Here is a 48506-nt window from a genome sequence, read left to right as displayed (position 1 = left end):
AGCGATCTCGCGGTTAAATCTTGCCACCTTCTCCGGTGTATCCTCAAGACCTCTGGATTTGGATTCATAGTGATAAAGCTCCGCATAAGGATTGTATACAACCAGATATCCGGCTTTTCCCAGACGGAGGCAGAAATCTATGTCATTAAAGGCAACCTGAAATTCCTCACTTAATCCGTGAACCTTATCAAAGGCCTCACGCTTCACCATCATGCAGGCTGCGGTTACCGCGCTGTAATCCTGGGCACAGATGATCCTGTGGCAGTATCCGGTAGCGTCTCTCTTCTGCTGCACAAAGCAGTGTCCCGCAATGCCGCCGAAGCCAACGACTACTCCTGCATGCTGCACGGTATCATCCTCATAATAGAGCCGCGCTCCTACAGCTCCCACATCCGGTCTCATACAGTATCCCAAAAGCTGCTCCAGACAGTCCGGGCTGATGATCTCCGTATCATTGTTGAGAAGAAGCAGATAGTCACCCTTAGCATGAGCAGCTCCGAAATTATTGATGGCAGAATAGTTGAAAATACCATCCCAGTACACCACATGGGCTTTCGGATTGGATGCTTCTAGCTCTTTATAGTAAGCAAAGGTCTCATCCTCCGTACTGTTGTTCTCCACGATCACATACTCATAATTGCGGTAAGTTGCCTTTTCTTCGATGGAATCAATACATCTCTTCAGATCATCGATGTGATCCTTGTTTGGGATGATGATGGAGATCAGCGGTTTTTCCTCCCAGAGGAATTTTGTACGGTAAAGTCCAAGATATTCACCTTTTTCGATTTCCACCGGAACTCCGAGCCTGTCATAATGAGCCTTGATGGCACGTGCTCCTGCATCAAAGGCATACATTTTGCTTTCCGGATTCTCTGCTGTGGAATCCTCATGGCATCTCCAGTGATAAAGGATCCTGGGGATATGATGGATCTGCTCTCTTCCCGCAGCTTCCACACAGCGGAACACAAAATCATAATCCTGTGCACCGTCAAATTCCTTTTTCAGCATTCCGATCTGATCCACGATCTCTTTTTTTACGACAAAAAGATGACAGATGTAGTTTACTGTACACAAAAGATCAATATTGAAGTCCGGTTTGAAATGCGGTTGAAAGAATTTGTGCCCGTCCATGGACATCTTATCTTCATCGGAATACAGAACCTTAAGCTCCGGATCCTCATTCAGCGCTTTCACACACCGGAACAGAGCGTCCGGCGTCAGCTCATCATCATGATCTGCAAATACGATATAATCTCCTGTTGCCGCTTTCATGGCCGCATTGGTATTCTCTGCGATCTGAAGTGCCTGGTCGTTGCGAATCACACGGATCCTGTCATCACTTTTTTCCAGCCTGTTCAGATAATCGGTAAGAGGAGAATCTGCTCCGCTTCCGTCGGAAAGACAGAGTTCCCAGTTCCCGTAGGTCTGGGCTTCTATGGAATCTACCAGCTGCTGGAGATATTTTTCCGGTGTTTTGTAAAGCGGGATCACAATACTGAATTTTGGATTCCTGGAAAATTTCGTTTTTCTTTCTTCTGCAAGCTCTGCCTTGTCCGGCAGATGCTTCACGATCCATTTGGAATAATCCACCGGACGGTTTTTACGGTCCAGCACCTTTCCAAATACCTTTCCGGTAAGGGCTGCTGCCCCGTGAAGCTTCATGTAACGGCTTCCCTTACGGAAATATACCGCAGCTTTCTCCGCAAGGCGCTTCTGTGGCTGCAGATGTACCAGACGAAGCGTCCGCACATTGCCTGCCTCAAATACAATGTAGAATTCCTTCACACTGTCATAATGGAATTCAAAGAAAAAACCGCTCTTCTCATCGATCTCTGTTTCCTGGTACTGATTCTGTACATCCACACGTTTCAGTCTGGTGATCTCGCAGGGGATTTCCTTCCGGCTGCGATCCTCCAGGCGTATGGTCAGGGGGCTGTTAAAGGCTGCCCAGCCACGGACACGGCAGATCTTTTCCCCGGCTTCCACCTCGATGCTCTCAATAAAGTACTGCGGTTTTCCCTGTTTCCTGTAAAGCTGTGCTGCAGGAACAGAAAACCACCGGATACGTTTTTCACCCTTTACCGCATAAACAACAAGCTTCTTTTTGCCCTCCAGATCCGGCAGGCAGATTTCCATCTGCACACGTTCTCCGTTTACCAGATCCAGATCCTTAAAGCGCTCCAGGGCGCTGACACGCTCCTGGGCACTGATGGCTGCCGGAAGCTTTTCCCCGTCAAGAACGGCTTCCGGCTTATGATCCTTCGGCCAGGTTCCCTGAAGGTGATACAGAGAACTGTCCTTCAGGTCAAACCTGTCCTTTTCTACTTCGTATAGCTCTCGCTGCATAACAATTCCTCCATTGCATCCTTTCCGGTATTTACTGTAAGGTAATGTTCCATAACCTTCTGATGTGCGGTCTCACCCATGGCTTTTCTGGCCTTCTCATCAGTAACCAGAGCTTCCAGGGCATTGACCCACTCTTCTTTTGTGGTGCACATCCAGCCATCTTTTCCGTTTTCGACCACGTATTCCATCTCACAGTTACGGCTCATGACACTCGGAACCTTTACAAGGGCAGCCTCTGTCCACTTATTCTCGGATTTGCACCAGTGGAACAGGCTGTTCTCTAGCGGCATCAGATTGATATCAAGTCCTGCGATCACGGCAGGCAGCTGTCTCCAGTCCATAAACGGAAGCTTCTCGATGCGGTTCTGCACCGGCTCCATTCCGGATTCATCCAGCACACCCACCAACTTCAGGTAAACCTCCGGGTGGCGCTCCATCACCTCCAGAAGTGCTGCCTCCACCTGGGCAAAATCCTGATCATGGGTTTTGGAACCACTTAAATATCCGATATAGATCCGGTCTTTAGCCTTGTCTGTCTGCTCCACAGCCTCGTGAGACAGGATCTCCATCTCCATACTCATACAGTTGCGGTTGATCACCACCGGTTTTTCCGGAAATTCTTCCCGGATCTCTCCTGCCAGTGTCTCCGTAGATGTAAAATATCCGTCGCAGAATCCCATACATCCGCGGATACGGTCTGTAGTTGTGCGGAAGTCACTGTACTCGCTTCCCTTCAGGAAATGCAGCCCGGAAATTTTTTCGTAATTAAATACTAGGTCATCCACATCATAGTAAACAGGGATTCCGGCTGCTTTCGCCCGGTTGGCAAGCAGTTCTGCTTCCATCAGCTTGCTGCAGCGGTACATCACGATCGCTGTATATTCCTCGATCTTTTCCTGCTCTGCCTGATCTATCTGGATAAACTTCGATGCATAGCCTTTAAGGATCAGCTGCTCCCGGAAATGCTCCACACGATATCTGGAGGCAAAGGAAATCTCCTCTCCTACAAAAAGAAGCCTGCGTTTTTCCACAGGGAGCTCACTTTCGCCGAGAGTTTTCCACAGAGAAATCATCTCTTCCACAATATTCTCCGGCTTCTCATCTTTCAGAACAAGGCCCTTGGCATAGCGTTTCACACGTTCTACAGGTGCACCTACCGGAAGTACCGCTACCGGAAATCCCATGGAAATGATCTCCGAGGTTGTGTAGGAGAATGTCTCCGGCCATACGGACGGGATCAGGAACATATCAATATCCTGCTCCAGGGTAAGTCTTGGGATCTCCTCTCTTGTATATCTTCCTGTCTGGGAAAATACCGGACTTTCGATCTCTTCGTCGGAAGTACCGATCAGTCTCAGACGGATATTCAGTTCATTCTCTTCGATATATCCTGCAAGCGCCTTCACAACCTCCAGGCCTTTTTTGTAGCAGAGTACGCCGATAAGACCAATGTTAAAGGTCTCTGTGGTTTTTTTATTTTTTTTCACTGCCGGAAGGTAATGGGGTGCATGCGGGATCACATGGAGATTGTATACATCCGGATAAGCACGCTTGAACAGCCTTGCCGTATCATCGGAAAATGCACGGATCTCATCACAGTTTGACAGAAATTCCCGGAATTTTGTACGCCAGAGCGTTCCGGTTCCGTATTCTGTGCAGGCATTGCTGCGGTTATCCGGAATACATTTATCGCAGACCTCACAGGATGGAACACCACAGTATTTTCCTTCTGCATCGATCAGATTCACTGCCGGGCAAAGGGCAAAGAAATCATGAAGAAGCATAAGGAGCTTCGCCCCCTGCTCTCTCTTAAGACGCAGGATACGTTCCAGGGTTCCGTAAAGATTCTGATAGGTCACAAGCTCGTTGATCCAGATCTCATCCACACGCATCAGCTCACCAAGGGCAGTTTCCAGATCATTTGCAAAAAATTCCATCTCATACTGCTTATACTGATACGTAAAGTAAAAACGATTGCTTACGATATTATAGCGGATGGTCACAAAACGGTATCCCTCCCGCAGAGCCAGACGTCTTTTCTCCACAAGATAAGCCGTTGCACCGCCGCCAAGATCATGGTCAAAGGCCACAATGGTAGGCACATCCAGCTTCCTGTTGAGAAGCTTCATTTCCACGTAGAGTCTTACCGGACGAAGCGGGTCTCTTCTGCAGTAATCCGCAGTATCCTTGTTGTAATCCGGATGCTTGCGGAGCAGCGCCTCACTGTGCTCTTTCAGAAGTCTCTGCTTTTCCTCAGACGGGAAGCTTCCACCATGCTTGTGATATACAAACAGGTTATCCACATGCACGTTCTCATAGCCTGCAGCTATGGCACGCTGGCACCAGTCATTCTCCTCACCGTAGCCTTTTCCGAAATTCTCCTCATCCAGAAGGCCAACCTCCTGGATTGCTTTCAGGTTCATACCCATGCAGAAGCCCACACCGGTAGGCATAGCCGGATACTGCGGACGGATCATGCGGAATTCATCATCGATCTCCCACAGCGGCATTCCCTCAAACAGTTTGTTATCCCGGCAGAAATCCGGGAAGCTGCAGATGGTTCCGCAGGTGGTAAACGGTGTAGTGGTTGCAACATTTTCCTTTGCAAAGATCGGAAGCATCAGGCGCTCCAGCCACTCTTCCGGAACCTCCACATCTGTATTTACAAGAGCCACATGATTTTCCGCCATCTTTAATCCACGGTTTACAGACGGAAGAAAGCCCATATTGGTCTCATTATTAAGAAGTACCACATTGTCATGCTCTGCGGCATATTTTTCCAGATAGTTTCCTACCTCAGGATCCGGGCTCTTATCATTTACGAGGATCAGACGATATGGAACCTTTGTCTTTTCAATTCCGGAAAACAGGGCATCAAAATACTCCAGTCCGTTGTAAACCGGCACGATCACATCCACCTTCTGCTGATAGACTGCCTGTGGATATGCCTTTCTCGTGCTGCGTACATGACGCTGTTTGAAATGGCGAAGATTTCCGATACTCTTCGGATCTTCGATCGCGTATACCAGAAGCTCTTTCTGATCCCTGGTTCCCGGGATCTTTCCGATAAGGAATCTTCCGGTATCCGCTGCGGTTCCGTATTCCAGGAAAACAGAAGTCTCTGCCGGCGCAAGAACCGTTGCCAGGAAAGAAAACCCGGCACTTTCCGCATCCGGATTTCCAATGGCATTAGCCACATCCGTACGGTAGATCGTAGTACAGGAAGCCTCCTGAAGCTTCTGTGTTCCCTGATAAAATGCGATCCTTGGCTGTCCCATAGACGCAAACGTCGGATCAAAGGCCCAGCCAATGGCATTTAAGGTGCCATTCTCATAATGGAAGAAATCAACACTGCCCATACAGGTAGGAGTTGTCTCCACTCCCATCACTGCTGCCGGCTCTGTATGATAGCGAAGAACCTTTTTGACCAGTCTCTTTACCTGCGCTTTTTTGCCTGGATGACGAAGGGCCTCTTCCTGCGCACGTGCTGCTTCCTCTGCAGCTTGCTTTGCGGCACGTTCAGCCTCTTTTCTGATACGCTCCTGTTCTCTTCGTACTTCCCGCTCTTTTTCAAAGGCCAGAAGCTTTTCCACATCCGGAAGCTCAAGGCAGTCAAGTTTTCCCTCTATTACGATCCTGTCCACATTTTCCGGGTGCGTAACATCGATAAGATAAAAGCCATCGGTGGTAAAAAACGCAGTGGTACTGTTATCCACCTTCATATGGACACCCTGAGGCACAAGCTCCGCACTGCATCCGCAATCCAGACGCTCTATCCTCACTTTCAGGAAATGACCGTTTGCAGGATTCCAGCGGAGATTTCGTATTCCTTTGATACCGGAAAGCGCAAACTCTACCCGGAAACGGTTTCCGGAAAGTTTTCCCTCTGCATAAAGTGTATGCTCTTCACAGAATCCCTCACCAAGATCATAGTACAGCTTGCTGTGCATCTGGTGCTTTTCTCTTTCTCTGTTCACCAGCTCTGTTACGGAAACCGGCACTTTTTTCTGTTCAAACGGGATCAGGGAACCGCAGCCCACATACTCATAGACGAAATGCATGGTCCAATCCATAAATATCTCATAGTCTGTATAGCTGATGTCAAACTCCGCCATCATCTCATCCTCATGACATAACCGCGGCAGCTCAGAAACATGTGTATACAGTTCATGGATCAGGCGCCACATGATAAAATTCACAGGCACAGGGAAATCAAACATCCACTCATAATCTATGATCTGATTTTCCTTTTCTCCCATAAAGATGTTGCTGCAGATCAGGTCCACATTGGCCGGGCAGACACATTCGTAATCCTCTCTTCCCGGATGATCACCAAATACCTCGCGGAACTCTCCGGTCCTGTAATCCACAACCTGACGAGCCCCGAAAAATTCCTGATAGAATTTTTTAAGAAGGGCCTTGATCTCTTCAAGATCTTCTTTCTGGGCAAGCTCTGCGATTTCCTGGTGAAGAGTTTTTCCAGTAAGGAGCGGATAAGAGATCTTTCCGTTTTCTGCCCTGCAGGGAAGATTCTTGTATTTATCGGATCCAGTACTCTCTGTTCCGGTTTTTTCCAGTTTTTCCACAAATTCCTCAGCCTGGGGCACCATAGCCTCTTTTTCCGCACGGACCTCTCCGTTCTCCCGGACGATCCTGGTCAGAAGACGGAACTTTTCTTTTCGCTCCTGGTTCAGCTTCACATAAAGGATTTCCTCCGGGTCCCGGTTTTCGGTACGTCCTGCCTCCACAAGAAAAGAATTCACAAAGCTGTCCAGGATCTTCTCTTTTTCGAAGGCCTTTACGCCTTCACTTTCTGCAAAAAGATCTGCTGTCTTATCTGTGTATACAGGATAGCTTCTTCCGTAGGAATTGGTATAAAGGCTCTCATCTGTAAAAATCTCTGTCGGAAATTTATAATCCGGATACGGGTAGTAAAAGCGCAGAAAAGGAAAGCCGCTGTTTTCCAGCAGCTCTCCCAGTTCATTCTTGGAAAAGGTGCGCACAGACTGATTTCCCGGATATCCATTGATCCCGAAAAAATGAAGATCTGTGTGATCCTCCGGTGCTCCGGCAAAGTACTTCAATCCCAGTCTGTTCTCAATGGCGATCAGAAGTCTTCCCTCCGGCTTCAGATAAGCGCCCATACGCTGAAGAAATGTCTCGTAAGGAGTTTTTCCCTCGGTAAAGCTCATGGCATACTCCAGCACACCGTTTACTACCACATAGTCGAATTTTTCCGGAAAAGTCATGTCATTCAGGTTTCCAACCATGATCGTCAGATTTTCCTTATCCCTGTTTCTCGCATAATTGATATCTGCCCGACGTTTGGAAAGCTCCACGGAAGTCACATGACCGGCCTTGCGGCAAAGCATTCCGGTAATGGCTCCGCATCCGGCTCCGATCTCCAGAACGGAATCCGCCTTTTTCAGAGGATACCAGCTTAAGATATTCTCCCGCAGCCCTGAAAAATGGTAGACCATTGGAAAACTCACCTCTTCCTCCGGCAAGTCTTCAAAAGATTTGCCTTCCTGTGCCATTTTCAGAAGTGTTTCCTCGATATCCCCATCGGAATAATGATCCTTCGCCGTATAATAATCTAAATTCAACTCCGCCATAGTCGTTCCTCCACTTATTTCACAGATACTTTGGAAAACAGATCAAAATATCCCACTGCTTTCTTATCTGTGATCACGGTCAGGTTACACACATCGTAAAGACGATGAAATACGGTAAAATCGCCGTCTTTATATCCGGTGCAGCCCAGACACAGCATATATTCCCCTGCCTCCAGAGGCATCACCTGTTTGAAGGTGATCTCACGGACATCGCCTGCCTTCTGCGGTTTCAGAGGCGTATGTTCATACATGGTATTGGTTCCTGTGATCTCGGTGCCTTTCAGATCTTTCAGGGTAAATGCAAAGATCGGATCGCTGACATCTGCCTGGAACTTCACTTTCATCTGAACGGAAAATTCCTTGCCTTTTTCGATCACATTGGTGATCATACCTGTATCATCCCGGATGGCAAAATCCACGATCTCGCCAAGCTTACTGCCGTATTCCAGGACCTTGGGATTCAGGTTCAGGCTGTCCTTCATAGCTTTACCGCTTCCGGTATGTGCTTTCAGTGAAACGTCTGCTCCGGCTGCCTGGTTCTCCGTCGCCTGTCCCTCTTCTGCATCATCTGTGTTTTCTTCCAGATCTGCATCGTCATACTGATTGACCAGCACACGACGGTAAAGATTGACCATCTCCTTGGCACCACCCTCTGCAAGCTTCTCACCTTTGTTTAGAAGCACAACACGGTCACAGTATTTTCCGATGCTGCTCAGGTCATGGCTTACAAACAGAATGGTCTTTCCCATTTCCTTGAACTCTTCGAATTTCCGGTAACATTTTGCCTGGAAAAATACATCTCCTACGGAAAGAGCCTCATCAACGATCAGGATCTCCGGATCGATATTGATAGCTACCGCAAAAGCCAGACGCACGAACATACCACTGGAGTATGTTTTTACCGGCTGATAGATAAAATCACCGATATCTGCAAAATCCAGAATAGACTGCAGCTTGGCATCGATCTCTTCCCTGGAAAAACCGATCATGCTTCCGTTGAGATATACATTTTCAAGTCCGGAATATTCTCCGTTAAATCCGGCTCCCAGCTCCAGAAGCGCTGAGATCCTTCCGTTTACGGCTATTTCCCCGGCCGTGGGCGAAAGTACGCCGGTGATGATCTTCAGGATCGTGGATTTACCGGAACCATTTGTTCCGATAATTCCCACTGTTTCTCCCTTATGCACCTGAAAGGATACATGGTTGAGCGCATAATGCTCTTTATATTTCTTTTTTCTAGATAATCCCAGGGACTCCTTAAGACGATCCATAGGATTATCGTAAAGCTTGTACATCTTACTGACATCATTTACTGAAATCGCAATATCTTCTGCCATTTTCAACCTCACTTTTGTGTAAATCGTTCACTCTCACAATCTGCCGCCGTTCTGCTTTTTATCCTTACAGAGCAAATCCCCCATGGGAACTGTCCGGTTCGGATCAGGCGGATATCCGCCATCCGCATTCAATTAAAGTACATCTGCAAAATGCGGCTTCAGACGTTTGAATATCACAGATCCCAGTCCGAAAAGCAGGATCGTAACTACCCAGAAATAGATCGTCCATGAAACATGGTTCCAGATCCCGATATGACCAAGCATGGAATCACGGTAGCCCGTAACTACATAGTACATCGGATTCAGCTTAAACAGCTTGATCAGCCATGGATGTGAAGAAAGCATATTGATATCCCACATGATCGGTGTAAGCCATACACCCACCTGAAGAAAAATACTGATGATTTGGGTCAGATCACGGAAAAAAATGACGATCGCACTTGTAGCATACACAAGTCCCAGTACAAAAAGGAAGGTGCAGACAGAGTAATAAATGATCTGCAGTGTATAAAGGCTTGGTGTATATCCGTAGCATGCACATAAGATCAGTGCAAAGGCCACAAAGAAAACATGCACGAAAAGTGCGGAGATGATCTTTACGATGGGAAGGATGCTGATCTTGAATACAACCTTCTTCACAAGATAATTGTATTCGATCAGGGCATTGGTTCCACCGTTTAATGCATCCTGGAAGAAAAACCACGGCACGATACCGGATACCAGATAGAGTACAAAAGGGTAATCCGATACCGTTCCGGCCTTCAGTCCTACGGAAAATACAAACCAGTAGACCAGGATCGTTACGATAGGCTGGATAAATGCCCAGACAATACCAAGATAGGATCCTGCATATTTTGTTTTGAAATCATTTTTTGCAAGGCTTAAAACCAGCTTTCGATTCTGGTACAGCTCCGCCGGCAAAGCTAATATTTTCTTCATTCTGCAATTCCTTATCGATTCTTATATTCCTCGAAGCTTCCCCACTTCTGGTCCTTGTCGGAGAAAATAAGCTCCATGCCTTCCGGGATCGGCCACTCAACGTTAATGTCCTTGTCATTCCAGATCAGTCCGCCCTCATCGTTTGGATGATAGAAATCAGAGCACTTGTAAGTGAACTCTGCATTCTCGGAAAGTACCAGGAAGCCATGAGCAAATCCCTTAGGAATAAAGAACTGTTTCTTGTTTTCTGCGGAAAGGACTACACCATACCATTTTCCAAAGGTCTTGGAGCCTTCACGAAGGTCAACCGCAACATCAAACACTTCTCCGTTTACCACACGTACCAGCTTATCCTGAGGATAGCTGATCTGGAAATGAAGTCCGCGGAGAACACCGTAACGGGAGCTGGACTGATTATCCTGAACGAATTCTACATCAATGCCTGCTTCCTTGAAATCGTTATAATTGTATGTTTCCATGAAATATCCTCTGGAATCACCAAATACAGTTGGCTCGATCACTTTCAGTCCTTCAATATCTCCGCACTGTGTTACTTTTATTTTTCCCATTTTTTCTTTCTCCTTTTCTGTTTTGATTTATTTGTGATGTTTCTTTTCTTTTATTCTGAGAGCCGCAAGAAGGGCGATCAGGATCAGGATCATCGCTGCCATGATCATAAGAAGGATCTTACGCAGGGCAGGAATGCTCTTTTTTTCGCTGGTGTCCTCTCCGGCTGTACTCTTCTCTGTTGTTTTGCTGTTATCTTCCTCTGCTGATTCTGTGGAAGCTTCCGCTTCGGAACTGTCCGCTTCCTGGCTGTCCTCTGCCGCCGCGGTCGGTTCCGGTACCGGTGTATCAGTTGCCTGTGCAACACTTGCGGTACCGATCAGATAGTCTCCGAAATAGTAACCGGTTTCTGTTTTCCCATTGGTATTCTCTGACTTCTCGGTAAGGGAATTCAGCTCCACCCCTTTTGGAAGGAATACATAGCCGCCATTTACTTCTGTTTTTGTGAAATTCTCAAATGCGTAATTGAACATAGCTGTACTGTCCATACAGGAATTGGAAAGCTCTGTTCCACGCATAGTCACTGCAATATATGTGGTATTATCTCTGGTCACTCCTGTGACAAGTGTATGCCCTGCCGCAACGGTAGTTCCGGTTTTTCCACCAATGCAGCCTTCATAGTAAAATCCGCTTTCCGGTGCAAACATAGGATGATGGGTATGCAGGATTCTCTGCTGGCTGTTCATATTTGTAGGCTGGATGATATAGTCCGGTGTGCCCACAACCGTACGGAATGTTTCATTTTTCAGGCCTTCTCGGAAGATCAGCGCCATATCCCGTGCTGAAGAATAATGATTATCATCCGGAAGTCCGCTGGAATTTGCAAAATGTGTATTGGTACATCCGATCTCACTGGCGCGCTGGTTCATCATATCGATAAATGCCTGCTCTGTCCCGCCGATATGCTCTGCGATCTGTGCCGCAACGTCATTGGCAGACTGGATGATCAGAGCATGAAGGCAATCCTCCATAGTCAGGACTTCGCCCACCTTTGTGCCGATATTACTGGAATCTGCCGTAACATTACGCACCCCGGTCTCTGTAAAGGTCACCTTCTCATCCATGGTGGAGTTCTCCACTGCCACCAGCAAGGTCATGATCTTGGTAATGCTGGCCGGATATCTCTGTTCATCTCCGCCCTTGTTATAAAGAACAACTCCTGTGTCTGCATCCATCAGGATACCGGTATCTGAGGTAATATCCGGTCCTGCCGGCCATCCCTGAATCTGGTTGGTGCTGATATCATATTTCGCATTCAGATCCACTGCAGCCATGGTCTGTAACGGCAGCATCAGCGCCACACCGACTGCTGCGAAAACTGCCAGTAATTTTTTTATTTTTTTCATAACTCTCCCCTTCTTCTGTCAAAACCCGTCAAAGGAAGCAATCGCATCCACAACTCTCTTCGCATCCTCCATATCCAGATTATAGAACATAGGCAGTCGCATAAGACGCTCGCTTTCTTTTGTAGTATAAACATCTTCTCCGGAAAATCTTCCGAATTTTTTTCCTGCCGGTGCGGAATGAAGGGGTACATAATGGAACACACTGCAGATATCCTTTTCGCGGAGATATTTCAGAAGCCTTGTGCGTACCTGGATATCATGTACCTTAATGTAGTACATATGTGCATTATGTGTGCATTCTTCCGGTACATAAGGCTGCTGGATCTTTCCTTCCTCCGCCAGAAATCTAAGGTTCTCATTGTAAAAATCATAGATCTGCATCCGCTTATCGCTGATCTTCTTATGCTGCTCCAGCTGGGCATAAAGATATGCCGCATTCAATTCGCTCGGAAGATAGGATGATCCATAATCCATCCAGCGGTATTTATCTACCTGACCACGGAAAAACTTACTGCGGTCCGTTCCTTTTTCTCTCAGGATCTCTGCCTTCTCCAGGTACTGCTCCCCGTTGAACAGGATCGCACCGCCCTCTCCCATGGTATAGTTCTTAGTTTCATGGAAGCTGTAGCAGCCAAAATCTCCAATGGTACCAAGGGCTTTTCCCTTATAGTAGGCATCCACACCCTGGGCCGCGTCTTCTACTACCTTCAGATCATGTCTTCCGGCAATCTCCATGATCGTGTCCATCTCACAGGCTACTCCTGCATAATGGACCGGAACGATCGCGCGGGTCTTATCTGTGATTGCCTGTTCGATCAGCTTCTCATCAATATTCATGGTATCCGGCCGGATATCCACAAATACGATCCTTGCACCGCGAAGCACAAATGCATCTGCCGTTGATACAAAAGTATAAGACGGCATGATCACCTCATCGCCAGGCTGGATATCTGCCAGAAAAGCAGCCATCTCCAGTGCATGGGTACAGGAGGTTGTCAGCATCACATGACCCACATGAAAGCGCTCTTCCATCCATGCAGAACATTTCTTCGTGTAGATCCCGTCGCCGCAGAGCATTCCCCGTTCTACTGCGTCACGGATGTACTCAAATTCCTTACCTGTAAACGCAGGTCTGTTAAAATCAATCATGTATTTCCTCTTTATTTCTTATTCTTCATGGTTTTTCTACATTAACTGCACATTTCATTTTCTCACACTCATGTTGTAAATTCAATGCCTATTTTTCTGCCGGTGCATAATCTGGGATCTGATTATGGTATGCCACCTCCTGGCCGTTGGGATCCAGAATATGCATTTCCTCATAAAACTCTTCTGTGAGAAGATCCATTTCCTTACGATTCTCTGTTTTTACATAATATAATGCCAGATACGGATTAGGACCATGCTCAATGACCTTCTCTCCTTCCTGATAAAAGATCCAGGGCTTTTCCACCTGTTCTTTCTCTCCCAGCCGGACTGCCGCAGACTGATCCCCGATGGTAAGAAGCCTTCCCTGAAAATAAATGACAGCTCCACAGCACTGTGGTTTATGAACATCGTGTTCTGCCAGCATTTTTTCCAGCTTATCCGGATCATAGAGAGATGCAAGAAGAAGCTCTTCCATATTAAATCCATAGACCATATCGGTCAATTCATGCTCATATCCGAAAAATCGTGCGGCGATCTCGCAGACCTGGATACCTTCTCCCGGCTTCCAGAAAAACTGCATGGAAAGGGCTCCGTCTTTCTGACCGGTTCTGTCCGCATATGCCTGAAGAAGTTCTGTGGCAGGCTTTTCAACTTTTGACAATAATCTGGAAGGATACACATTTCTTGTGCTGATGGGGATCTCCCCTTTGGCAACAAATGTCTTTTCACGGTCTGCAATACTGATCACATGGACCTTTCCATGCTGCACCCAGGTCATCATATTGAATTCATAGCCATCGTTATATTCTTCCACCAAAATCTCCGGCATATCAGAAAATCCTGCTGTTTTTTCTGCCCCGTTTATCAGCTCCTCCAGATCTTCGGATATATAGATCCCGCGGGAGCCGTATTTATCCAGTGGCTTGCTGACTACCGGATAACGAAGTCCCTCAAGCAGCTCTTTCAGCTGAGTTCTTTTGGACCTGTCTTTAAAATATGCAATCGGGATTTTTCGAAAGCCCGGAGTGGGAAGTCCCAGTTCAGTAAGCAGTGCTCTGGTCGCTGATTTATCACGATACCAGGGAAGCTGCTCCGGTTTCAGATAACAGGGGATTCCTGCCCGGTCCGCGATCTTTACCATACATTCCAGAAGAAGGTCGGAAAAGGATGTGATGATCCCATCGATCTCTTTTTCCCAGCAGAGACAGGCGATCCGTTCCGTATCTGTTACCGGGATCTGAAATGCCTCATCTGCAAATTTTCTTGCCGGACCATCCGGATATCCGTCGCAGACAATGGTGTAGTATCCTTTTTCGCGGGCCTTCTGCACCAGCTGCTCAAATTCTCCCAACGTTCCCAGTATCAGCAATCTGTGTTTCATGATTCCGTTTCCTCCCATTCTCTTATGGAATCCGCGATATACTGCATTTCTTCTGCCCCGTATCTCTGGTCACAGGGAAGCGGCAGCACATTGGCAGCCCAGTCATATTCCATGGTATCCCTGTCAAATTCTTCCAGGATATTGCGCCAGTTTGTCGGCACAAAAATCTTCCGACCTGCCAGCCAGCGTCGAAGCTCTAATCCGTTCTTATGATAATACGGATAGGCAAACGGTCCCTCCGGCACCTCCCCTGTAAAAGCATTCCTTGAAGGAAGAAGCTGCGACAGCAGACGGTAGTTCTGTTCTCTTCTTGTTTTGATACCGGAATAATCCATAGTCCTGAGGAGGTTTCCGGTCAGACGGGACATTCGGCGGATCTCCATCTCATGATAATTTGCTGCATTATCCAGCATTTTCTGATAGAAGGTTCCGGCATCATATTCATAACGTCCCAGAATATGCTCCATTCTTCCCATGGAATGATCCAGGGGCTTCTTTTCCGGTTCCAGCTCCGCATCGGTAGACAGATATGCTCCGTCACTGACTCCGAGAAATTTTCTGCAGGAGTACAGAGTGTCCACACCCGGCAGCGGCTTCTGAAAAAACGCATGCGTATGATCCACAATGATATTTCCATAGATTTTTTTATATTTCCAGATCTTATCATCGATAAGCTGGCCATAATAATTTACCAGATACAGATATTCTCCTTCCGGAAGAGTTCTCTCCTCAAGAACCGGATGCAGACCTTCATCCATATGATAAAATTCGATTTCTGCCCCGGACCTCTCACAGGCACCGGTTACGGAATCGCAGAGAAAAAATGGCAGGTAGATCTTTTTGCACCTGCGTGCTTCCATCAGCCACAAAAGCGCTGTTCTTCCGAGATTCACGCCGCAGAGATCTGGATAGTATTCCTGTCCCGCCGGTTCTTCCAGTTCCAGATAGCCGCCGATCTCTTTTTTCATCAGTCTGTCTCCTCCTGACGGATCACATAGTGCGGCATCTTTTTGGCCTCATTGAGAATATTCATGAGATAAATACCGATGATCCCGATTGAAAGCAATGTCAGTCCGAAAAATGCCAGCATCACGAGCATCAGAGATGTCCAGCCTTCCACTGAGATCCCGCACAGAAAATATCTCACCAGATAATAGATCCCCAGTAAAAAGCTTACCAGAAAACTGGCAATGCCGATGTTTCGCACCATAAGCAACGGAAATGCCGTATGGGCAGTAATATCATAGATGAGATCCTTCACAAGGCGGCGAAAAGAATATCCGCTCTTTCCATATGCACGTGCTGCATGCTGCACCGGAACATTGATGATACGGTTGGAGCTTAAAACCAGAAGATTTCCAATCTGCGGAAGATATGTATTGGTCTTCAGCATGGCTTCCACCAGAAACCGGCGGATCAGTCGATAACTGGTGATCTGAAGGTTCGGATCCTTGCCGAGCATTTTGGAAGTTGCCCATACAGACAGCTTTGTGCCCAGCTTCCGGATCAGATTATGCTTACGTCCTTCATAGCTTGCAATGATCACATCCACATCGTCACGTTCCTTCATTACATTGATCATTTTGGGGAGCTCCTCAGGCTGATGCTGAAGGTCATCATCCATAGTTACGATGAACTCTCCCTTTGCGTGGGCAAATCCGCACAGAAGCGCAGGATGCTGTCCAAAATTCCTTGCCATCTGGATGATCTTGACACGGGGATCTTTTTCCCGGAGTTCTTGCATAACCGCAAAAGACCGGTCCCTGGACCCGTCATCTACAAGGATCAGTTCAAATTCTTCTTTTATCGTTTCACGGAATACTTTTTCCAGACGGGTGTACAGTTCCTGCAGCGTATGTTCTGAATTGTATACAGGAACAACCACTGAATATAAACACATATCGTTTTTCCTCTCTTTTGTATCAATTGACACTTATCGTTTAATCTTATCATTTTCATTTCCTGTTGTAAACCGTTACATTGTTCAAACATTTTCTTGCATAAACCTGCCGGATGATATATATTGATTATCAGTCTATGATAATCGCATTTATGATATGGAGGAAACATGACAAAAATCAAAGATTATATTCAGCTTCATCTGAATATCCTGCTGTTTTCTCTTACCAGCGTTTTTTCCAAGCTTGCATCGGTTTATTACAATAAAGAAGGGCTTCATAGTCCTCTTCTCTATGTATTTCTTTTTCTTATGATCGCAAACTGTGGGATCTACGCCATTGCATGGCAGCAGGTGATCAAAAAATTTTCCCTTTCCACGGCCTACGCCAACAAAAGCGTCTATCTTCTGTGGTCCCAGGTATGGGCTGTGATCATTTTTCACGAAAATCTTTCGCTTCAGAACATCATCGGCATCCTGATCGTTCTGATCGGAGTCTGGATGGTGCAGAGATATGAATAGAACATTTATGCTGATCATGCTGGCCGGAACCTTTTTTTCGGCAATTTCCCAGGTACTTCTGAAGCAGAGTGCCAATATGGAATACAAAAATCCCCTCCGGGAATATCTGAACTGGCGGGTGATCCTGGCCTATGGTATCTTTTTTGGAGTGTTGCTCCTGAATACCTGGTGCTACACCAAAGTGGATATGAAATTCGGACCGGTGATCGATACTGCCGCCTATGTTTTTGTCCTGCTGTTTTCCTGGCGGATCCTGAAAGAAAAGATTTCCCGCGGAAAGATTATTGGAAATCTGATCATCATTCTAGGAATCCTTGTTTATACCTTATGATCATAAAAATGCCGGCAGCGTACGTAAAGCTGCCGGCATTTTTTTATTTTTTCTTATTTGCTGCGGATACAGTTGTGTATATACCATCTTCATCGAATGTATAGCTCTTTCCGTTTTTCTCAATAGTACAGTTTTTGTACATGATTCCTGTTTCCGGATCAAAATAATATCTCTTTCCGTCCAGTTTGAGCCAGCCTCTCTGCATCTTTCCATTGGAGCCAAAATAATAGGTATGGCTTTCATTGTTTCCGCTCCATGTATAGAATACCTTTTTGACCATAACGCCGTCACCGCCAAAATAATATACATCATTCCTGCTGTTCATGTACCGCACGTGTTTCATCATGTATCCGTATTTGGCCTGAAAATAATAATAGTCCTTTCCAACCTTTTTCATGCCCTTTAACGCATGTCCGTTTTTGTCAAAATAATATTTTTTCTCCTTATAGGTGATCCAGGTATTTTTCACAAGGACTCCATTTTTATCTACATACCTGGAAATATTCTTGGAATCTCTGATCAGCTTTGAACGGCACATTCCTGCGGTCTTATGGATATAATATTTCTTATTTTTCACCTGAACCCAGCCGTATTTTTTGACACCATTGACATAATAAAATTTCTTTCCGTTCTCTGTTGCCCAGCCGGTTTTTCCTTTATAGTTGCTGGTATCCGGTCTGGTGGATGCTTTGTATCCGGTCTGTACATGCCATCTGGGTGTGATGATCTTGGTATAATCAACATAACCGAAGTCAATATCTACAGTAGAATAAGACGGAATTCCCGCAACCAGACCCTTGGTGGTATTCAGATATCCGCCACCGTCACCATCGGTGGACTGCCAGATGGTATATTTGTACTTTTTCTTGTCAGGAGCCGGAATCGTATCACCATACCGCGCAAGCCATACATCATAACCTGTCATCTTGCTCCAGTCAAGCTTGTTGTCATACCAGTCTGTATTGCAGTAGATCATTGGATGATATCCGGCTTTTTTTACCTCATTGCAGAAGGTCTTTGCCAGATCCGCGATCTGTGATGCGGAAAGATTGCGCATCTGATCATATTCAATGTCATAAACCACCGGATAGGATACTTTATATCCATCCATTTTACGGATAGCAAGCTGCGCTTCCTTCAGTGCCTGCTGTGTGTTCAGTGCAAGGCTGTACACATAGGTTCCTGTCGGAACACCTGCCTTCTCTGCCTGTTTCATGTTGTAATCATATGTCTTATCCAGATGGTTCAGACCATAGGAGATCCTGACAAAGGCAAAATCTACATTAGATTTTTTGACCTGGCTCCAGTTGATGGTATCCTGCCACTCAGAAACATCGATTCCACGTGTGACAGCACCTTCCAGCTTCTGGCCGCTTCCGTTATAGCAGACACCGTTGATCTTCTTCCAGGCCTTTGAGCTTGCCCTGGAATCCTGTGTTGCCTTCCCGCTGGGGACCTTTTCTTCCTCAGCAACTGCCTCGCTTCGGTCTACGCCTCCGCCGCCCATGGCCATCGCTGTAGTTCCCATTGTTCCGATTCCCAGCAGTGCTGCCATACAGCCTGCCACCAACCATTTCTTCCAGTTTTTCATTTTAGTTTCCTTCCATAAATTATGTTGTTTATTTGTGCATGACTTTTATTATACATATGAAAAAATGGAAAGTAAAGCCATATATGGAAAAAGACCGATGTCAGCTTCATACAGCTGAACATCGGTCTTCGGTTATTCTATATATTTCTTTCTGGTACTGTTCGGTAAAGATCACGGAACTTCCGGGTCTGTAGGATCAAAGTTTCCGGCTCCACGGAAGGTTGCCAGCGGTCTGCGGCCTAACGGTCCCTTGAAGGATTCATTGTTAACGTAATTTCCGCTGCTGTAAATGTGGATCGTAGAACCGTTACAGTTCTCAAATACCCACTTCGCATCAGCCACACAGGTACGGATACATCCGTGAGATGCAGGCTGCCCAAGCTTCAGGTACTCGCCTGCCGGAAGATTGTAAACACTCCTGGTCGATCCGGCTACGGAATGGATAAAGATTCCTCCCTGTCCGCATCCGTCAACATGTGTTCCATACTGTCCCCAGGACGGTCCCATCAGTGGCTGCCATCTCAGACTGCGGGTCAGTCTGTATGTACCATCCCATGTAGGTGTTCCGGAGAGACCTACAGAAACACGGATTGTCTTAACCGGAATCGTCTTGCTACTATTTGTGTATACAGTCATAACACCGTTGGTCTTATCAACCTCCAGGTAATATGGTCCTCCGTAAATACTGGAAACATCATTACGGCGGTAACCATCCTTATCAAAGTAATACAGTTTTCCATCGATCCATCTGCTTGTATTGGTCAGATACTTGGAACCGCTGTCCGGATCGATATATTTGACCTGATCATAGTAATCGCTGACGATCACCCAGCCGGTGGAAAAACGTCCCTGGCTGTCCAGATAACCATTTACGGAACCACGCTTCATGGATTTATTTGTCACAACGGTATAGTTCTGCAGATAGTACCAGTATTTACCTACCTTCTGCCAGCCTGACTTTTTCAGAACACCGTTGCCGCCTGCATAATACCACTTATTCTGGTAACGGATCAATGTACTCTTGTACATCCAGCCTCTGTGCGCATTGGCATCTGATGTTGCAAAGAAATAGTATTTTTTGCCGATCTTTGTTTTTCCTGTTGCAAGCTGTCCTGTGCTATTAAAGTAATAGCTCTTTTTGGAGGACTTGTTTGTTATCATCTGGCTCTTATAGTGGTTTCCGTTTTTGTCAAAGTAAAACCATCCGAAGAACTGGCCTTTTGCGTCGGTCACCTTCTGCCAGCCATATTTTTCAACAACTTTTCCTGCTGTGCTTCCGAAATAATAAATCTTGTTGGATGCACCCGGGCAGCCATGCCAGCAGTTCTTCCAGGAAACTCTCTGGCCATTGCCTCCGAAATAATATCTGCTGCCTTTATACTTCACAAGTTTTTTTGTAATGATGCGGCCCTTGCTGTCTGAAACATAATATGCGTTATTCTGCGCCTTCGCCATTGTATTCGTCATAACATAGCCGCTGGCATTCAGCATATATCGATATTTCTTGGACATTACAGGTGATACATAAACTCCATGTTTCATGATCTGTCCACGTGTGGCAGCCTTCGGACTACAATAGATAAAACGTTTTTGATTTTTGCTGTTTAAAACATATGTCCATCCGCCATAAAAAAGCTTTCCTGGAATCTCTCCTGCCTTTGATGCCGGCTGGAAGTAATACTGATATGTTGTGGAACCGGTTGTCAGCTTCAGGATTCCTGTTCGCGGTTTTCCGTTACGCATCAGTGTATAATAAGCATTTCCGATCTTTTTGATCTTGCCTACAAGGTTCTGAGCCTCTATGGATTTGTAATCACCCTGGGAATTATAATAGCGGAAAACAGTTCCTGTCCATAACCAGTAATTTCTCTTCTGCTGGCCAAGATTGGATGTCCACGGTGTGATTGCTTTTCCGGTGGAATCCGAATACAGGGAAGCTTTGGAGTTTTCGAGGAAATACCATTCTGTCTTCTGTGTTCCGGTATAACCTGCTGCACCTGGCTCACGGGTCATACGGCCGGTTACCAGATATCCGTCTTCATTAAAAAGATAATATCCCACATGTCCGTTGGTATTGATCTTAAGAAGACCATCCTGCGCAGTAAAATAATTATCTTCGATGGAACCTGTTTCTGATACCTGAGAAGCGTTCCCTTCATCCTGGGCAAGAGTCTCTGCGTTATCTACGCTCTCTGATGTTTCGACTGCCGTCTCTGTTTCTGCGGGTGCTGTCTCTTCGGATGTCTCCTCTGCAGACACTACATCTGCGGATGCTGTCTCTGCAGAAGCTTCTGCTGCGGATACTTCCTCTGTAGAAACTTCTTCTGCTGCAGTCTCCTGCTCTCCTTCTGCTGACTCATTCTGGAGTACCTGAGCCTGCTCACTCTCTGCTGCACCTTCCGGAAGCTCTTCAGTCTGCTGTACCTCCTGTGCTGCTGCAGCTGTTTCATCAACTGTTGTTTTCTGCTCTTCTTCACTGCTTTCTGCAGGATCCTCAGAAGCTTTTCCCTCCGGGGCTGCAGATGCAGCAACCTTCTTTTTGCGGAGTCTGTAAAAACCGTTTGCAGAAACCCAGTCACTTGTCTTGGCAACGACTACACCGTTTACCAGTGATGCTCCGGTAGCAGAAGTTTCCTCTGCCTTGTTGTTCTCTACTTTGTTCTGTACTGCGGTATCTGCTGACGGTGCATCCAGCTCCTGTGCATCACCTGCACTGAAATCATCGCCCGGATCTGTACTGTCTTCTGTTGTCGCATCCGGTGCTTCTGTAGTTTCCGGTGTTTCTGTAGCCTCCGGTGTTTCTGTAGTTTCCGGTGTTTCTATAACATCCGGTGTCTCTGCTGGATTCTCCGGTTCAACCGGTATTTCTTCTGAACTGTCAGTACTACCTGTCTGATCCGCTTCTGTCTCCGGCTGCTGTACAGTCGTTCCCTCTTCATCACTGAATACATCCTCAGCCGGATCGCCGGCTGTCTCTGCTGCCATCTGCACGTCTGTACTTCCCAAAGCCGCAGCGCCGGCTTCCAGAGTTCCGCCCATGCATAATGTCAGACTGAGAAAAATTGCCACAACTCTTCTCTTCACGATAATCCCTCCTGATCATGCTGCTGTAAATAATTATTGTATCTGTTACGTATCATTCGCCCAGTCCGCCTTCGATAAGAGCCACAAGCGCATCTATCGCAGCCTGTTCATCCTCACCCTCGCAGACCAGTGTGATCTCATCCCCGCTTTTAACACAGGCACCCAGAACACTCAGAACACTTTTGGCATTCGCTGTACCTCCGGCATACTGAAATGTTATGGACGATTTGTATTTTATTGCCTCGCCGCACAAAAGCCCTGCGGGACGAAGATGAAGCCCTGACGGGTTCCTGACCGTTACCTTATAACTTAACATTGCTGCTGTCTCCCTTTATATTACTTATCCTTCAAGCCTTGTCCAAAGCTGTGATTACTTACTGACTGCTGCTGTCTACATTGGAAACCTTGGAGATTTTGATCTCGGCGGTTACATCCTCCAGCAGCTTGTAGCCTTCCGGAAGGCTGATTTTGATCGGTACTTCGTAGCTGCCCTCCTCCCAGTCATCCATGGAAAGTGCTGCTCCTACCGACTTCAGATCAAATTGGGAAAGATCTCCATCTTCCGCCTGCACCTTCAGTTCAATATCCGCAACTTCAAACGCCAGCTGCAGATCATCAGGCAGACCCTTTACTTTGATATCCTCTGTCGGGAAGCTGTATATCTTACTGCCCTCCGGCAGGATATTGACTGTGATCCAGAGGTCCGTACTGGATCCAGATGTCAGCTTAAGGCCATCCGGAAGAAGTTCTGACAGGTTTACTTTCTTTTCCACGTCATTGCTCTTTCCTGAAATATCCACATTCTCATTATCAAGATAAATAGTATTTCCCTGAAGTTTCAGATTGTTCAGTGCTTCTTCACTTCCAGCTACGCTGAAAGTCTCCGGTACTGTCGTGACACTGTCCACAACATAACCTTCTGCCGGTTCTCCCGTATATCCCGCACTGATCCGTATATCAGAACGCACCTTCCAGAGCTTTGCCGTGACATTAACCTTTCCGTTGTTGTCAAATTTCAGATAGCTCATGGAATTTGATGAAAGTGTATCCTGATTCTTATCTGTGATGGTCAGTTCTGCGCCTGTGATCGTCGTATCCTGGTCGATTCCCTCAAGCTTTGAACTTACATCCACACTCACACTGTCTATCTTACCAACTAGGGATTCCGGTCCTGTAATACGGACTTTTTCCGGATTTGCGGTAAGCGAAGCAACCTCCAGCCCCTGTGCAGGCTTGCTGTCATCACTGGTAACGTTGATCGCAAATTCCTTGGTCACCTTTTTTTCCAGATGGACACTTAGATTCTGCGGTGACACCTGGATATTCTCTGGAAGTATCCCGGAACAGGTTGCTGTAATGGGGATCATTACAGGGTCTGTATCGGTAGACTGAGCCTGCTGCAGGTCTGCAACTGCCTTAATATCACTTGAGGTGAGACGGTTGACTATCTTCCGCTCACCTGTAATATAAACACGTACTGAATTTTCACGATCATCCTGCATGACCATCTTGCCCAGCTGATCCACATAAGCTTCATTGATGATCTGCACATCTGAGATCACAAAGCCTTTCGTAATGATAGGGTCATCAACATTTACTACGATCAGCCACACCAGGATTCCCACAATGATCGACATGATTTTCAAAGGGATGTTCTTAGTCAGATTTTTCTTCATGTTTCACTCTCCCTTTCAGCAGATTTCTCAGCTTACCGTTGTCAACAACCTTTTTATTCTGAGCAGAAACAAGTACTTCACGAAGCTGCTTACTGTTAAGCCCTCTGGATAACTCACCGCCTCTGGCCACAGAAACCTGTCCTGTCTCTTCCGAAACAATGATCGTAAGAGAATCCGTAGCTTCGCTGATACCCACACCTGCTCTGTGTCTTGTTCCCAGCTGTTTACTCAGTTCCATATTATCTGAAAGAGGCAGATAGCAGGTTGCTGCTACTACGCGGTTCCCCCGCACGATCACCGCTCCATCATGAAGAGGTGTATTATGCTCAAAAATATTGATCAGTAGCTGACTGGTAAGGATACCGTCAATATTGATACCGGTTCTCACATATTCATCAAGCCGGATCTCTTCCTCGATTACGATCAGTGCTCCGGTCTTAACTTCACCCATATCAAAACAGGCCTTTACCAGTTCGTTGATAGTCTTGTCATTGAAACGCTCCTGCACTTCCCTGCCGGAATCAAAGGGAATAATGTTGGAAACAAACTTCTTCTGTCCCAGCTGCTCCAGCGCCTTTCTCAGCTCCGGCTGAAAGATTACGATCACACCGATCACCAGCACATTAGCCAGGTTCCGGAAGATCCAGAGGATCGTATTCATTTTGAAGATATATGCGACCAGGATAAATCCAAGGACGATCAAAATGCCCTTCAGAAGGGTATATGCACGTGTAAATTTGATCCATGCCATAAACTGATATACAAAAAAGGAAATCAGTCCGATCTCAATGATATCTATCACGCCAAGTCCCGGAAGGGAAATTTTCCCAAGATATCCGACCACAACTGTCAGCACATTCTGCATAAGTCTCCTCCTTTCTTCCTGAGCTATTCCAATCGTTCCTGTTTAAAGATCCTTCAGCGATTCCTCCAGCTGTTTTTCGAAATCGATCTTGTCCAATCCCTGCGGTTTCTCACTTACTGTATTTTCGGAAACCATATCCGGCATCTTTACTGTATGCATTTCGTTCTTCTCAGGAAATACATCATCACTGAAAGACACAACATTGTCTTCTTTTTTTTCTTCTTTTACCGGCTCCGCATTGATTTTTTTGATACTTCTCTCAGAAGTGGCGACTGATGCCTTCGGAACGGCTTTTACGTAGTAATAGTACTCATCATCCTCATATTCCAGACGTTCTGTTCTGCTGTAATCTCCGCCAAAAACAAAGAACTCCAGAACAAATCCTGCCAGTACGGAGATCACTGTGGACAGGATCATCGGCACCATGGCTACCGTAATACTAAGGCAGAAATCTCCGGCAAGGATAACCAGGATATAGATCACGCCACCGGCAATGACAGCGATCCTCCATGCATAATCAAACGCCCGTGTTCTCAGAAGGTTCACAAACAGGATCACTACCACAAACGCGATCACCGTGATCCACATTGCCCAGTTGTGGACAAGTCCGTCAGAGATCAGCTTCAGTTTTTCTGTGATCTCTGCAGCAGGATCACTGAGTGCCGCCGACTGTGCATGTACAAACCGTATAAAATAATAGATCACAACACCGCATCCGGCCGGAAGCGCTGACAATGCGCTACCCAGCAGGCCTGCTCCGATCGGCATAAGTGCAGGAACACCAAATCCGAAGGAAAGTGGTGTAAGGATCATTGCAAGATTCTGTGACCTGCTGAATCTTAGGAACAGGATCAGCATCAACAGAATAAGAAGCAGCATAAATCCTGCCGTTTCGATCCCGACTGCATAACAGTGCCCGATCATCAACGCAAATCCCAGAAACATCATCACGGAAACCGGAAGGATCGAACATACAAGCGCCAGGATCAGGACAACAAAAATATTATCCAGCTGTTTCATGTAACCCATATTGCTGTTGATCCAGAGAAAATAGGCAAATGCCAGAACAAACTTCAGGACCGGCAGTATATATACTTCATATTGTCCGTAAAATCTTTTGATATTCTGTTTGATCTCAAGTAAAGCTGTCATTTTCTATGTCCTCCTGCATTTCTCCGGACCGGATTTCTTTTTTCCTCCCGCCCGTAGATTTTTTCCAGTCTTGTAAGATCCTGATAATATTCCCTGACACTTTTTTTTGCCCGGAAATATTTCACAGAATACTGGATGTAGGTCAGTATCGAATATACAACAAGCACGATCAGATAACCGACGATGATATAGATTCCAACCTTGACCAGATTAATCTTATTCACATTATCCATAAGATATTCGCTGAAATATGCGGCAACGCCTGCAAGTCCCAATACATATCCGATCGTTACCAGAAAAAAGTTTCTGATCAGTGCAAGTCCAATATAATCACTTCGATAATATCTGCTCACCGGAAGATACTTCCTGCCTTCGCCATGTTCATACATAGCCAGACGGTTCATGATCTTCACTTTTTCTTCATTTACCATAAAAATAACTCCTCATAAGCTTTCTTTATCAGGAAAATCCCCAATATATGATCCGCATTACGCTTTCCATACAGTTATACTGTTTAACTGCAATCAAATTTATTGTAGCATAGTTCCATACCTATGAAAAGTGTTTTTTCGGCTGTTTCATGCCCTTCCTGCGCATATTGTCAGAAAATAAACTTTCTCTGCACCGGCCTCAAGAAGACACATTGCCATGGCATCTGCCGTACTTCCTGTTGTGTATACATCATCCACCACAAGTACAGAAAAACCCGGGATCCTTTCGGTTACCTGATATGCATTTTTCAGGTTCTGACGCCTCTGTATGGCATTAAGTTTTTTCTGAGATCTTGTGCTTCGTATCTTCTTTACCAGATGCCCATTCCATGGGATCCCTGTAAGAACACTGAGCCTTTCTGCCAGATATGCTGCCTGGTTAAAACCTCTCATCCTTTTTTTTCTGGGATGCAGAGGAACGGGAACGATCAGATCAGGCTTCCACCGTTCCAGATATTTTTTTCCGAAGACGCTCATTGCCTTTGCATAAAAATCCCCATATTCCCGACATCCGTAATACTTAAATCGTACCAGAGACTGTCTCCAGACCTCTCCGTACCAGAAAATACTTCTGCCCTCCGTAAAATGATGGGCACCCTTGCGGCAGTCTTCACAGTATTCCTCTTCCATTTTTACCGGTCTTCCGCATTTCATACACCTGGGACCGGATATAGGCCTGACCTTTCCGGAACACTCCGGGCAGATCAGCCGGTCTTTTTCTTTCAGTATCTGATGACACAGCGGGCATTTTTTCGGGTAAAGCATGTCCAGTAAAAAATCTGCTGTTTTTTTCAAGAAAGTCCTTTCTCCCCGATGGCGCTCTCTTTCTGTTCAGATTCATCCAGCTCCCGGATCCGTCTGTCCAGAGAGCTGTATCTCTGCTGCTGTTTTTCATTACGGATCATCTCCGCAAAAGTGGTCTCGCTGCCTACTACGGTAACACATTTTCTGGCTCTGGTCACTGCTGTATACAGAAGATTCCGATTCATCAGCATCCTTGGTCCGGAAAGGATCGGAAGGATCACTGCCGGATATTCTGAGCCCTGGGACTTATGTATGGTCACTGCATAGGCAAGTTCCAGTTCCTCAAGCTGTTTGAAGGAATATTCTGCCTGTCTGCCATCCTCAAATTCCACGGTAGCCGTTTCCGCAAATTCATTGATCTCCGTCATAATACCGGTATCTCCGTTAAACACGCCCACACCTTTATCCACAGGAATCTTGTATCGTCCAAGGATTTCCCACTCCAGCTGGTAATTGTTCTTCACCTGCATCACCTTATCCCCTTCACGGAAAAGACGCTGTCCGATCTCTTTCTCCTTTTTCTTTTCATCCGGCGGGTTCAGATATCTCTGAAGGATCTGGTTCAGCCGCTCCACACCTAAAAGTCCCTTACGCATAGGCGTGAGCACCTGGATCTCATAGGGCTTTGCATCTACATAACGCGGAAGCTTCTCCTGGATCAGCGCGATCACCACACGGATAATGATATCCGCATCATATCTTTTCAGAAAAAAGAAATCCCGGCTCTTGTTATTGATGGTCACCTGCTCGCCCCGGTTGATCTTATGGGCATTCACCACAATATCACTTTCGGATGCCTGGCGGAAAATCTTTTTCAACTCTACTACCGGAAAACAGCCGCTGCGGATAATATCCCTCAGAACATTTCCCGGGCCTACACTGGGAAGCTGATTTTCATCACCTACCAGGATCAGTCTGGTCCCTGCAGTCACTGCAAGAAGCAATGAATGCATCAGTGCGATATCTACCATGGACATCTCATCAATGATGATCACATCCGCTTCCAGCGGATTCTCCGAATTCCTGTCAAAATGAACTGCACGGCCTTCCTGCTCTTCCTCCGGCATTCCATTCAGCTCCAGAAGTCTGTGGATCGTCTGAGCCTCGTATCCGGTAGCCTCTGTCATTCGCTTGGCTGCACGGCCGGTGGGAGCTGCAAGCCGCAGCTCAGCGCCTTCCTCTTCAAAATAACGGATAATCGCATTGATCGTTGTAGTCTTTCCGGTTCCCGGCCCGCCGGTCAGAATGAACAGACCATGACTGGCAGCTGCCGCCACTGCCTGTTTCTGCATTTCATCTAACCGGGTTCCTGTCTCCTTTTCGATCCTGTTGATCCGTTTCTCCATCATCTCCTCATCTTCCGGGCAGAGGATGTTCAGCTCACAGAGCATTCTGGCTGAATTCAGCTCAAGATAATAATATCGTGTGGGATAGACAACTGCACCGTCTTCTGTTTCTTTCAGGATCAATTTCCGGTCTACTACCATATCCATGAGATGTTTTTCCATGTAGGAGGGATCTACGCCCAGAAGTCCGGATGCCCTGGAAAAAAGCTCCTCCTTCGGAAGATAGATATGGCCTTCTCCTGAAGCCTGCAGAAGAGTATACAACATTCCGCTTCTTATCCTGTAATCTGAATCTGTATGGATCCCGATCCGGGAAGCGATCTCATCTGCGATACGAAATCCCACACCACTGATATCCTCTGCAAGGCGATACGGATTCTCCTGCAGGACTCCATACACAGTCTGTCCGTATTTCTGATAGATCTTTGCGCCGAGATTCAGTGATATCCCGTATTTCTGGAGAAAGATCATAGCGCGGCGCATATCTGCTTTCTCCGTCATCTGTTCTGCGATCTCCATGGCCTTTTTTTCGCTGATTCCCTTGATCTCAGCCAGCCGCTCCGGTTCTTCCTCCACAATACGCATGGTATCATCGCCGAAACGACGTACGATCCTGGCTGCCAGTGCCGCACCGATCCCCTTGATCGCGCCGGAACCCAGATAGCGTTCCATGGCCAGTGCATCCTCCGGCATTTTTTCTACGTAGGAGGATATCTGAAACTGTTTACCATACACCGGATGTGTTGTATAATTTCCGGAAGCTTCAATGGCAGCCCCCTGGGTGATCGCAGGAAATGTCCCCACACAGGTCAGTTCCCGTTCCTCTTCCATCCCTTTCAGTACCATGACCGTATATCCATTATCTTCATTTCGGAAGATCACATGATCTATATATCCTGTAACTGTCTCACTCATCTTTTTCTCCATCTGTAAACCTCTGATAACAGCAAAAGGCACTGCAGCTGCAGCGCCTTATCTGTATGAGTTTCCTTCGGCAGTCTCTTCTCTGACCCTGTGCCGTCCGGACGCCTCATAACGGTTTACATCCTTGACATGATTTCCGCATATTTTCCTGTTCCGGCAGCCACTACAAGCATTGCATCCTGCACCGTCAATGTGCTGACTCCTGTTTTCTGCTCGATCAATGCATCCATTCCATGCAGCATGGCACCTCCGCCTGTAAGAACGATTCCTCGGTCCATGATATCTGCCGCCAGCTCCGGCGGTGTTTTCTCAAGAACGCCATGGACTGTCTCTACGATCTGTCCGGTCGTTTCCCGCAAAGCGGTCCGGATCTCCTCAGAAGTCAGTGTTGCCACCTTCGGAAGTCCTGTGATGATATTTCTGCCCTTGACCTCCATCGTGCGAAGATCCGCTTCTTCACTGGCTGTTCCGATCTTGATCTTTATATTCTCCGCTGCATCCTCCCCGATAAAGAGGCTGTGCTTCTCACGTACATAATTCATGATCGCATGATCAAAATTATCTCCTGCAACCTTCACAGAAGCGGAAACAACCACACCTCCTACGGATACGACCGCAACATCCGTGGTCCCTGCACCGATGTCCACGATCAGATTGCCAAATGGCTTGGTAATGTCTACACCTGCCCCGATAGCAGCAGCGATAGGCTCGTCCACAAGAAAAACTTCCCTGGCTCCTGACTGATAGGCAGCTTCCTCAATTGCTTTACGCTCAATCTCCGTGATCCCGCTCGGAACACTGATGCTGACTCTCGGCTTCCGGAACGCTCTCCGTCCCATAGCCTGTGAAATAAAATATTTCAGCATCTTTTCCATTACATTATAATCTACGATCACACCTCTTCGGATTGGCCAGATCACTTCCATATTGGAAGTCAGATGGCTTGCCATCTGTCTGGCTTCCTCACCGATTGCTCTGATCTTCTCTGTATCTTTATCATAAACAACCACAGAGGGCTCTCTTAAAACGATTCCCTTGCCTGTGGAAAACACCAGACTGTTTCTGGTTCCCAGATCGATTCCAATATCCTTTGCCGGCATAAATCCTCCCGCCTGCGTCATACGCATTCTGTATGCTGACGCATTTCTGACTTATTCTGTTCCGGTCTGTGCCGGAACGTTCCCGCACTTCATTATATACAAAACCACAGAAATTGAAAAGAACTTTTACCGGTTATTTCTGTTCCAGATATTTTTTCACATATTTACCGGTGTAGGAAACCGGATTCTCTGCTACTTCCTCCGGAGTTCCTCTGGCAATTACCGTTCCGCCTCTGTCACCGCCTTCCGGTCCGATATCAATAATATGATCCGCCGTCTTGATCACATCCAGATTGTGCTCAATGACCACAACGGTGTTTCCTCCTTCAGACAGACGGCGCAGGATCTCGATCAGCTTGTGGACATCCGCAAAGTGCAGTCCTGTGGTAGGCTCATCCAGGATATAGATCGTCTTTCCGGTACTGCGCTTGCTGAGTTCTGTGGCAAGCTTGATACGCTGTGCTTCTCCTCCGGAAAGAGTGGTGGAGGGCTGACCCAGACGGATATAGGAAAGCCCTACATCATACAAGGTCTCGATCTTTCTCCTGATCGACGGTACATTCTCAAAAAATGTCAGTGCTTCTTCCACAGTCATATTCAATACATCATAAATACTCTTGCCCTTATACTTCACTTCCAGAGTCTCACGATTGTAACGTTTGCCCTTGCAGACTTCGCAAGGCACATATACATCCGGAAGAAAATGCATCTCGATCTTGATGATTCCGTCACCGCTGCAGGCCTCGCACCGTCCGCCCTTGACATTAAAACTGAAACGGCCTTTCTTGTAGCCCTTTGCCTTGGCATCTGCGGTGGCTGCAAAAAGATCACGGATCTGGTCAAAAACTCCGGTATATGTGGCAGGATTGGAACGGGGAGTTCTTCCGATTGGGGACTGGTCGATATTGATCACCTTATCCAGCTGATCGATACCCAGGATGTCATCATGTTTCCCGGGGATCACTCTGGCACGGTTCAGGTCTCTGGAAAGTCTCTTGTACAAGATTTCATTGATCAGAGAACTCTTACCGGAGCCGGAAACACCTGTGATACAGGTCATCACTCCCAGAGGAATATCTACGTCGATATGCTTCAGGTTGTTCTCTGCCGCACCCTTTATATGAAGAAATCCGGTTGGTTCCTTCCTCACTTCCGGTACCGGGATCTTCAGCCTTCCGCTTAAATAAGCTCCTGTCACAGACTCCTCATTTTTCATCAGATCCTCAGCTGTCCCCATTGCGACCAGTTGTCCGCCATGTTCTCCGGCTCCGGGGCCGATATCGATGACACAGTCTGCAGCACGCATGGTATCTTCATCATGCTCCACCACGATCAGACTGTTGCCAAGATCACGGAGACGCATCAGTGCCCCCAGAAGCTTGTCATTATCTCTCTGGTGAAGCCCGATACTCGGCTCATCCAGGATATATGCAACCCCCACAAGCCCGGATCCGATCTGTGTGGCAAGACGGATCCTCTGAGCTTCTCCGCCGGAAAGGGTTCCGGTAGCTCTTCCAAGTGAAAGATACTCCAGGCCAACCTCTGCCAGAAATCCAACCCTGGCGCGGATTTCCTTCAGGATCTGTCTTCCAATAAGCTCCTGCTGCTTTGAAAGCTTCAGATCGCGGAAAAAGCCCTGCAGCTTCTGTACCGGCATATTGGTCACTTCATAAATATTCTTATCCGCCACGGTCACTGCCAGTGACTCCTTCTTCAGCCTCTGTCCCTTACATGTGGTGCACGGAGTAATCCGCATAAAGCTCTCGTATTCCTGCTTCATGGCCTCGGAACCGGTTTCACGGTATCTCTGCTCCACATTGCGAATCAGTCCCGGGAACGCCACATCGTAAACGCCCTCTCCCCGCTGTCCTTTATAATAAACCTTCACAGAATGACCGCCGGTACCATGGATGAGGATATCCTGTACCTTCTTCGGATACTCGCAGAAAGGTGTATCCAGAGAAAATTCATATTCCCTTGCCAGGGCATCCAGGATTGCTCTGGAAAAACTTCCCTGCGTAGTACAGGACTGCCATCCGAGAACAGCGATAGCCCCTTCATTGATACTCCGTTTCTTATCCGGAATCATCAGATCGATATCAAATTCCATCTTATATCCAAGACCCAGACACTGCGGGCAGGCACCAAATGGATTATTAAAGGAAAAGCTCCTGGGTTCGATCTCATCAATGCTGATGCCGCAATCCGGACAGGAAAAACTCTGACTGAAATTCAGAAGCTTCCCGTCCATAGTGTCTACTACCAGCAGACCATCCGCCAGATCCAGCACGGTTTCAATAGAATCGGAAAGACGCTTCTCTATTCCCGGTTTCACAATAAGTCGATCCACAACGATCTCAATGTTATGTTTGATATTCTTATCCAGCTTGATCTCCTCAGAAAGCTCATAGAGATTTCCGTCAATCTGCACTCTCACATATCCGCTTCTTCTGGCCTGATCCAGAAGTTTAACATGGGTTCCCTTGCGGCCCCGCACTACCGGTGCAAGAAGCTGGATCTTCTGGCGTTCCGGAAGCGTCATGATCTGATCCACCATCTGATCTACCGTCTGTTTGCGGATTTCCCTTCCACATTTGGGACAGTGCGGGATTCCCACACGGGCATACAGAAGTCGGAAATAATCGTAGATCTCCGTTACCGTACCCACTGTAGAACGGGGATTCCGGTTCGTTGACTTCTGATCAATGGAGATTGCCGGCGGAAGGCCCTCGATACTCTCCACATCCGGTTTCTCCATCTGTCCCAGGAACTGCCTCGCATAGGAAGAAAGTGACTCCATATAACGTCTCTGTCCCTCTGCATAAATGGTATCAAATGCAAGAGATGACTTACCGGAGCCACTGAGTCCGGTAAGTACCACAAACTGGTCTCTGGGAATATCGACGCTAAGATTCTTAAGATTATTCTCATTGGCTCCGCGTATCCTAATAAAACGCTTCTTATCGTTTGCTTCTGCTGACATGAAAGCCTCCTACTCTGTCCGGTCATAAAAAATACTCCGGTATTCTTCTCAACAGCAGAATCTACCTCTCTTATTCCGCTGTAAAACTTCTGATTTTTTATCAGTATACCGTCAGAACATCCGTTCGTCAAGGTGAAAAAATCGACAAATTTTTCTACAGCAGAAAATCCGCCATCACTCCATTGCTCACATGGATTCCCTTTCTCGAAAGATATATCCTGTCTCCTTTTTGTTCCAGCATTCCGATCTCCAGATGTTTTTTCAGGACCTCTCCGTAAACGTTTTCCATATTTTTTCCGAAATATTCCGCAAACGCTTCCATTGAAACGCCCTCTGTCATCCGAAGCCCCAGAAACATAAACTCAGCCATCTCATCTGCCTCTGTAAGGCTTTCCATATTCTGGCGGATCTTATCCGGAAACGCACTGTTTCCAATATATTCCTTCATATCCGCAGTATTGGAAAAACGCATATGCTCCAGAAGTGAAGACGCCCCAAGTCCCAGTCCCAGATAATCGATCCTCTGCCAGTATCCCTTATTATGACGGCATTCCCGTCCGCCTTTCGCATAATTGGAGATCTCGTACTGATGAAACCCATATTCCTCCAGGATCCCTGCCGTATTCTCATACATACGGTACTCCGTATCCTCATCCGGCAATTTCAGCTTTCTCTCCCCGAAAGGAGTGCCTTCCTCAATGATCAGACTGTAGGCGGAAATATGTTCCGGCGAAAGCCCTGCCACCGTGCGGAGATTTTTTTCCCAGTCAGCATAGGTCTGTTCCGGAATGGCACTCATCAGATCAATATTGATGTTGGAAAAGCCTGCATCCCTTGCCATAAAAAAGCTCTCCTGAAACTCTTCCCACGTATGGATCCTTCCAAGGATCTTTAATTCCCGATTCTGCGGGGACTGAAGTCCCAGACTTAGTCGGTTGATTCCGTGTTCCAGATATATTTGAAGTTTTTCTTTATATAAAGTCCCCGGATTTGCTTCGATGGTGATCTCAGCATCCGGGGCCACAAAAAACTTATTTCTGATCTGATCCAGCATCTCTCCAACAAGAGACGGATCCGGCACGGAAGGTGTTCCTCCGCCGATAAAAACTGTGGTGATCTCCCTGTCCGAAAAATCCGGAACAGCAGCGATCTCCCTTTCCAGAGCCTGGAAATATTCACGCTGCCTCTCTTTTCCGGCAGGTCCGGAAAGGAAATCACAGTAATCGCATTTTTTTACACAAAACGGAATATGGATATAGAGCTCCAGCGGTTTTTTCGCCTCATTCTCCATCCATGGCTCCTTCCTCTCCACCACTACCTGATGTATCATTATCCTCATCGGAGCTTGTATCTTCACCGGCACTATCCGCATTATCCGTGCTTCCATCCGAAGCAGCCGGTGTCGGTGTCACGCCATCGATCCCCAATGCCTCACTGCCGTTTTCTGCCAGGTACTCATTGACCATTGTCAGATTTCCATTGCTCGTCACTGCATCCGGATCTACGGTTTTCGGATCAGGAGTGGCAGTCGGTTCCGGCGCTGTACTGATTTTGATCACACTTTCCTCTTCTGCATTTTTCTTCTTTGAACCACATCCGGTAAGCAGAGCTCCTGTTATAGCCAGAAGTCCTGCTGCCAGAAACAGTTTTTTTATATTTTTTTTCAAAAAGTCATCTCCTATTTATCATCCAGCTTCAGGACACTCATAAATGCCTTCTGCGGGATCTCCACGTTACCTACCTGACGCATACGTTTCTTACCTTCCTTCTGTTTTTCCAGAAGCTTCTTCTTACGGGAGATATCTCCACCGTAACACTTGGCAAGTACGTCTTTACGCATGGCTCTTACCGTCTCTCTGGCAATGACCTTGCTTCCGATAGCTGCCTGGATCGGGATCTCAAAGAGCTGTCTCGGGATCTCGTCTTTCAGCTTCTCACACATCTTTCTTCCGCGCTCGTAAGCAGTATCTGCATGCACGATAAAGGAAAGAGCATCCACTTCTTCTTTATTCACAAGGATATCCAGCTTCACAAGCTCACTTCTCTCATATCCGTCCAATTCGTAATCCAGAGATGCATAACCTCTGGAACGTGATTTCAGTGCATCAAAGAAATCATAGATGATCTCGTTCAGCGGCAGTCTGTATTTCAGGAGTGCACGGGTTTCTTCCATATATTCCATGCCTTCATACTGGCCGCGTCTCTCCTGGCAGAGATCCATGATCGCACCAATGAACTCTGTGGTTACCATGATCTCTGCCTTCACCATGGGCTCTTCCATGTATTCGATCTCTGAAGGATCCGGAAGGTTGGTGGGATTGGTCAGCTCGATGATCTCACCATTGGTTTTATAGACCTTATAGATAACACTCGGTGCTGTAGTTACAAGATCCAGGTTATACTCTCTCTCCAGACGCTCCTGAATGATCTCAAGATGAAGAAGTCCCAGGAAGCCGCAGCGGAAACCAAATCCAAGAGCGACCGATGTCTCCGGTTCATAATAAAGGGAAGCATCGTTGAGCTGAAGCTTCTCCAGTGCGTCACGGAGATCGCCGTACTTGGCACCATCTGCCGGATAAAGGCCACAATAAACCATAGGGTTTACCTTCTTATACCCCGGAAGCGCCTCTGTACAGGGGTTGTCCGCATCCGTTACCGTATCACCCACGCGGGTATCACGGACATTCTTGATGCTGGCTGTGATATATCCGACCATGCCTGCTGTCAGCTCGTCACATGGGATAAACTGACCCGCTCCAAAATATCCAACCTCCACAACCTCCGTGGTAAATCCGGTCGCCATCATATGGATCCTCGTGCCCTTTTTCACACGTCCGTCCTTCACTCTGCAAAATACGATAACGCCCTTATAAGGGTCATAAACAGAGTCAAAGATCAGAGCCTTCAGCGGTGCATCCACATCCCCCGACGGCGCCGGGACCTTATTGACGATCTGCTCCAGGACCTGGTCTACATTCAGTCCTGTTTTTGCGGAGATCTGCGGTGCATCCTGCGCCTCAATTCCGATCACATCCTCGATCTCATTGATAACACGCTCCGGATCCGCACTTGGAAGGTCGATCTTGTTGATCACCGGAACCACATCCAGATCATGGTCCAGTGCCATATATACATTGGCAAGTGTCTGAGCTTCGATTCCCTGTGCTGCATCCACAACAAGGATCGCTCCGTCACAGGCAGCAAGGCTTCGTGAAACCTCATAGTTAAAGTCTACATGTCCCGGGGTATCGATCAGGTTAAAAATATATTCATTTCCGTCCTTGGCTTTGTATACAATACGAACCGCCTGGGATTTGATGGTGATCCCTCGTTCTCTCTCAAGGTCCATGTTATCCAGAACCTGGGCCTGCATTTCCCTCTCGGTAAGAAGTCCCGTCATCTCGATGATACGGTCCGCAAGTGTTGACTTGCCATGGTCGATATGTGCAATGATACAAAAATTCCGAATTTTACTCTGGTCTATCATTCAGGAAGTCCTCCTTAAATTTCTCTCGTATAAAGCGTTCAGAACGCATATTTTTCCATACTGCTCTTTATCATACCATATTTCAGTCTTCTTTGTCACTGCCTTTCAGAACTCTGTTTAAGATATCTGCAAAAGGTTCCATGGCATTTCGGACTTCCTCCACGGTATTTGTCTGCGCTCCGGCCTCCAGAAGCAGCGCACGTGGCTTAAGATGCAGATTATAGCGAAGACCTGCCAGATAGATTCCCCGGTAAAGATCGGGGTAATACTGTGCCGCCTGATATTCCAGCTGAAAGGAAAATGCCAGATTCTCTTCTATGTAAGGATTGGGCAGATAACTCACTGCCCCCTGACTGACTGTATAGCTTAATCCATTATAAAAAAGCAGCTGAGCAGTAGGTTTTCCATTCACCTGAGTTACCAGATGCCGGTCATCCGGCACACCATCTCTGTGAAGGTCGATCACAACTTCAATGGTGGGGTTTTCTTCCAGCACTTTTTCTATGGAGGCCCTGGCATAATCATAAGCCTTGCTCCTGTCCAGTGTTCCTCCCATCATATCAAAGGCATCTGTTATATGAATGACCTGGTATCCATATGTTTTTTCCAGAAGTTCAGTAAGATGATCTCCCACTCCTACGATGGTGTCCTCAGTCTGTCCTTCTCTTGAATCTGCAAAAGCCTCCTGGGAATGGGTATGATAGATCAGGATCTGGGGTACCGATGAATCCTTTTTAACGGACAGATCCTCCTTCAGAAAACGGGGCGCACTGATCTGCTGCGCATTCGTTTCCGTATTGGAATCCAATATAAAAAACTGATTCATCACATAGTCAAAATCTGCCAGTTTCGCCTGAGACAAGTCAATCTGCGGATGTGGCAGTGTCACAGTCTCCTGTTCCTTCGCAGTATTTTCACCGGATCGGTTCTCCTCTGACGGAGGAGTCTCCGGTTCTGTGTCCCCCGGCTCCGTAGCTTCCTGTTCTGAACCTCCCGGCTCTGTAATTTCTGGCTCAGCAACTTCCTGTTCTGTATTTCCCTTAACAGTCTCCTTTTCATTTTTTTTGCCGTCAGGAGATTTTTTCTCTGTATCTTCCGCTTCTTTCTTTTGAATTTCTTTTTTCTTTTGAAGCTCTTCCTTCTTCTGAAGGGCTTCTTTCTTCTCCGCCTCTTCCGCCTCGGCCATCAGCAGCGTCTCCTGCTCTTTTCGGTTCTCTGCTTCCACTTCTTCACCCAGATGCTCTGCGTTTTTTTTCTGCAAAAGCATCTCTGTTTCCCGGTCTCTGCCATTTTCCTTCTGCAGAGCTTTCTTTTCCAGAAAGCAATACAGCGGCAGCTGTCTGTAGATCTCACCATGCCTGAAAAAATCTCCCGGAAGGACAGCCACCACACCCAGGAAGATCAGGCTCAAAACCACGCAGAAAGCCCTCTGGATATTCGTCACCAACGATCACCTCTTATGGTATTTTATGACCTGTCCTCTTCGATTAGACTATCGGAAAAAGCCAGATTCAGTCCCTCGGAAATGGTAAAGCTTAAATATCGTACCGTTTCATCCACATCCTTTGGTGTTACAAACATGGTGTAAAGCTTCGGTGAGATCATTTCTTCCAGAAACTCCTTCTGCTCATCTTCCTCCAGCGCCTCCAGAAGCTCTGCCATGGAATCATGGACAATAGTAGCCGCATCCACCACAGTCGGAACACCGATCCCGATCACACGGACCGAAAGATTTTCTTCATTCAGGCCTTCCCTGTGATTCCCCACGCCGGAGCCCGGACTGATCCCGGTATCCGTGATCTGGATCGTCCGGTTAAGTCTTGTCGTACTTCTGGCCGCCAGCGCATCTACGGCGATCACCAAATCCGGCTTTGTCTCCGAAACAACACCCCGAACAATTTCCAGGGTTTCCATTCCGGTCTGTGCCATCACACCCGGAACGATCCCGCTGATCTGATGCATTTTCATATGTTCATTGCTCTTCAGCCCATATTCCCGGATCACATGCCTTGTCATATGAAGATTGGAAACTGCACGGGGGCCAAGGGAATCCGCAGTGATCTCCTGATTTCCAAGGCCTACCACCAGGATCGACTGCTGCCGTCCGAGATCGATCAGCTCCCTCAAATGATGTGCCACTTCTTCCGAGATCTCCCTGTGATAATCCTCATCCGGAACGGAAAGATCCGGTGCCTCAATGGTAATATAGGTTCCCTGTGGTTTTCCCATGGTCCTGGCTCCGTTTTCCGTTGTGATCCGCACTACGGTAGTCCGAACATCCTTTTCCTCGTCGTATCTTTCCCTGATCTCTACTCCACGTACTTCTACGTTTTCCGCCTGAAAGCGTTCCGTTGCTTCCAGCGCCAGGTCTGTTCTGATTCTGCTCCTTCCAGCCATACTCTCATCCTCTTTTTCTGTAAGATTGCAAAGACTTTTTCGCTGCTGCCTGCAGCTTTTCCGGTGTTTTCCCTTTTACTATTTCCCCTTTTGCCATAAATATGTATCTTTTTACCTTTTTCCCACAGCATCTGGTAGTTTTTGCATATTTTTTTTGAATTTTTGCGAAAAACATCTTGACATTCCTGTGCACGTATAATAATATATATAAGCATGTTTCATAGGAGCGCCCGTGTCTGTTCCTGTGAATGTAATTTAATATTATATTTTTAAGGAATCGGAGGTGTACGAATTGGCTAACATTAAATCCGCAAAGAAGAGAATCTTAGTTAACAGCACTAAGGCTGCAAGAAACAAAGCAATCCGTTCTGCAGTTAAGACTTCCATCAAGAAAGTTGAGACAGCAGTTGAGAATAAGGATAAGGCAGCTGCAGAGGTTGCTCTTAAGGATGCAATCTCCACAATCAGCAAAGCTACATCCAAGGGCGTTTATCACAAAAATAACTGCGCCAGAAAAATTTCCCGTCTTTCCAAAGCTGTCAACAGCATTGCGTAATAGACCACGGAATATTTTAGTTATAAGCTTATAAGTAAAAGGAAAGACAGTCGAACCGTCAGCGACTGTCTTTTTTGTATATAGATTTCTGTTTTGTATATAGCTTTCTGTATTGACCAAAAGGAGTTTTTTTATGATATCTCATCCCTTTCCCTACCGCATTATCCGCAGTAGCCGGAAAACCCTGGCGATCCAGGTCAGCGTTTCCGGTCAGGTGACTGTCCGTGCTCCGCACACAATGCCAGATTCCACCATCCAGCGTTTTCTCTCCCAGAAAGAAAGCTGGATCCTGAAGCACCTCTCCCACTCTGCCTCCAGGCCGGCACAGCCCCAGGCTGAAAACCCGCCTCTTTCGGAATTCCGCCGCAGTTATTATATGGAATCCGCCAGAAAAATATTCAAAAGAAAAACCGCAGCCTACGCCAGAAAAATGGGCGTAACCTACGGCCGTATCACGATCCGGGAACAAAAAACCCGCTGGGGAAGCTGCACCAGCGAAGGAAACCTGAATTTCAACTGGCGGCTGATCTTCGCCCCGGAAAAAGTCCTGGATTATGTTGTAGTACACGAACTTTCCCACAGAAAAGAAATGAATCATTCCCCTGCCTTTTATGCAGTGGTGGCATCTGTGATGCCAGAGTATAAAGCCTGCGAAAAATGGCTCAGGGACAACGGAGCGACCCTGTGGCAGAACCCGTCTCCGTAAAACTCAGGCTCTCACTGCTCTCGCCGAGCTATACTTCACGATCAGAAGCTCCACGCTGAGCACATCTCCAAGTGTACCTGTCTTTACCGCCTCTTCCGCATCCACAAAATCCCGCACAGCATTCTCCAGCTCTTCCACAGTGTAGGATCTGGCACAGGATGCCAGATTCCGCACAACAAAAGAGGGTACTCCCAGTTTGGAAGCGATCTCGGTCTGAGAAAGACCCTCCTGTGACATTTTCTTGGTCAGGCAGATCTGACGAAACTGTTTCGCCAAAAGAAACAATATCCGCATCGGCGGTTCCCGAAGGGTCAGAAGGTCATAGTACAGATCCAGGGCCCGCTTCTGGTTCTTCTCCGTCACCGCACGCACCATATCAAAGATCTTATTGGTTGTCTGCGTGGTACAGACAGCCTGGATATCTGCAGCCGTCACAACATCTCTTCCGACCGTATAGGAGATCAGCTTTTCCAGCTCCATCCTTATATTTCCCATATCTGTTCCCGTCATGGTCAGCAGAAGCTCCACATCTCTCTGGGTGATCCTGCGGCCATTTTTTCCAAGGATCCCTGCTGCCCACCGCATAAGAGTCTTTTCATCCTGCTGTTTAAATTCCCCGATGCTGCCGCAGGCTTTTACCGCCTTGTACATACGGCTTCTTTTATCTACTTCAGACTCGCAGAACACTAGATACAGATAATCAGGCAGAGCTTTCATATAATCTGCCAGTTCCTCGCATTTGTTCTTAAAGAATCCCGTATCCTCAAGAAGGACTACTCTTCGCTCTGCAAAAAAGGGCATGGTATCACAAAGACTCAAAAGCTCCCGGACATCGATCCCCTTCCCCTCATATCTGGTAAAATTCATGGTATCATCGTCCGGGTTCAGAGCCTTCACCAGATTTCTTTTATATTGTTGTTTCAGATAGGCTTCCTCACCGTAAAGGAGATATGCCTGCTTAAATTTTCCTGTTTTAATATCTTCCTGAATATTCTTCAATCTCTGTACCCCTGTCTGATTTTCTCTGTAATCCAGTTTATACGACAACTGCCGGAAATGCAACACCCAAGCAAAAATTTGACTTTCCACCGGATTCATGCTACTGTAAACAGGTACATATTCCGGCAGATCCGTTCTGTCAGCGAAATATGTGGAAGGGAGTGTTCCATTATGGAAAAAAGAAGAAACAGCAGAACAAGCAACCTGAAGAGCGCAACCACCAAGGCCAAAGCTACCGTGAAATCAACTGTAGAAAAGATTGAAAAAACACCTGCAGCTGAAAAAACCGTTAAAGCAGTCAAAAAGGCAACAGAGACTGTAGCAGCCAAGGCACCAGAAGTAGTAGAAGAAGTTAAGAACACTGTAAAAAATCATAAGATCAGCGGCATCACACTTGAAATTTTTGAGACATCCATCACAGTTGCCGACCTTGAGGCAGCTGTTAAGAAAGATGCAGAAGCAAAGGGCCTGAAAGGCAAAGAGCTCCACATCTATGTAAATGCAGAAGAAAGAGCAGCTTACTACACTGCTGACGGAACGGGTTCCGACGATTACAGGATCGATCTGACCACTCTGTAAGCTCCGGCGGATCTGTTCCGCGATCGCTTATATGCCGGTCTGTCTGTGACATTCCGGAAACGCAAAAAAGCCATGCACAGGACATTTTCATCCGGTCCCGCTGCATGACTTTTCTTTTTTATCTTTTACTGGATCTTTTTGATCCAGTCTCTGGAGCAGCCTACTGCAGCTCTCCAGCCTTTTACCATGGCATTTCGCTTCTCATCATCGATCTCCGTGCGGAAAATACGTTCCACATCACGGCTTTCCAGTACTGCCTCCTTGCTTTCCCAGAATCCCACAGCAAGACCTGCAAGATATGCGGCACCAAGAGCAGTTGTCTCAATACATTCCGGACGTTCTACAGCCACATTACTGATATTGGCCTGGATCTGCAGGAGAAGATTGTTTGCACTTGCTCCGCCGTCTACACGAAGAACTGCAAGGTCACTTCCTGCATCTTCCTTCATAACCTCCAGCACATCATTGACCTGATATGCAAGTGATTCCAAAGTCGCACGCACAATATGATACTTATTTACACCACGGGTCAATCCCACGATCGTGCCACGGGCATACTGATCCCAGTAAGGAGCTCCAAGTCCTGTAAATGCAGGCACGACGTAGCAGCCGTTTGCATCCGGTACCTTTCCCGCAAAATACTCGGTATCCGATGCGGAATCCACCAGATGAAGCTCATCACGAAGCCACTGGATCGCAGCACCAGCCACAAATACGGATCCCTCCAGAACATAAGTGATCTCTCCGTTAAGTCCCCATCCGATGGTTGTAACCAGCCCGTTATTGGAAAATACCGGTTTATCTCCTGCATTCATCAGAAGAAAGCCACCGGTTCCATATGTATTCTTGGTTTCACCTTTCTCAAAGCAGGCCTGTCCGAACAGCGCCGCCTGCTGGTCCCCGGCAGCACCGGCTACCGGGATCCTTCCACCGAAAAAGGACGGATCTGTCTCACCATAAATCTCACTGGACTCTTTTACCTGCGGGAGCATGCATTTCGGAATATCAAGCTCCTCCAGGATCTCATCATCCCACTCCAGTGTATTGATGTTGAACATCATGGTTCTGGACGCATTGGAATAATCTGTTACATGAACAGCTCCCTTGGTCAGCTTCCAGATCAGCCAGGTCTCCACGGTACCAAACAGAAGCTCACCCTTCTCTGCTCTTTCGCGGGCACCCTCCACATTATCCAGGATCCATTTTACCTTGGTGGCAGAAAAATACGCATCAATAACAAGTCCTGTTTTCTGACGGAATTTTTCTTCCAGTCCCTTTGCTTTCAGGCTGTCGCAGTATTCTGAGGTTCTCCTGCACTGCCATACGATGGCATGATAAACCGGCTGTCCCGTATTCTTATCCCAGACAATGGTGGTCTCTCTCTGATTGGTGATACCGATCGCTGCAATATCCTCTGCCGTTGCCTCAATCTGGTTCATAGCCTCTCTGGCAACAGAAAGCTGTGTGGACCAGATCTCACCTGCATCATGCTCTACCCATCCCGGTTTTGGAAAATGCTGGATAAACTCCTTCTGTGCCACACTGCGGATCCTTCCGCTTTCATCAAAAAGAATACAGCGGTTACTGGTCGTTCCGGAATCCAGCGCCATAACATATTTTGCCATATAAAAATCCTCCAATACATTTCTTGGCTGCGGCTCAGTGCCTCTGCAGCCTCATAATTCCCATACCTTCTGATTTGTAGTGGAAACCGCTGCTGCCCCCGCACCCAGGGCTCCCATCACATCCTCCTTATCGGAGATCAAACCGCCTGCGATCACAGGCACCTTGCTTGTTTTACATATCTGTTTAAGAATCTTCGGCATCAGCCCCGGCAGAACCTCTACCACATCCGGCAGCTGCTCATGCTGATTTCCCAGATTCTCAATATTCTTGATCGCCATGGAATCAATAAGGAAAAAACGCAGAACTGTATACATTCCAAGCTTCTTCGCCCTGTTGATCATGGATGCTTTTGTTGAAATGATCCCATCTGCATGGATATTTTTACAAATATAATCCACAGAAACCTCTTTTGAGCTTAAACCTGTGATCAGGTCTATATGTGCCATCGCGATCTTCCCCGCCTGGTGGATCCGCTCCACAATTCCCCCAATAGAACGGATATCTCCATACAGGATAAAGATCACGGTAAGCTCCTCCCTGCCCAAACAGTTCTGAAGCCCCTGCTCATCCTTTACAGCCGCTATGATCGGGTTCGCCTCGATCGCGTCCAGAAATTCTTTGTTCATCTTCTCTCTTCCTCCGCAATGTTCACACAATATCATTTTATCTCCGCGCATTATTTGAAGATATTATTCTTATTGTATCAGTTTATTGCTTCAAAGACCAGACGCATTTGCCAAATATATCTGTTTTATTTCCGGCTGTATTACAATTCTCAGACAATCTTCTTCTCTGGTAAAAGAAGGGAAGCCCCTATGGACTTCCCTTCTGCAGATACATTATTTCTCAAACGGGAATTTGAACTGTGTAAGTCCGAATTCATCGCGAAGTCCGATAAACTCTTTCTGAACTGCCTCTGTCACCGGAACTCCCTTATCCTTACGATACATCCATACATCATATTCCTTCTCGCCTGCTGTGTAGATACGTTCCTGTCCAGGAGCCTTCTCGGAGCCTCTCAGGTCTCTCAGGATATCACCGCATGTTTTCTTGAATGCCTCTGCACCCATAAATGCCTCTGTGTCGATAGCAATAAAGAAATGTCCAAGATGATATGGACGGATCTTTCCTTCCTCATCCTTACCATCCAGAGCTTTCAGGAAGAGACCGGACTGAAGAGCAGCGGAAAGGATCTCAACAACCGTAGAGTATCCGTATCCCTTATATCCTCCGGTTGTCTCACCAAATCCACCGAGAGGAGCAAGTGCTGCCTGCTGGCTTCTGATCTTCTTAAGGATCTCTGCACTATCTGTAAGCTCCTCTCCTTCTCTGGAAATAACAAGACCCTTAGGAGTATCATGGTTGATACGTGCGTAGTATTCGATCTTGCCATTCTGGATAACAGATGTTGCACAGTCCAGTGTAAACGGGAACGGCTCATCTGTAGGCATACTAAATGTTAATGGGTTGGTTCCAAGCATATTCTCAACACCAAATGTCGGTGCAACAGATGGTCTTGCGTTAGTACCGCTGATACCGATCATATTCTCCTTTGCTGCGAGACCTGTCCAGTAGCCTGCGATTCCATAATGGGAAGAGTTACGGACTGCAACCATACCCATGCCGTATTTATGTGCTTTTTCGATACACATGTCCATAGCCTTCTTGCTGGCTACCATTCCCATACCATCGTTAGCATCAAGAACTGCAGTTGTCGGTGTCTCTTTAAGAATATCGATCTTTGTTACAGGATTTAAGATTCCGGATTTGATACGGTCGATATAGATCGGTTTAAAGCGGTTGCAGCCATGGCTCTCGATTCCACGTCTGTCACTTTCCAGAAGTACATCAGCGCAAAGTCTTGCATCCTCCGTCGGAACTCCCATTTTCTCAAATACTGCAGTCATAAAATCGTCTGCAAGCTGCCAGGAAATAAAAGGTCTTGTTTCTTTCTCCATTGTAAAAATCCTCCATATACATTATTATAGTTTTTTTATTTTGCTTATATAGATCTGCAGCAGGACCCCCTCCTGCCGGAGATTTCAAATTTAGCCTGCCTCCTGTATGTACCTTACAGAAAGCGTCTTTGCATTACAGTTTCAATTCTCGTCTGCCACTGCTCTTCCTCTGTCCGGATAATTGGTGATGATGGAGTTTACTCCCCATTTCTTCATCCTTCTCATATCCTCTTCCTCGTTTACAGTCCAGACATTCACCCCGATCCCGTTCTGGGAACAGCTGCGTACATGTTCTTCCTTCAGGTATTCCAGATTCGGATGATAATACTGCACATCACAGGTTCTTGCATAAACCCCTGCATTATCCACGTATTTCTCTACCAGAAAGCCCCCTGCAATAGTCTCATCACTCTGTCTGCACAATACAATGGATGCGTTATTGAAAGAGGAAAGGATGATCCGATCCTCCAGACCATATTCGCAGATCATATCAATGACCTTCTCTTCCATACCACCATAATAATAAACACTGTTCTTCAGCTCGATGTTTGTGATCAGATCTTCCTCCTCTGCCATCCACTCCAAATACTCTCTCAGAGTCGGAATCTGAAGCCTGCCGAATTTTCCGGCAAACTTATCCGGATAACTGCAATCCAGTTTACACAGCTCAGCATATGTAAGATCATAGATATATCCGTTTCCATCTGTGGTACGGTCAACCTTCTCATCGTGCATGATCACCGGAACCAGATCCTTGGTCAGCTGTACATCAAGCTCGATCCCCTCGCAACCAGCCTCCACAGCCTTCTGAAACGCCAGCATTGTATTCTCCGGATATTCTCCGCTGAAACCACGATGTCCAAATACTTTCATTCTAATCATCCTCCATTCAATGCATTACATCGTTATGAGCATTTTTGCTAATTCATATTTCTGATTATATCATAGCGTTTATTTATTTTCAACATTTTTTATCGATTTTTATATATTTTTTTGTTATTTTTTAATTAATCATTCTTTTAAGCACTAATATTTTTTGTGCATTTTGTATATTTTATTTCATGACAAACAAAGCGATAAAAAAGCCTTTTCAGGTTTATTTTATTCGCTTTGTCTGCCGGAGGGCTGACATATTATAAGCATACAGATTGCCATATATATCCTTTGCAGATCACTGTATGATCTGCTTCACATTTCCTGTAGCCACGATATCCACGCCTGTGCCTGCTACATTCTCCAGGATCACGTCCCCGATCTGAACCGGCGCTTCCACACATACATCCCGCAGCGTTTCCACACAGTCAAAAATCTTTCCTTTCGGAATATCCTGTGCTGTCTTTACTGACACCACCGGCATGCTTCCATTCTTCACACGCACGGTCGTTGTCACGATCCTGGTCGGATCTGTCACTTCCTTCACTGCATATTCCGCACCTTTTTTACAGGTATTTCCTGTGACGGAAATGATCTCTTTTCCATCCATTTCCACCAGAAGGGCGCATCCCATAGGACATCCGATACAAGTAAGATTCCTTTTTTCCATTTTCATCACTCCTCCACCTGGATCACAAGTTCATGTTTATCCTGTTTCTGTTTTCCTTCCAGAATGGAAAGAAGCTGCTCTTTTTTCAATTTGATCTGTTCCATCTCTCCGGGTGCTGCCACCTGTTTTTTTCTGGAAAAGATCCGTTCTCCATCCAGATATGCACGGATGTAACAATTTTTATATACATTTCCCACACGGAAGCGGACCAGCTGCTCCTCCGCCATATGACCGGTACGGATCTCAGACGGCACTGTATAGCGGACTCCGTTTTGGGGCGAAAGCGTGATCTTTATCTCTTCCGGTATTTTGTCCTCTCCATTGTTGTTTATATAGAGAGCCGCATTTCTTCCTGCATTGCCGGCTTCCTCCGAAACAAAATCCACCAGATCGTGAACATGAAGAACATTTCCGCAGGCAAAAATACCTTCTACATTTGTCTCCAAACTTTCGTTTACCACCGGTCCGGAAGTCACATTGCTCAGCTTCACACCTGCCTGTCCGGAAAGCTCATTCTCCGGGATCAGACCAACAGAAAGAAGAAGCGTATCGCATTCAAAAAATTCCTCTGTACCAGGAATCGGGCGTCTGTTTTCGTCTACCTCTGCAAGAGTGATTCCTTCCACACGCTCTTTTCCTTTTATGTCAACCACTGTATGGCTAAGCTTCAACGGGATACCAAAGTCATCCAAGCACTGCACGATATTTCGCTTCAGGCCTCCGGAATATGGCATCAGCTCTGCTACAGCCTTAACCTCCGCACCTTCCAAAGTCATACGTCTGGCCATGATCAGTCCGATATCACCGGATCCCAGGATCACTACCTTTTTTCCCGGCATAAAGCCTTCCATGTTTACAAGACGCTGTGCTGTTCCTGCAGAATAAATGCCTGCCGGACGATATCCCGGAATGTTCAGTGCGCCTCGCGGTCTCTCTCTGCAGCCCATGGCAAGGATCACAGCTTTTGCCCGGATCTGATACATTCCCTCCTGGCGGCTCATGGCAGTGATCACCTTATCCTGGCTGATATCCATGACCATGGTGTTCAGCCGGTACTCGATCTGCTGCTCTTTTACCATCCGGATAAAACGTGCCGCATATTCCGGTCCTGTCAGCTCCTCCTGAAATGTATGAAGGCCAAATCCATTATGGATACACTGATTCAGGATCCCGCCCAGTTCCTTATCACGTTCCAGGATCAGGATACTC

General features: G+C 46.8%; 38 protein-coding genes. 5 read left to right on the top strand and 33 right to left on the bottom strand.

The features are described from left to right. The 10 genes from ABCM67_RS12930 to ABCM67_RS12885 form a co-directional block, all read right to left on the bottom strand. The coding region (locus tag ABCM67_RS12930) for a glycosyltransferase family 2 protein (RefSeq protein ID WP_342992903.1) at positions 1–2346 on the bottom strand (2346 nt) is incomplete at its 3' end. After that, positions 2322–7961 carry a glycosyltransferase gene (locus ABCM67_RS12925; protein WP_147602827.1) on the bottom strand — a complete coding sequence of 1880 codons (5640 nt, stop codon included), beginning with the start codon at positions 7959–7961 and terminating at the stop codon, positions 2322–2324. The genes ABCM67_RS12930 and ABCM67_RS12925, both read right to left, overlap by 25 nt. A 14-nt stretch (positions 7962–7975) precedes the next feature. Further along, complete coding sequence (locus ABCM67_RS12920; protein ID WP_118625862.1) at positions 7976–9298, bottom strand: ABC transporter ATP-binding protein; 1323 nt, start codon at positions 9296–9298, stop codon at positions 7976–7978. Between the two features lie 132 nt (positions 9299–9430). Continuing rightward, positions 9431–10237, bottom strand: a complete 807-nt coding sequence (locus tag ABCM67_RS12915) for an ABC transporter permease (RefSeq protein WP_110102809.1) — start codon at positions 10235–10237, stop codon at positions 9431–9433. A gap of 11 nt (positions 10238–10248) precedes the next feature. Next, positions 10249–10806 carry a dTDP-4-dehydrorhamnose 3,5-epimerase gene (rfbC, locus tag ABCM67_RS12910; RefSeq protein WP_015527414.1) on the bottom strand — a complete coding sequence of 186 codons (558 nt, stop codon included), beginning with the start codon at positions 10804–10806 and terminating at the stop codon, positions 10249–10251. A gap of 27 nt (positions 10807–10833) precedes the next feature. Continuing rightward, a complete protein-coding gene (locus ABCM67_RS12905) occupies positions 10834–12150 on the bottom strand; it encodes a D-alanyl-D-alanine carboxypeptidase family protein (RefSeq protein WP_147602826.1) in 1317 nt (438 codons plus the stop codon). A gap of 18 nt (positions 12151–12168) precedes the next feature. Then, the gene (gene rffA, locus ABCM67_RS12900) at positions 12169–13299 is read right to left on the bottom strand and encodes a dTDP-4-amino-4,6-dideoxygalactose transaminase (protein ID WP_021651902.1); all 1131 of its coding nucleotides are present in this window, start codon (positions 13297–13299) and stop codon (positions 12169–12171) included. A gap of 88 nt (positions 13300–13387) precedes the next feature. Then, entirely contained in the window at positions 13388–14680 is a 1293-nt protein-coding gene (locus ABCM67_RS12895; RefSeq protein WP_147602825.1) for an ATP-grasp domain-containing protein, read from the bottom strand. Further along, positions 14677–15648 (bottom strand): hypothetical protein, encoded by a 972-nt coding sequence (locus ABCM67_RS12890; RefSeq protein ID WP_195635202.1) that lies wholly within the window; start codon positions 15646–15648, stop codon positions 14677–14679. Before ABCM67_RS12890 ends, ABCM67_RS12895 begins: the two co-directional genes overlap by 4 nt. Beyond that, on the bottom strand, positions 15648–16580 hold the full coding sequence (locus ABCM67_RS12885) for a glycosyltransferase family 2 protein (RefSeq protein WP_015527419.1): 933 nt from the start codon (positions 16578–16580) through the stop codon (positions 15648–15650). The genes ABCM67_RS12890 and ABCM67_RS12885 overlap by 1 nt, the downstream gene beginning before the upstream one ends. Before the next feature lie 168 nt (positions 16581–16748). On the opposite strand from ABCM67_RS12885, the gene ABCM67_RS12880 reads away from it, so the two are divergent. Further along, positions 16749–17099, top strand: a complete 351-nt coding sequence (locus tag ABCM67_RS12880) for an EamA family transporter (RefSeq protein ID WP_015527420.1) — start codon at positions 16749–16751, stop codon at positions 17097–17099. Continuing rightward, entirely contained in the window at positions 17092–17430 is a 339-nt protein-coding gene (locus ABCM67_RS12875) for an EamA family transporter (RefSeq protein WP_015527421.1), read from the top strand. The genes ABCM67_RS12880 and ABCM67_RS12875 overlap by 8 nt, the downstream gene beginning before the upstream one ends. Before the next feature lie 43 nt (positions 17431–17473). Here the strand turns inward: ABCM67_RS12875 and ABCM67_RS12870 are convergent, their stop codons facing one another. From ABCM67_RS12870 to gpr, 16 genes are all read right to left on the bottom strand, one after another. After that, the gene (locus tag ABCM67_RS12870; RefSeq protein ID WP_147602824.1) at positions 17474–19021 is read right to left on the bottom strand and encodes a GH25 family lysozyme; all 1548 of its coding nucleotides are present in this window, start codon (positions 19019–19021) and stop codon (positions 17474–17476) included. Between the two features lie 171 nt (positions 19022–19192). Further along, positions 19193–22105 carry a L,D-transpeptidase family protein gene (locus ABCM67_RS12865; protein ID WP_342992902.1) on the bottom strand — a complete coding sequence of 971 codons (2913 nt, stop codon included), beginning with the start codon at positions 22103–22105 and terminating at the stop codon, positions 19193–19195. Positions 22106–22157: 52 nt separating this feature from the next. Beyond that, positions 22158–22421, bottom strand: coding sequence for an HPr family phosphocarrier protein (locus tag ABCM67_RS12860; RefSeq protein WP_015527424.1), 264 nt, complete (start codon positions 22419–22421; stop codon positions 22158–22160). Positions 22422–22479: 58 nt separating this feature from the next. Continuing rightward, the gene (locus ABCM67_RS12855; protein WP_021651894.1) at positions 22480–23781 is read right to left on the bottom strand and encodes a CdaR family protein; all 1302 of its coding nucleotides are present in this window, start codon (positions 23779–23781) and stop codon (positions 22480–22482) included. Then, on the bottom strand, positions 23762–24646 hold the full coding sequence (gene cdaA / locus ABCM67_RS12850; RefSeq protein ID WP_021651893.1) for a diadenylate cyclase CdaA: 885 nt from the start codon (positions 24644–24646) through the stop codon (positions 23762–23764). Before cdaA ends, ABCM67_RS12855 begins: the two co-directional genes overlap by 20 nt. Positions 24647–24688: 42 nt before the next feature. Continuing rightward, positions 24689–25798 carry a hypothetical protein gene (locus ABCM67_RS12845; protein ID WP_021651892.1) on the bottom strand — a complete coding sequence of 370 codons (1110 nt, stop codon included), beginning with the start codon at positions 25796–25798 and terminating at the stop codon, positions 24689–24691. Then, on the bottom strand, positions 25795–26229 hold the full coding sequence (locus ABCM67_RS12840; protein ID WP_129975786.1) for a hypothetical protein: 435 nt from the start codon (positions 26227–26229) through the stop codon (positions 25795–25797). Before ABCM67_RS12840 ends, ABCM67_RS12845 begins: the two co-directional genes overlap by 4 nt. A gap of 147 nt (positions 26230–26376) precedes the next feature. After that, positions 26377–27084, bottom strand: a complete 708-nt coding sequence (locus ABCM67_RS12835) for a ComF family protein (protein ID WP_243113512.1) — start codon at positions 27082–27084, stop codon at positions 26377–26379. After that, positions 27081–29354, bottom strand: coding sequence for an ATP-dependent RecD-like DNA helicase (locus ABCM67_RS12830; protein ID WP_147602970.1), 2274 nt, complete (start codon positions 29352–29354; stop codon positions 27081–27083). Before ABCM67_RS12830 ends, ABCM67_RS12835 begins: the two co-directional genes overlap by 4 nt. A 125-nt stretch (positions 29355–29479) precedes the next feature. After that, on the bottom strand, positions 29480–30463 hold the full coding sequence (locus ABCM67_RS12825) for a rod shape-determining protein (RefSeq protein WP_022426956.1): 984 nt from the start codon (positions 30461–30463) through the stop codon (positions 29480–29482). 133 nt (positions 30464–30596) lie between these two features. Beyond that, the gene (gene uvrA, locus ABCM67_RS12820) at positions 30597–33446 is read right to left on the bottom strand and encodes an excinuclease ABC subunit UvrA (RefSeq protein ID WP_147602822.1); all 2850 of its coding nucleotides are present in this window, start codon (positions 33444–33446) and stop codon (positions 30597–30599) included. 154 nt (positions 33447–33600) lie between these two features. Continuing rightward, positions 33601–34737, bottom strand: a complete 1137-nt coding sequence (gene hemW / locus ABCM67_RS12815) for a radical SAM family heme chaperone HemW (protein WP_015527435.1) — start codon at positions 34735–34737, stop codon at positions 33601–33603. Then, positions 34727–35113, bottom strand: a complete 387-nt coding sequence (locus ABCM67_RS12810) for a hypothetical protein (RefSeq protein WP_021651885.1) — start codon at positions 35111–35113, stop codon at positions 34727–34729. The genes hemW and ABCM67_RS12810 overlap by 11 nt, the downstream gene beginning before the upstream one ends. Positions 35114–35124: 11 nt before the next feature. Then, positions 35125–36933, bottom strand: a complete 1809-nt coding sequence (gene lepA / locus ABCM67_RS12805) for a translation elongation factor 4 (protein ID WP_147602821.1) — start codon at positions 36931–36933, stop codon at positions 35125–35127. 82 nt (positions 36934–37015) lie between these two features. Beyond that, positions 37016–38377 (bottom strand): stage II sporulation protein P, encoded by a 1362-nt coding sequence (locus tag ABCM67_RS12800; protein ID WP_342992904.1) that lies wholly within the window; start codon positions 38375–38377, stop codon positions 37016–37018. Between the two features lie 23 nt (positions 38378–38400). Further along, on the bottom strand, positions 38401–39330 hold the full coding sequence (gpr, locus tag ABCM67_RS12795; RefSeq protein WP_015527438.1) for a GPR endopeptidase: 930 nt from the start codon (positions 39328–39330) through the stop codon (positions 38401–38403). A gap of 292 nt (positions 39331–39622) precedes the next feature. On the opposite strand from gpr, the gene rpsT reads away from it, so the two are divergent. After that, positions 39623–39886, top strand: a complete 264-nt coding sequence (gene rpsT, locus ABCM67_RS12790; RefSeq protein WP_022426951.1) for a 30S ribosomal protein S20 — start codon at positions 39623–39625, stop codon at positions 39884–39886. A gap of 133 nt (positions 39887–40019) precedes the next feature. Continuing rightward, entirely contained in the window at positions 40020–40592 is a 573-nt protein-coding gene (locus tag ABCM67_RS12785; RefSeq protein WP_022426950.1) for a SprT family zinc-dependent metalloprotease, read from the top strand. Positions 40593–40595: 3 nt separating this feature from the next. On the opposite strand, the gene holA is transcribed toward ABCM67_RS12785, so the two are convergent. Further along, positions 40596–41591 (bottom strand): DNA polymerase III subunit delta, encoded by a 996-nt coding sequence (gene holA, locus ABCM67_RS12780; RefSeq protein ID WP_022426949.1) that lies wholly within the window; start codon positions 41589–41591, stop codon positions 40596–40598. Positions 41592–41762: 171 nt separating this feature from the next. Here holA and ABCM67_RS12775 point away from each other — a divergent pair, with 171 nt between their 5' ends. Continuing rightward, complete coding sequence (locus ABCM67_RS12775; protein ID WP_022426948.1) at positions 41763–42170, top strand: DUF6465 family protein; 408 nt, start codon at positions 41763–41765, stop codon at positions 42168–42170. Positions 42171–42295: 125 nt separating this feature from the next. Here the strand turns inward: ABCM67_RS12775 and glpK are convergent, their stop codons facing one another. The 6 genes from glpK to ABCM67_RS12745 form a co-directional block, all read right to left on the bottom strand. Next, positions 42296–43795: a glycerol kinase GlpK gene (glpK, locus tag ABCM67_RS12770; RefSeq protein ID WP_022426947.1), complete on the bottom strand. Its 1500-nt coding sequence runs from the start codon at positions 43793–43795 to the stop codon at positions 42296–42298. Between the two features lie 51 nt (positions 43796–43846). Beyond that, positions 43847–44422: a glycerol-3-phosphate responsive antiterminator gene (locus ABCM67_RS12765; RefSeq protein ID WP_015527444.1), complete on the bottom strand. Its 576-nt coding sequence runs from the start codon at positions 44420–44422 to the stop codon at positions 43847–43849. A 213-nt stretch (positions 44423–44635) separates the two neighbouring features. Then, positions 44636–45754 (bottom strand): Ldh family oxidoreductase, encoded by a 1119-nt coding sequence (locus ABCM67_RS12760; protein WP_015527445.1) that lies wholly within the window; start codon positions 45752–45754, stop codon positions 44636–44638. A 141-nt stretch (positions 45755–45895) separates the two neighbouring features. Then, complete coding sequence (locus tag ABCM67_RS12755; RefSeq protein WP_147602820.1) at positions 45896–46627, bottom strand: glycerophosphodiester phosphodiesterase; 732 nt, start codon at positions 46625–46627, stop codon at positions 45896–45898. A gap of 298 nt (positions 46628–46925) precedes the next feature. Beyond that, on the bottom strand, positions 46926–47297 hold the full coding sequence (locus ABCM67_RS12750) for a DUF1667 domain-containing protein (protein WP_044961717.1): 372 nt from the start codon (positions 47295–47297) through the stop codon (positions 46926–46928). A 5-nt stretch (positions 47298–47302) separates the two neighbouring features. Continuing rightward, positions 47303–48506 (bottom strand): FAD-dependent oxidoreductase (locus ABCM67_RS12745; RefSeq protein ID WP_342992901.1); only part of this gene is annotated, 1204 nt, incomplete at its 5' end.

Source organism: Blautia sp. 2227st1_G12_2227SCRN_220401 (assembly GCF_039062885.1).
Taxonomy (GTDB): Bacteria; Bacillota; Clostridia; order Lachnospirales; family Lachnospiraceae; genus Blautia_A; species Blautia_A fusiformis.
The sequence above is the reverse complement of the archived record's forward strand: the minus strand, read 5'-3'. Positions and strand labels throughout refer to the sequence as shown.

What these genes read in the sequence shown, in the direction of transcription:
- ABCM67_RS12925 (WP_147602827.1), bottom strand. Translation starts at nt 7,961, where the DNA reads ATGGCGGAGTTGAATTTAGATTATTATACGGCGAAGGATCATTATTCC.
- ABCM67_RS12920 (WP_118625862.1), bottom strand. Translation starts at nt 9,298, where the DNA reads ATGGCAGAAGATATTGCGATTTCAGTAAATGATGTCAGTAAGATGTAC.
- ABCM67_RS12915 (WP_110102809.1), bottom strand. Translation starts at nt 10,237, where the DNA reads ATGAAGAAAATATTAGCTTTGCCGGCGGAGCTGTACCAGAATCGAAAG.
- rfbC (WP_015527414.1), bottom strand. Translation starts at nt 10,806, where the DNA reads ATGGGAAAAATAAAAGTAACACAGTGCGGAGATATTGAAGGACTGAAA.
- ABCM67_RS12905 (WP_147602826.1), bottom strand. Translation starts at nt 12,150, where the DNA reads ATGAAAAAAATAAAAAAATTACTGGCAGTTTTCGCAGCAGTCGGTGTG.
- rffA (WP_021651902.1), bottom strand. Translation starts at nt 13,299, where the DNA reads ATGATTGATTTTAACAGACCTGCGTTTACAGGTAAGGAATTTGAGTAC.
- ABCM67_RS12895 (WP_147602825.1), bottom strand. Translation starts at nt 14,680, where the DNA reads ATGAAACACAGATTGCTGATACTGGGAACGTTGGGAGAATTTGAGCAG.
- ABCM67_RS12890 (WP_195635202.1), bottom strand. Translation starts at nt 15,648, where the DNA reads ATGAAAAAAGAGATCGGCGGCTATCTGGAACTGGAAGAACCGGCGGGA.
- ABCM67_RS12885 (WP_015527419.1), bottom strand. Translation starts at nt 16,580, where the DNA reads ATGTGTTTATATTCAGTGGTTGTTCCTGTATACAATTCAGAACATACG.
- ABCM67_RS12880 (WP_015527420.1), top strand. Translation starts at nt 16,749, where the DNA reads ATGACAAAAATCAAAGATTATATTCAGCTTCATCTGAATATCCTGCTG.
- ABCM67_RS12875 (WP_015527421.1), top strand. Translation starts at nt 17,092, where the DNA reads ATGAATAGAACATTTATGCTGATCATGCTGGCCGGAACCTTTTTTTCG.
- ABCM67_RS12870 (WP_147602824.1), bottom strand. Translation starts at nt 19,021, where the DNA reads ATGAAAAACTGGAAGAAATGGTTGGTGGCAGGCTGTATGGCAGCACTG.
- ABCM67_RS12860 (WP_015527424.1), bottom strand. Translation starts at nt 22,421, where the DNA reads ATGTTAAGTTATAAGGTAACGGTCAGGAACCCGTCAGGGCTTCATCTT.
- ABCM67_RS12855 (WP_021651894.1), bottom strand. Translation starts at nt 23,781, where the DNA reads ATGAAGAAAAATCTGACTAAGAACATCCCTTTGAAAATCATGTCGATC.
- cdaA (WP_021651893.1), bottom strand. Translation starts at nt 24,646, where the DNA reads ATGCAGAATGTGCTGACAGTTGTGGTCGGATATCTTGGGAAAATTTCC.
- ABCM67_RS12845 (WP_021651892.1), bottom strand. Translation starts at nt 25,798, where the DNA reads ATGACAGCTTTACTTGAGATCAAACAGAATATCAAAAGATTTTACGGA.
- ABCM67_RS12840 (WP_129975786.1), bottom strand. Translation starts at nt 26,229, where the DNA reads ATGGTAAATGAAGAAAAAGTGAAGATCATGAACCGTCTGGCTATGTAT.
- ABCM67_RS12830 (WP_147602970.1), bottom strand. Translation starts at nt 29,354, where the DNA reads ATGAGTGAGACAGTTACAGGATATATAGATCATGTGATCTTCCGAAAT.
- ABCM67_RS12825 (WP_022426956.1), bottom strand. Translation starts at nt 30,463, where the DNA reads ATGCCGGCAAAGGATATTGGAATCGATCTGGGAACCAGAAACAGTCTG.
- uvrA (WP_147602822.1), bottom strand. Translation starts at nt 33,446, where the DNA reads ATGTCAGCAGAAGCAAACGATAAGAAGCGTTTTATTAGGATACGCGGA.
- hemW (WP_015527435.1), bottom strand. Translation starts at nt 34,737, where the DNA reads ATGGAGAATGAGGCGAAAAAACCGCTGGAGCTCTATATCCATATTCCG.
- lepA (WP_147602821.1), bottom strand. Translation starts at nt 36,933, where the DNA reads ATGATAGACCAGAGTAAAATTCGGAATTTTTGTATCATTGCACATATC.
- gpr (WP_015527438.1), bottom strand. Translation starts at nt 39,330, where the DNA reads ATGGCTGGAAGGAGCAGAATCAGAACAGACCTGGCGCTGGAAGCAACG.
- ABCM67_RS12785 (WP_022426950.1), top strand. Translation starts at nt 40,020, where the DNA reads ATGATATCTCATCCCTTTCCCTACCGCATTATCCGCAGTAGCCGGAAA.
- ABCM67_RS12775 (WP_022426948.1), top strand. Translation starts at nt 41,763, where the DNA reads ATGGAAAAAAGAAGAAACAGCAGAACAAGCAACCTGAAGAGCGCAACC.
- glpK (WP_022426947.1), bottom strand. Translation starts at nt 43,795, where the DNA reads ATGGCAAAATATGTTATGGCGCTGGATTCCGGAACGACCAGTAACCGC.
- ABCM67_RS12765 (WP_015527444.1), bottom strand. Translation starts at nt 44,422, where the DNA reads ATGAACAAAGAATTTCTGGACGCGATCGAGGCGAACCCGATCATAGCG.
- ABCM67_RS12760 (WP_015527445.1), bottom strand. Translation starts at nt 45,754, where the DNA reads ATGGAGAAAGAAACAAGACCTTTTATTTCCTGGCAGCTTGCAGACGAT.
- ABCM67_RS12755 (WP_147602820.1), bottom strand. Translation starts at nt 46,627, where the DNA reads ATGAAAGTATTTGGACATCGTGGTTTCAGCGGAGAATATCCGGAGAAT.
- ABCM67_RS12750 (WP_044961717.1), bottom strand. Translation starts at nt 47,297, where the DNA reads ATGGAAAAAAGGAATCTTACTTGTATCGGATGTCCTATGGGATGCGCC.